We start from the raw sequence: 57,671 nt of genomic DNA on the forward strand, positions 1-57,671 counted from the left end.
GGGACTATCCCCGCGGGTGCGGGGACACCTCCAACATGTCGATGCACGCCTCGCTTAGATAGGGACTATCCCCGCGGGTGCGGGGACACCACGTTTCCCGCAACGTACAGATCGCTGGTGATGGGACTATCCCCGCGGGTGCGGGGACACCGTGAGCCCGTGGATAGCCCCTTGCACCGTCAGGGGACTATCCCCGCGGGTGCGGGGACACCTTGTCCAGAACGGTGAAAGCCGAGCCGTATATGGGACTATCCCCGCGGGTGCGGGGACACCACGTCTACCCAAATCATCACGTCACCATGTTTGGGACTATCCCCGCGGGTGCGGGGACACCTCTATGCCATTATGGCACTATCAAAAGATAAAGCTTATGAAGCGGGCCCTTCTGCTTCATCCAGGTTTAGTCCTTCCATCAGACGCAGAACCGGATCGCCTGCTTCCAGAGGTGGCTCCTCAGCCTGGACCAACCTTGCCAGTTCTTCCACGTCGTGCGCAGTCGTCAGCCCACGCCACGCCAGCCACAATCCCTCGTACTCCACCAATTCCTTTTTCGGCCAGCCCAACAGCCGCATGTCGAGCCCAGAAGGCGCCTTTCGGTTGCGCCAGAGCAGCACTACGCCACCATCCGGCGGAATCAGCTCGGCCCAGGATAGCAGAACCTGCCAGACGCGCTCGCGCACATCTCGGGGCATTCGAGGTGCTACATATACGCCCGGCGCTATTTCCAGCATGCAGGAAGCCAGGAAGCCTCGGAAACGCCCAGGTGTGTTACGGGTCACGGCGATTGTCATGTTCGTCAATCAGCGCTTTAATATGATCGATCATGCGCGGAATTACCTCTTCTTGCTGCAGCGTGCGGCCCGCCAGCGTGCGGGTTACCGACTCAATATCGTGTCCCCCTTCTGTCGTGAATTGTCGCACCGCTCGAAAAGCAACCGGTATCGTAATGGTAGTTCGAAATAGATCGGCAATATCAAGCGCAAAAGCATGCCCTGAGGCCTCATGGATAAATCCAAGCTGGGGAATCGTACCCGTTACCGCTACAGCAATTCGGGCAGCCGCATAAACCGCAACCGCAGCATGATTGATCGCGTTGTTCATTAGGTCATTTAGCTCTGGACGTTGCCGGTCGTACCGACGGCCTTGCCAGTCAATCCTGAACTGACGGGCTAGCTGCCGGTAGCTTTCCTTCACACGCGCCCCTTCGATTCCGCGTAGTGTGTTTAAATCCTGGATATACGGTGGCAATTGACCACCGAGACGAATGGCGTACATGGCTCGCGCGACCTCCAGTCGCGCTGCTTCGTCAGCCCACAGACGTGCATGCCGACGCGCTCGCTCTGAACGGTCTGGGCCAAACGGCATGCTGACAGCGTAAAGACGCACGCCGTCAGCTCCGACAGCCAGCAATCCGGTCTGCTGCCGGGCCAGCAACCGCAGTGCATCGTGGCTGACCACTGTGCCTGGCCCCAACAAGATATTAGAGACCTGCTGTAATGGTATATTGTACGTACCGGCTGCCAGCCGATCAGTCCCCGCCGTAGTAAACACGAGCGTCCCATCTTCAGCGCTCAGACGTCCTCGTTCCAGCCACAGGAGTCCATGCCGATCGGCCTGAGGCACTCGCGCCGTCTCAAGGCCAAGACGTCCTTTGAAGACCATTGGCTTTTCTGTCAGGCTCGTCGCAGCTTAAGCATGCCATAACCAAAGCTTGTGTGCCGCCCAATTCCTCGACGTAGCATCCGCAAGAATGCTTCGCTGCTGGTAACGGTCAGCACTCCTTCGAAGGTGACGTCCGGACGCTGAATCACCGTTACCGAACGCTGCGCTCCCTGCATCCGTCGGATCATCCGCTCAATGGAAAAACGGGTTATACGGACACTTTCAAGCCGAGCCCCCCCTTTCTCAGACCGGGCCATTTGACGTCGAAGCCATGCTACATAGACCGACTCGCGATCCAGCCTAGCATCGGGCTGGTTCCATGCGGCATCGAGAAACACATCCAGTTCCTGGCCTTTTTTCCAGGTCCGTCCGCGAGATGATCGCCCGGCCGAAGCCTTTCGCACCACCGGACAGACCCGCACTGCAAAGGCTAACCGGGTCCCTGGAGGAAACAAGGTAGGCATCGGCTTTGAAGCACCGCGCTCCCAGCTACAGATGGCATAAACAGCCGGACTGGCAAAACCTTTAGCAAGCTCCTGGAGCACTTCCCACGGCACATCCGCATAGCCGAGCACCCGAATCCAGCGACCGCTCTGATTTTCATTTTCCACAGAAAATGGTCGGGGAGCCTGTTGCTGAAAAAGTTCACCCAGCGCACAGTGTACCAGATAGGGCAAATTTACCGGTCGGCGCATCCGTAAAAGACCGAGCATGCGGCCCAGTTCATACAGGCGCCGGACGTCGAGCCAGAGCTGCACCATGTAAAACGGCATGGTTCCGGCCCGGGTCTGAGGCAAAGCGCTATCCTTCATGGCGTCCTTCGGCGGTATGGATGGACAGTTCTCCCATGGCAATCCAACGGCTACCTACGTGGATCTGGTTGGCCCAGTCGCGTCGATCGGTAACCGGCCATCGCCGGTTCTCCCGAACATCCCCGCCTGGAGGCGGATCGTCGGGGTGAACCTGCCACCAGACGCGGTACATTGGCCCCGAGTCAGCCCGCCTATCCAGCGGGGCACGTTGCAAAGCCTCCAGTAAGCTGGCGGCCTCCATACGCTGCAGAAAAAGCGGCGCAGCCGGCAAACAGGGCTTGCGACCGATAAACAGCGGCCGGGCCGGGAAGCGCAGGGCCTGTTCAAGATCCACCAGCGTAGGCGACGCATCCGCTGGTTCGAGCGTGAGGGCAACGGTATACACCGCGTCGGCCCAGTAATCGCGCAAGCGAATATGCGTACCCGTGCGGGCAGCACCTCCCATTCGCTTCTCCAGCACTCCCCGCGTGGTCCAGGCCCGATTATCTTGCATAAACGGCTGCGACAGATCTACCGTCTGGTAGTCCCGCAACGGTTGGCCGCGCCGGTCTTCGCGCACGGCGTAGCGGAGGCGCTCCTGCAGACGCTCCAGACGGGCCGTTTCGGCATGCTCATAGCCCAGCGCATTGGCCAACAGACCGGCCATCATGGAAAGCGCCGGATAGGGCTGGATAAATCCATACTGATCCACAATGGGCGCCCCAAAACTCATCAGCGGCGCATCAAAGCGCAACAGAATGACCTCCATCATGCACCTTCCCGGATCTTTTCGGCGACCCAGTTGGCAATTTCCGGTATGGAGTGCAGCGCATCCACCTGGAGCTGGCAGCGCACCTCTTCAGGTAGGTCGATAGCTGCCAGGCGACGTTCCGTCAGCTTACCATACATTCGATCCATCTGCTCGACGTATCTTCCCAGGGCGCGGTAGCTGTTGATCAGCACGCCTTCGCCATTCAGTGGTACGGGCCTGTGGAAAGCATTGGCCAGCGTGCGCGGCTGAGACCGCCCCCATTCCACCAGCATAAACTGGGCGTAGGCATGCGGCGCGGTCGAACCCAGCTTGGCTCCCGGCGAAACGGTAGCGATCAGATGCAGCAACCGCTGCACAACTTCGGCGGCCAGCGTGCGATCGGCCTGCTGCCAGTCCGTGCGCGGCACTCCTTCCAGGTTTGAAACCAGCAACGGCACGTCCACCACTACGTAGCTGTAAAACAGACCACTGGTCAGCTCCTGATTGTTGAGATGCCCGCTGCCTAGCTCGCCTTCACCGTCCTGGACTACCAGCTCATCTACCGCCGTAAAGTAGTCGCTTTCGCTTTCTTCCGCGTGCGTCGTGAACGCGTGCGCTACGTGAATGGCAGCGTCGCCCCGAGCCAGCACGTCGCTCGTAGCCATACGCCCGAACAGCGCCGCATCCAGTCCGGCTGCCAGCCTCAACCCTCTGAGATTCTGCCGTAGATCGCCCTTGCCGATGGCCTGCAGCTCCTGATATACCTGCTCCAACTGCTCCCCGGAAAGCGGCGTTGACGCGTTTTCCCACACCTCGCGCAGGGCATCCAGCCGCTCCCGGATGATCCGGCGCAGATAATCGACTTCCGGCCGGCCCAGGACAATGAGCTGGTTCGATTTGAGCCGGTCCAGCAGCGCTTCGTCGTCCGCTTCGTCGCGCATCAGCCTGTTGAAGTCGGCTCTGCTCAGCGCTTCGTCTGAAACGATCAACTGCTGCAGATGCAATGCGAAGGCAACGACCAGCCGCAACGGATATCCTTCCTCAACAAGGGGTCTGGCAATCAGTCGTTTAAACGTCTCGCGTGATCGCACGGAGCGAGGCACGTCGATCCCATAGAGGGCATGTTCCCCGGCGAAATTGCGCCAGTGGTACTTCAGACACTGCGAGGAAATCCGGGTGCGTGTAACCCCCCCGAAGGGCAGGCGCTTGGCAAATCCAGCGTCGTCCCGGTTGAGCAGCGCGGCGGGATACGCCGTCAGGGTGTGGATCTGAACGAATGCGGGTACCATGGCCTTTACGAGCTTGGTTGCAGGGAAACAGCCTGTATCGACACGAGGCCTCAGGGAACCTCGCCTTCTTGCTGATAGCGCCGGGCGTAGTAAGCCCGAGCAATACGCAGCCGGACAGCATCGGCGCGTTCGCCTGTTTGCTCAAAGAGCAGCTCCGCTACGTCTGCCCAGTTCGCTGGCTGCTCTCTGGCCGAAAGGTATTGGGCCATTCTCCGGAGAAAGATGGCAAGCTGCAGCCCTCGGGCCCGGAGGAGCTGAGTGAACCGCAGTTCGGACCATCCGGCGTCGGCCAGGGCGCGTCCGAGTGGAACCTGATAATCGTGCAGATTCCGGCGTGGATCGACGCAATGGGCCATGCTTATGAGCAGCGTGGCCCAGCGGCGCTCGTCTGCTTCGTCACCAATACGTACGGGCGCCCCTTCATCCTGCAGGTAGAACAGCACCCTCCACAGGGCGGGCGTGAACGGTGCTTCAAGAGCTGCCCGTCGTAGTTCGGCACGCTCTCCAGCCGAAAGCGCCTCCGAGGCCAGTAATCCGGCTACCTTGCCGACGGCCTGGCCACGCGTAATCGACGGTGCTTCGGTTCGAATCGGCGTAGTCATGAGCAGACCCTCCTGTTCGGGTATTAGACCGAAAAGGCGTAGGGCAACACCTCACGGGCGTTGCCCTCGAAGATCGCATGGGCCCGGCTGCGCGCCCGCCAGCGATGCGCAGAGGCGATGGGCGTGCTGCGCTCAGCCGCGGCAAACTGCCGCTGCGCTTCTTTCAGCAGGAAGTTTTCCCAATCGCGCCGAGCTGTTTCCTCATCCTGCTCCACCGAAGCCCAGAGATTGTCAAAAAAACAGCTATCCACCGCCCGGTCGAAGGCTTCGATCCACGGTGCCACCTGCGCCTGCTCCACCCGGGCATCTCGCCCGCCGCTCAGCAAAGCAGCAAGGGCTGGATAGAGCACCTTGCGCTGCACCTCAGCAGCCAGGCGAACGCGCTGTTCAGCTCGGCGGGCCAGCGTCGCGCGCTGCTCCCTGGATCCGGAGAGCCATCGCGCTGCCGGCCGCGACACCGGAACGATCCGGCAGTGCAAGCCACCGGTTTTTCCCTCACCGCGCACAAGGGTACGCGCTACCAGGTATACACCAGCCCTTTCATCCGCTCGAAAGGAAAGCGCTACAGGCGGCTCATAATCGCCCGAGAGAAAGACCTGTTGGAGCAGCCGGTACGTGAAGCCGCTATCGCTAACGGTCAGCGCCCGGGGCTTTTTTCTTTCCACAGGCGTCCAGGGGTCACCCGTGATGCCCTTCAGTTCCTTCGGTGCTGCAATGCGTGGCCCTCTGGTGTTGGCACGCCAGCACACGATGCGCCCAGCTTTCTCCAGAAATCGGATTCGGCGACACACTTCAATGAAATACGGATCGCAGCTTTCGAGCGGAATACCGCTATGCTTCTTTCCATCCCAGGGCAACAGCCAGAGCAACGCATGACCGTCCAAGTTGTAGCGATCGGCAAACGACGGACGCGCCTCAAGCAGCACCTCTACGTCACGGCGAAAATGGGCCCCAGGCGTAAGCGCTCTGGTGAGCCCTACCAGAGGACGGTTCCCATACCCTCCATTCATGCGTACGATGCCGTAGTTACCCTGGCCATGATAGCCCTCCATCGTCTGCAGCGTCACCAGCGCAAACAGCCAGTGCTCAGGCCGGGGGTGCACGATGCGCCGGGCCTTTACATCGTGATTTTTCGAGGTGATCAGCACATCGAGTTGATCCGGCGTTTGCACGTCGTCCCGGTAGCTGGCTGCTTCCAGGGAGCCTTCCGGAACAGGCGGTTGCAGAAAGGCTGGACGGCGGAGATCGGACACCACCAGATACCAGGCCGCCTCTTCGCCACCGGCCAGCTCAAGCAACGCACGCCGCCAACGGTTGGCCTCCTCGGGAAAGGTACCCGGCATAATGCGCGCTACAGCCATTGCGACAAGTTGCACCAGAAAGCTGTGCCAGGCCTGTTGCTGGTGCGGCTGCAGCACTTCAAAGCCAAGCACCGTATCGGCCAGCAGCGCGACAATCACCTCCGGCAACGTACAGGCTCGCACCGTCTCATCGCGGAAGCGCACGTGAATTAAGGGATCGCTTAACAGTGAATGCCGCAGCATTGCTACCGCTCAGAGATGAATGCCCGGTTTAAAAGCGCTTTTTCAAGGTAAAAAAGGGTGGTGACAACGGTATGTCACTCGAAGCAAGAAAAAGTATCTACGCATCTCGTCGAAGTCCGAGCCGGTCGTACCGGAACCAGACGCCGGCAACCTCGAAACGCAATCCGCCCTTGAAGGGCATCACGTTCGAGACTTGTGGACTTGGGGGCAGCTCGCCGCCAATCATCCAGGAAGGAACTGGTAAGACCTCGACCGGCTGGCCAAATGGTCCTTTTGTAGGTCTGGATAGTTCGACGCGATAATCATCATCGCCCAGACGCGTGCGCGGCGCAATATCCTGCCCGAAGGGATGCGTGCCAAAGGGCCGGTCAAAGTGAAGCCCGGTTATTTCGGGCACATAGCGGTCGGCTGCTTCCTGGCCCAGAATTTTGCGCTGATGGGCCTCCCAGCGCTCGCCTTTTTCCTGAACGATCTGCTGCAAAACAGCCGGATGGGTTGCCTGCTCGACCAGGCGGCGGTTATCCCGGGGGAGCTGCCATACAGGACGCTGCTCTAGCACGCGCCAGGTTGCCTCAATTACACGGAGATCCGGGTAGACAGTCCCCAGCCCCTGCGGACCATACGCTTCCCCATTATTGCAAATGCTGTCGCTCAGATCGCGTTGCGCTGGCGTCAGCACCAGACACCGCGCATCCTCGTAGCCCTGAGGACGGGAACGCTCATGTCGATGCAGCCGTCCGATTCGCTGCAGCAACACGTCGATCGGACACAGGTCCGTGATCAGCAGATCGGCATCAATGTCCAGGCTCTGCTCCACTGTTTGCGTGCAAACAGCCACGATGCCCCGCCTGGAGCTTTCTTTGCCAAAGGCTGCCTCAATCGCGGCGTCCAGCGCTCGGCGATCCTCCGGGGCGTAGCGGCTGTGATGTGGCACAGGCTGGCCATTGCAGGTCAGCAGCAACGAACGGTCGTCGCCAGCCGCTGCTTCGAGGGCCTGCTGCGCAGCCAGACAGTCTTCCACCCGGTTGCGGATGATCAGTACCCGTGCCCCGGCACGGGCGTGTTGCAGGGCCAGTCTGGCGATTTTTTCTGGCTTATCGGCGATCGGTGCCAGACGCATCGTTACCCGCTTCTCCCGTCCGGACGATGCAGCAGACACCATAGTAGGAGGCTGGCGGCGGGTGGCATCCACATGCGTCAGCAAAGGATAGGGGAGGTTTTGGGCTGCTTCAAGAGATGGCAGTGTCCCATGCCCTCCTGTCACGTAATGCATGCGAGCCGTTGCCCCCAGCGTAGCCGACATGAGCAGCGCATGCCCACCGGCTGCCAGATGATACCTCAGCACCCGCTCCAGCAGCGCCGTCATGTAAGCGTCCGAGGCATGCACTTCGTCGATTACCAGAAAATGGCGCAGCAGCGCTGCGGCCCGCATGTGCGCGTGGCTGACCTGAAGCCCAGCCAGCAGCACCTGATCAATAGTTCCTACCACAACAGGACCGGCCAGATACCGCTTGGGGTGTTCGGCCGCCCATCCGCGATAATGCATCGCTTCGTCGTCCCAGAGCACGCCAAAGTCTGGCAGGCGCACCGACTCCTGATCGTCAACGCGTAGATAGCCCGGCACGGCTAAAATTACAGGAGGCCGCCCTTCTTCTGGAAAAATGCGTCGGATGATTGCGGTAATGCGCCGATGGATCTGCGAAGCCGCGCTGCGGGTGGGCAAGGCGAAATACATCCCGTCGACCAGGCCTTCCTGGTACAGACGGAGAAAACGCGCCACGGCTGCCTCGGTCTTTCCCGAACCCGTGTCCGATTCCAGAATGGTCAGGCTCCCCTGGCGGTACACCGGAAGGTCATAGCAGGCCTGCTGGATAGGATAAGGTGTACCCGCCTCAATCACTCCGCGAAATCCCACGGGCTCTGCGCCCAGCGCTTCCCGTCCGAGCGTGGATTCCAGAAAGAGTACCTGTACCGCCTGCCGAGCTCCCTTCCGCGCTCGCTCAATCGGAAGCATCGGATCTGCTGTCTCCTCGGCATAAGGAAAAAAGCGCGTATCCGAGCCGATCCAGTCTGCCAGCGTCAGAAGGCCGTTGAATGCGTGTTGCAGGCGCGGATTTTCCGGAAAGGGTCTGCCCTCCGATTGGAAAGCGTCTGGAAACCACTGGTGCACAAGTTCGGCCAGACGGCGCCAGGCCTCCTGGGGATTGCGACGCGCGTTGGGCCGCCAGAGGTACGCCCGAAAATCCCCTTCCGGCACCACTGGCCGTCCGTGATGTCCCCACGTTGCCAGCAAGAAATGGTAGAAGACCTCTTCCGAAGCAAACCAGGAAGCCATTGCTCGTATCCCGAGCGGTTCCAGCCACTGGATAGGTTCATCAGCACAGAGCATTTCAACAACCGGGCGAACGTGCCCTGGACTCTTTGAATGCGGGACAAAAGCCTGATCCTGAAAGCCGTGATTGGCCTTGCCGGCATCGTGCAATGCAGCCAACACGGCCAGCCGTGCCACGTGCACTTCCGTCAGATCATCCCATCCAATCAATGTGGCCAGCCGTCGCCGGAGCAGTGTCTGCTGCAGCAACGCCTCAACAACGGCGGCCACGTCGGCCGCGTGAGCAACCAGGGGATGCCAGGCCACAATATGCCCCTGTTCGTACTTAAGCTTCGCCCAGAACTGCGAAGGGGCCGGTGCTCCCTGCATAAACGGCGTAACGATTGCGTTAGTGATAAGTCCAGGTTAATTGCTGCATGCCAGCATCGGATAAGGTCCGGAGTTTCCCTCTGGCTACCAGCTTCCAGAAAAGCGCCCGGGTTGCGCGAGCATCAGCCGCAGCCGTATGCAACGTTTCTGTTGACTCGACGCCAAGAATCTGAAGCAACGCCCCCAGTCGGTAATCCGTCTGTTCAGGAAGAAGTCGCCGGGCCAACCCGAGCGTATCAATAAAACGGACTGGCGGCATGGCAAGGCCCAGCTTTCCAGCCTCGTGCGTAACGAACCAGAAATCAAAACGCAGATTATGTCCCACCACCACGCCCTTGCGAAAGTGCGCAAAGAGCGCCATGAACTGAGCACGCGCCATACGTTGCGTTCTCGTGCCCTGCCAGAGTAAAAGGGGTTTTTGCACATCAATCAGCGCGAGTTCCACAATGGTCGCGCCACGGTCAGGCCGGAGTCCACTGGTTTCCACATCAAAGAAAAGCAGCGGGGCCACTTCAAGCGGCAGTTCTTTCCAGCGCATGTCTGCCCGGGAGTTGGGTCCCTTACAGCCAGGCCAACGGGTTCTTGAAACTTAGCAGATCTGGAGCGCTTGTTTCAAACGTTAAGCGCACGCCTCGTCCGCGCTGATTTTTTCCATCCCAGCGGCTTCCATCATACCGCCCAGAACATGCACCTGGTCGTTTCGGTCAATCCCCCTCCGCTTCTTCGACCGCACGTCCCGATGCCATCACCACAGCCCCTTCCTCCGGCTGCGTCCACAGGAACCGCTTCCCACTCTGCTACCGGAACCAATCCAGAATACGCCGCTTCAGCGTATCTACAGGACTGATCCACTGATGGCGATTCTCAGGATTCAAGCGATAGAAAAGCAGGTGGGGCGCAAATTCCTCGCTCCCATGAGGCCACAACTCCACAAAACGCCCTTCACCCAGGATACACTCGCCTCACAAATGGATAATCAGAAAAATCATCTTCATTTTGATAGATTATGCGTAACAAATTTTTCTCCATATGAACCATATGGGTCAGGGAAAACAGGGCGAAATGATCACAGATACATCTCTGAGCAGACATTCATTGTCTTCTATCCAGCACGCTTTTATGGTCATATTCCGCCATTTCTCATAGGCGCGCGGAATGCGTAATGAAAGGGACAAGCTGAATCCTCTCTATTCTTTCCCAGTCTGGTCCAATGTAATGACGGATCCGAACACTGCCAGATTTCCTGGATACACCGATGCATTCCCCTGAAAAAAACAGGCCACGGCAGGAAATCAGCGCACCCATGGGGCTTCGTCGAGGCGAAGCAGTGCATGAAGCAGAACGTTGGCGCCGTTTGCGACGTCTTCGGGTCGGGAATACTCTTTCGGGGAATGGCTGATGCCGTCCACGCTGGGAATGAAGATCATGCCGGTCGGTCCCAGCCGGGCCATGTCCTGCGCATCGTGCCCGGCTCCACTGGGCATGCGCTTCGCCGACAGACCCAGCGCCCGCGCAGACGCCTCAATGACGTCCCGCACCCGTGGGTCGGTAGGGGCCGGTTTGTTGACGTTAATCGGCTCGAACCGGACGCTTACTCCGCTGTCCCGGGCAATGGCTCGGGCTTCCGCTTCAATGGCCGCGTACAGCCGCTGAATTCTGGCATCATCCAGGTCCCGCAACTCCAGACTACAGACCACGCGCCCCGGAATGACATTGGGCGCTCCGGGATGGGCTTCAATCTGACCCACGGTGCCGACCTGGCGTCCCGGCTCCGAGGTAACCACGCGGTTGACGGCCTGGATAAACCGGGCAGCCGCCAGCAACGCATCCCGGCGTCGATTCATCGGCGTGGTCCCTGCATGGTTCGCCATCCCTTCCCACGTAACCCGCCACCATCGAATGCCCACGATCCCCTCGACCACTCCGATATCCACCTGCTCCTCATACAGCACGGGCCCCTGCTCGATGTGCAATTCAAGGTACGCGGCAATGTCGCCCGGCCTGCGCACCACTTCGTCCAGGCGATCCGGATCGCCGCCCAGAAAGCGAATGCCTTCGCGGATCGTTTTGCCGCTGTGACTGACGTGGTTCAGCTCTTCCGGCGGCAGCTCCCCGATCCAGGCACGGCTGCCGATCAGGCCCCCTTCTTCATTCTGAAAGATGACCACCTCCAGGGGATGGCGGAGCGTGACGCCCTGCTCGCGCAGCGTCTGGGCCACTTCAATCGCGCTCAGCGATCCCACTGTACCATCGTAGTTGCCGCCATTGGGCACCGTGTCGATATGAGACCCCATCACCAGCGGCGGTCGGTCTGGCTCGCGTCCCGGACGGCGCCCTATGATGTTGGCAGCCGCGTCGATCTCGACCTCCAGGCCTGCGGCGCGCATCCATGCGATCACCTGGGCCCGCCCCTGACGATCTGCTTCGCTGTAGGCAACCCGGCTGGTTCCCCCGGGTCCGCGTCCAAACATGGCCAGTTGCTCCAGATGGGCCCACAGACGCTCGGCGTTTACGCGCAGCGTAGCCTGCCCCTCGTCCTCTGCTACCCGTGCCCACGCAGCAGGTCCCCAGATTCCCAGGGCCCCGGTGGCCGCAAGCGTTGTGCGCAGAAAGGTGCGGCGCGATTGCTTTGTCTGGTTAGCCAACCGCTGGACTTTCATCGCCCTGGTGACAGATCAAACGCTATCCTACACCTGGTGATTAATGTCAGAAATTTTTAAAATTCCATCCATATAATCAATTATTCTCAGAATCAAAACTGGATAGCAGCCTGCCGCCATGTATCGAAGCGTTGGTACCTTCCTGCTCTCCTGGTTGCTCTGGACGGCCGGCTTGGCTTTGCCTGCCCCGGCGATAACGCTGGCTCAAGAGGTTTCGCCCGATTCGCAGCTTCTCGGGTTTACCCGGGAGCATGCCCGTCTGCAATGGTCCCTCGAGGCACGCCTTCCCGCTCTGATTTCAGCAGAACGCATGCGCACCTATCACCGGGCGCTGACAGCCGAGCCGCATCATGCCGGAACTGAAGCCAACGAGCGCACAGCCGAATACCTGGCAGCCCGTCTGCGTGCATTTGGCTTCGATAGCGTGGCGTTTTATCGCTACGAGGTGCTTTTGCCCCGACCTGTTGAACGATCGGTCGAGCTCATTGCCCCGGAGTCCTATCGGCTCCGGCTGAGCGAGCCCCCCTTAGCCCCCGATCCTGATACCCGGAAGGACGGCGTGCTGCCGCCCTTTAATGCCTATTCAGCCGATGGGACGGTCGAGGCCGAAGTAGTGTACGTAAACTATGGCATTCCCGAGGATTACCGGGTGCTCGACTCACTGGGCATCAGCGTCGAAGGGAAGATTGTGCTGGCCCGTTACGGCCGGAGCTGGCGCGGGATCAAACCCAAGGTGGCTGCCGAACGCGGCGCGCTGGCCGTCTTGCTCTACTCCGATCCCGCCGACGATGGGTACGTCCGGGGCGACGTGATGCCAGACGGAAAGTGGCGGCCTGAATGGGGCGTGCAGCGCGGATCGGTCCTAGACATGCCGCTTTACCCGGGCGATCCGCAGACGCCCGGCTATCCGTCTAAGCCGGAAGCCGAACGCCTGCCGCTTGCTGAAATCCCCAACCTTCCGAGCATCCCTGTCTTACCCATTTCCTACGGCGATGCGCTGCCGATCCTGCGCAACCTGAAGGGTCCGGTTGCTCCTGAAGCGTGGCGGGGCGGCTTGCCGGTCACCTATCACATCGGTCCTGGCCCAGCCCGCGTGCGCATGACCGTGCGCCAGGACTGGTCGGTGCGTCCCATCGTCAACGTGATCGGATACCTGTGGGGGCGCGAAGAACCAGACAAGATCATCATGGCCGGTGGCCACCGAGACGCCTGGACGTTTGGCGGACGCGATCCTATTAGCGGAGCCGCTTCCCTGCTTGAGACAGCCCGCGCCCTTGCGCACCTGGCCCGGGAGGGGCACCGGCCGCGTCGCACCATTGCAATCGCCTCCTGGGATGCCGAAGAATACGGGTTGATTGGCTCCACCGAATATGCAGAAGAGTTTGCAGATCAGCTTCAGCAACAACTGATTGTCTATCTGAATCGCGAAAGTTATACAGCCGGTCCCTTTCAGGCCGGCGGTTCCCATGCCCTGGAACCTTTCATCAATGAAGTCGCACAGGCTGTTCCGGCTCCGGAAGGTCCGGGCACGGTGTGGCATTTCTGGAAAGCCCGCACCAGTGCCCAGCGCCTTGTGCGCACTTCTCGAGGAGAGCGTATTCGCATCGCTGCGCTGGGCTCCGGTAGCGACTACACGGCCTTCCTGGACCACCTGGGCATTCCTTCGGTCAATCTGGGGTTCGATTCCGGAAACGGTATCTACCACTCGCGCTACGACACCCACTGGTTTTTCACTACGTACGGCGACCCTGGCTTCCGCTATGGTGTCCGGTTGGCGGACCTGGTTGCCCGGTTTCTGCTGCGCCTGGCCAATGCTGACATCCTTCCCTTTGACTACGCCATCACGGCCGAAACCATTCAGCAGTATCTCGACGAGCTGGAAGCGCTCCAGTCCCAGTATCTGAAAGAGCCGGTTGACCTGCAGGCCGTGCGCCAGGCAGCACAGGTGCTGGAAGCGACGGCGATTGCGTTCCGGGCCGAGCGCGACCGGATTCTTCAGCTCCCTGCCGCTACGCTGGGGGCCCATCGCGCAACGCTGGCGGCGATCAACGAACACCTGCACCGAGCCGAGCAAGGCTTTCTGCATCCGGAAGGCCTGCCTGGCCGTCCCTGGTTTCGGCATATGCTTTACGCTCCTGGTTTCTACACGGGCTATGGGGTGAAGACGTTGCCAGGCATTCGCGAAGCCATAGAAGCGGGCCGTGCTGCCGAAGCCCGGGCAATGGCCGAAGCGACGGCCGCGGCCCTGGAGCGCGTGCGGCAGCATCTGGTGGCAGCGCTGGCACTTGCTCACACGATTCGCTAAACGTTAAAACCTGTAATCCAATATGCGCTGGCTTTGGAGCTTTGTTTGCCTGGTCCTGGCAGGTTCACTTTATGCCCAGGAGCGCCCTGTGGCGCTGATCGGTGCCCATGTGGTCAACCCAGCGGGCTTTCCGTCTTACCCGGAGGCAACTGTACTGCTTGAGGGATCCCGGATTGTGGCAGTTGGTCCTGCGGATCAGATCACGGTGCCTCCTGAAGCCGAACGCATCGATCTCCGCGGGAAATGGATCATTCCGGGCCTGATCGATGCCCACGTACACTTTTTTCAATCAGGGGGTCTCTACACCCGGCCAGATGTCATCGACCGCCGACATGTCGTGCCCTATGAAGAAGAGCTGGCGCAAATTCGGCAGCGGTTGCCCGATACGTTTGCCCGCTACCTGCGCTGCGGGATCACGGGTGTTGTCGATGTTGGGGGCCCTTTCTGGAACTTTGACGTGCGCCGACAGGCGCAGCAGACGCTGCGTGCGCCGCGCGTGGCGGTGGCTGGCCCCCTGATTTCTACCTACCAGCCTGCTGCGCTTACTACCGACGATCCGCCGATTATCAAGGTAACTACGCCTGAAGAAGCCCGGGCGCTGGTGCAGCGAGAACTGGCCCATCAGCCCGACCTGATCAAAATCTGGTACATTGTGCGTCCGGGGGAAACGCCCGCGCAGCACCTGCCTGTGGTCCAGGCTGCTATTGAGGAGGCCCATGCGCATGGCGTGCGCGTGGCGGTCCATGCCACCCAGTTGGAAACCGCCCGGTTAGCTGTGCAGGCAGGCGCCGACATTCTGGTGCACAGCGTCACGGATCAAGAGGTGGATGATGCCTTTATTCGTCTGCTTCGGGAGCATCAGGTACTGTATACGCCCACGCTGGTAGTCTGGGAAGGATATCTGGAGGTGCTCAGCCGTCAGGTGCAGCTTTCGCTGCCCGAGCTTACGTGGGCCAATCCGTACGTGGTCGCCACGTTGTTTGACCTGTATGCCGATACCACGTACCGTCCTCCTTCCGCGCGCTGGGTCGAAGCGCGTCGGCGACGTCTTCGGATAGCCCAGCGCAACCTGAAGCGGCTGCAGGAAGGGGGCGTGCGTATCGCAGCCGGCACCGATGCCGGCAACATTGGCACCCTGCATGGACCGGCCATTTTTCGAGAATTTGAGCTTATGGCCGAAGCTGGCCTGACCCCTCACCAGATTCTCACCAGCGCCACGCTGCACGGGGCGATGGTGCTGGGCATGGCGGATAAGCTGGGGGTTATCGAACCAGGACGCCTGGCCGATCTGGTCGTGCTGGATGCCGATCCCCGGCTTGACGTTCAGCACTTTCGCGCGATCCATCTGATCATCAAAGACGGACAGGCTTTCCGTCCGGCCTCGTTGATACAGGAGACGGCCGTTGATCTGGTGCAGCGTCAACTGAACGCCTACAATGCCCGGCATCTGGAAGCGTTTCTGGCCACCTATGCACCGGATGTAGCCGTGTACGACTTCCCGGGGACGCTGCGCATGCAAGGGTTGGAAGCGCTCCGCGCCCGCTATGGCCGCCTTTTTGAAGAAAACCCGCGGTTACATGCCCGTCTGCTAGGGCGCCTCACCGTCGGCGCTTTTGTGATTGATCGAGAACAGGTAGTGGGGCGCGCTGATGGGCGAATCTTACATGCCATTGCCATCTATGAAGTGCGCGACGGCCGCATCCAGCGGGTGTGGTTTATTCGGGGCAACTGAGTAAAACGAACAGACCTGCGTTCCTGATGAAAGGAGCATCGCAGCCCTGGCCTGACGCCTTGTTCTTTGGATCGTTTCGGTAGGGCTCCCAGGCTTGTCCCTCTCCAGGCGACACCTTCGCATTTTTTGCGAAACCGAAGGCCAGGCAGCGGGGTTTAGTCAGGCGAGTTTGCCCGGGTGGCGGAACTGGTAGACGCACGTGACTCAAAATCACGTGGCCCTCGCGGCCGTGTGGGTTCGAGTCCCACCCCGGGTACCAGTTGGGATTCTGTGTACTCAAGAAGTTCAGGATCCACTGCGCCCTTTACTCAGGATGTCCATGTGCCTGTAGTCAATGCTCTTTCTCTTTTCCCTCACAGAATTCTTTGGTAAGGCTGGTCTCTTTAGTGTTCCTTTCCCTACGTTCATATGCCGCAGTGGTAGTCAGTTTTTTTGCAAATCCTGTGGACAGCGGTTGCCAGGATCTGAAGGATCACAAACTTTACCGCTTACCTCCACACCAGTACTTCAAACCACCAGCGGAGCAACCCTACAATGTTGGTAAGGATCAGTCTATTTGAATTTCCTTCCACATTGCCGATCCAGATAATCCGTGAGCGCATGTAATTCCGTTGATCTCACATCCGCCATCTCCATTCCTTCTGATGCGCCTGTGATTTTCTCAGCCCTCCTCCCTTCCTCCTCTTAAAATCTCCTCCATCCCCACCCAATACCGCACCTCCACCACTTCCTCGGGCTTCAGGTTCACGGCCGGGTTCTGGATGATGTACAGCTCTGGCTTGGTGGCCGCGTTCAGCACGACATACAGGTAGTACTCGTCCCCAAACCGTTGAGCTTTGAACCATTCATTTTTCGTCAGCGCTACCGGTCCCACGCCGGCGCGGGCTTTGACCTCAATGTAGCGCTTGCGGCCCGTGCGCGGATCGCGGGAGCGGATGTCGAAGCCCAGATTCTGCGCTGAGACGTCCTCCGGCTCACGGCTGTAACGACGTTCGTAGTCCATGGCAACGGCCATGCCCACTTGTTCCACGTCCGGGTCTTCACTCATCTTGTCTGCGGCCACCTTGGCAGGCACCACCCGTGCCGCAGCTACAAACCGCGGTGTGCTCAACGTCAGCACGCGCTCGCGCCGGATCTCCTCCTCCAGCTCGCGCAGAGCCTGTTCGTAGCGGCGCTTTTGCTCCTTCTTGTTGTGAATAACCAGGTCTACCTTCTCTCCTTGTTCCTGCCGCGCGTACAGGTTTATCAGGTCGCCATCCAGCTCCAGGATGAAGTGCTCCAGCGAACGGAGGCCATACTTCTCCTTAATGTGCGCCTGGCGTTCCCGCTCCCTGGCTATTTCGGTCCTGTAACGTTCCAGTTCCTCCAACACAACCGGCAATGTCAGCTCTTTCAACGCCTCCAGGGACACGTCGTCCCTGCCACACGTATCCCCGCCCTCAAGCAGGTCCCAAAGTAAGGCCGGATTGACAGGCCGGACATCGCCACCTTTCCTGTCGGCAAAAAAGGCGAGCAACCGACGTCCGGCCACCCGGCCGGTGCCGTCGGTGATTTCCCCTTCGTAGAAGAGGAGGACCCCATCCAACCGACCATCCGGGTCTGTGAACACCGCCCCTCGGTGTAAGGCATCGTTCAGGGACATCTCGACCCAGCGCAGCAACGCTTCGAACAAGGGATGCCCGAAGGAGACGAATTCCGCATCCGGATGCCGGAAGGCCACCTCACGGTCGAAGGCCACCTTGGGATAGCGGTTGAGAAGGGAGCCAAACCGCTTGCGGAAGGCGTCCTCTTCGGCCACGCGGCGAATGGCGGGCGGAATGCTCTCCACAGCCAAGAAGCCATCCCGGCGTTTGCGGTAGCGCCCCCCTGCAGCTTCCCAACCCTTCTTGAAGAAGGCTTCCGTGTACTCGGGAATGAGACGATGCTCGCGGGCCTGATCTGCCATTTCCCGGATGCGAGTGTAGTCGATGTAACGGGTGGCCAGGCTTTCGCCCAGGTTCTCCCGCACCCGGCGGATGTACTCCTCGTCCACCTGAATGTCGATCTCGCGCAGAATCTCGTCCAAACTGCGCGCACTGGCCGCGGCTTCCAGCATCAGCTGGGCCAGGTTCTTGCCGTAATAGACTTCGCCTAGAACATCAAAGACCTTGTCGCTTCCCAGCGCCTGCCGAATTTCTTCCAGCTTCTCAAACAGACGTTGCAGGACCATCCCCTCCCGGGTGTCTGTGGCTACCAAGTTGAAGATGTCCACCTCCTTGGTCTGGCCGTAGCGATGAATACGGCCCATGCGCTGCTCCAGACGATTAGGGTTCCAGGGCAGGTCGTAGTTGACCATCAGGTGGCAGAACTGGAGGTTGATGCCCTCGCCCGCGGCTTCCGTGGCCACCATGACCTGGGCCTCGTTTCGGAACACGGCTTCAGCCTGGATGCGGTCTTCTAGTTTCATCCCACCATGGATCGTGCACACGCTGTACCCCCACTGGCGGAGACGCTGCTCCAGATATACCAAGGTGTCCCGAGACTCGGTGAAGACGAGGATTTTTTCGCCGGGAAAGCGGCGTTCCAGATCATTCAGAGCCTGGCGGAAGTGGCGCAGTTTGACCTCTTCGCCGCTGTGGATGATGGCCTCAGCCTGATGCAACAAGTGTTTGACCGTCTCGATCTCCCGCTCCAGTTCGCGACGGTTCTCAGCGACCGTAAGCGTCTCCCAGATTTCCTCTTGCTGCCAGCGCTCAGCCTCACTGGCATCTTCGGCTTCTTCTGGGTCAAAGAGGATGGGACGTTCCAGCTGTTTGCGCCTTTCAGGGTCACTCATGCGCAGGAGGTCTTCCAACCGCTTCTTGCGCCGCTGGAGAGTGCGGTAAAGCGCGTAGGTGCTGGACGCGAAGCGGCGCTGGAGGATGACCAGAGCGAAGGCGACGTTGCGGCGTTTGTCTTTGGTGAGTGCCTTGTTGTACTGAGTCTGCACGTAACGAGAGAGCGCGTTGTAGAGCTCCTTCTCCTTGGGCGATTCCTGACCCAGGTCGAAGGAGATGGTGCGCACGTGGCGGGGAAGAAACAAGGGCTTACCCTCGAAATCCTTCAGGTCCTCTTTCATGCGCCGGATAAAGAGCGGATTGTCCCGGTTGCGAATCGATTCCTGAAGCAAGTCCTCTGTCGCGAAGAAGCCGGGAACCAAGAGGTCCAGGAAGAGACGGAAGTTTTCAGGATCGCCCTTATGGGGGGTGGCAGTGAGGAAGAGCAAATGCGTGGCGATTTGGGACAGCGTTTCACCCAGGCGGTAGCGGGCCGTACGCGTCAGTCTGTTGCCGTAGCGGTAAGCGCTCATTTTGTGGGCTTCGTCCACGATCACCAGGTCAAAGTGAGCGGCGGCAAGCGAGGGCAACACATCGTCCTGCTTGGCAAAGTCCATGGAGGTGATGATCTGATTTTCCCGCAACCAGACGTTCTCGCCGAACAGGGCTTCCATCGTGCGGCGGTCCACGACTACAAAGTGCTCCTCGAAGCGCTCCTTCATTTCCCGCCGCCACTGGTCTTTAAGATGGCCGGGCACAACGATGAGAATACGCTGAGCGAGACGGCGCAATTTCAGTTCCTTGATGATTAGCCCTGCCATGATCGTTTTCCCCGCACCCGGGTCATCGGCGATGAGAAAACGAATCCGGGGCAGGTTGAGTACGTAGCCGTAGACAGCTTCTATCTGGTGAGGGAGCGGATCGACTTTCGAGATGTTCATGGCCAAGAGTGGGTCATAGAGAGAGGCGTAGCGGTAGCGGAGCGCCTCCAGGCGAAGGAAAATATCCCGCGCGGCACCAGCGAAATCTGTAGCCACAGGCACGATCTGGAGATTCTGGATATCCGCCCGGGGTAGCATCTGGTCAACATGATACCCCGATGTTGTTGTACGACCAACGATGCGCACATAGGAGCCTAAATCCTGAACAAGGTTGACCTCAACAGATTCAGGCCAGTGAGGTCCCTGAATGATGTCTCCCGGTTTAATGTGTCCCATGGTTGTTTCTTTCTATCTACAGGTTGCTACTTAGTTGCTGGTTGCGCAGGGAATGCTGAGAGCGTGGTGGCAACTCACCGGGAGTGAGAAGTTTCTTTGAGACTTAACATAATCTCTGACACCAAATATTATATGCCTGAGATGAGATAAAGCCAATCTGCGAGCTGACCCAGCTGGAGGCTCCACAAAAGCAGGAGACCCATTTTTATCAGAGATGCCAGGTGATTCGAGAAATAATGAAATTTTACTTTCGACAGATGAGCTCGGCTTCAAGTATTTCTACGCCTCCTCCACCTCCATGCCCATCTGTCGGAAGGCTTCCAGGACCTTGTGTTCGTACTCTTGCTCAGTCATCTCGCCCTCACTGGCGTTCACAGTCACTTCCAGCCTGTTGAACCGATGCTGAAGCAGATTGAACACGCCCAACAACGAGGATACCTGTCCCCGGGACACGACGAAACGCAAGGTCAGAGTGCGGCGCACAGGCTCAGTGACAGGTACACTTTCGGTGGTGGCTGTGGCCCCGGGAGTGGACGCGGTACAATCTCGCACCTGACTGGCAGGGATCGTTTCTGAGTACATGTGGGTAGCTTCTGATTCTACCCCGTCAGGGGGAGAGGCGGCCTGTGCCTGCTGAGTCTGTTGGGCCTCGCAGATGTCCGCGCGGATGATGATTTCGTTCCCGGCCAGCGCTACAGTGGGCGATTCCTTGTAGGCCACGCAGCGGATTTCCCCCTCTTCCAGCACGCCCAGGCCAAAGAGCCCCTGTTGGACACCGGCCACGATGCAGCGGCGCCAGGCGTCCTCACTGACGACGCGCAACGCGCCCGGGGTGCGCGACCAACTCTGCGCTAGTTGGGCGGTGGACACGTACTCCTGGTCGCGCAGGTAGCGCTCCTTCAACACCAGAGGCTCCAGCCGCTCCAGAATTTCACCTTCGTTGCGTAATTTGTCGTATACCTCCTCGTCAAGGGGGACATCCACGCCATACGTGCCTGTGCCCATGTCCAGCTCCAGTAAGTCGCCGTTCGGGCCCGGGATGTAGATGAGGCGGTAGGCATTGCGCACCTGGTCGGTAAGGTCTTTCTCCAGTTTGGCGATCCGCTGCTTCACCTCTTTACGCTGTTCCTCGGTCAGGCGCAATGTGTCGTCCCTCTCGATGGAGCGCAGGGCCGCATACTGGCGCAGAAGCCGCTGCAGTGCGAGGTGTTCGTGCTCCATGGGCGCGAGGAAGAACAGGGTGTTGCGGTGGACGCGCGGGGTCTGCCCCTTTTTCTCCAGGAACGCGCGCATGCGTTCCTCGTCCCGCTGGCGGAAGATCAGCAGTTTGAGTTCGGGGGTGTCTGGGATGTCGTTTTCGCTCTCCGGCCAGATGTAGACTTTGACCCTGTGGCCGCGCATTCGACGCCCGAGCCGTTCCCGTTCCAGGTTGGTGATGTCCTCGGGGCGGATGTTCTCCTCCCGCACCAGGAGGATGCGGTTCAGGTTGGGCTGGTTGGAGAAGTAGACCTTGCCGTCGGACTGCTGGAGATAGAAGAGGCGGGTCTTGAGGTGTTCCAGGGCTTCGGCCACGACGCTGGCGGGATTCTGCAAGGTGGTGGCGTGGCGCTTGACTTCGCCCAGGGTAGCGCCACGCTCGGTGCCCCCAGAGAAGGAGTGCAGGAAGACGGTGGTGGCCGCGCGCGTGCCCAGGCGCAGCCATCGGTACGCGTCACCCAGTTCCTGGTCCACCTTGCGCGCGCCCGCGGCCGCGTCGGTGATGTCCGCGGCAATAACGCTGTCGAACTCGGGGCCGATGTGCTTGAGCAACTCGCGGCGAATCTCGGAGTCAGCCAGGTCGAAGTCGGCCAAGGTAATGTAGGGCAGGTTGCGTTCCCGCAGGTTGTAGACCACCAGGGAGAGCAAGCGCAACACGCCCCGGGTGCGCTGGAAGGAGGAGAAACTGCCCCAGCGGTGGTAGAGCACGTCAATGGCGTCGGGCAGGAAGGGGTAGGAAACCAGGAACCGCTCCCGATATTCACTGGGCTCCATGCCCGGTGGCAGCAGGTTCTCCCGCTCCGCGTAGTGGAGAAAGCCTTCTACCACCTGTCGGGCTGCGGCCTCATCCACGCGGCTGAACAGGCGACGGCGGATGACCGGGCTGATCTCGTGTTCCTGCACCGGGGTGTAGATTTTCTCCATGCGGCCGAGCACTTTCTGCATCTGCTGGAAGAGGCCCTCTGCGTTTTCGTCGTAGCGTTCCAGGAGGCTGGAGGGCAGAGTGACCACCAGGCAGGCGCGCTCCAGGGTGCCGACGGTCTCGGTGAGTTCCTGGAGGAAGGCTTGCGTCTGCGCGGCCAGGTTGCTTTGGCCCACGGTCACACCGGCAGCCTTGATGGCGTATTCGAGCACCTCGTCCATGAGGATGAGGACGGGCTGGTGCGTGGCCAGCAGCGTGCGCAGGGCTTCCCGGCCGGGCGCGGTCCTCCCCTCGAAACCGACACGCGTGCCGGTCAATTGCTCGGCCATCACGCCCCACAGGGTGTCCTTGTTGGCGTCCAGCACGGTGCCCACGAGTACGACGGCGCGCGCGTTCCACTCGCGAGCCTTGTGGTACATGGCGATGAGCGCGTGGGTCTTGCCGCCGCCAAAGGGGGTTTGCACCTGGATGATCGGATCGCCGCCCCGACCGCTCAGGCGCTTTTCGACCACGGCGAGCAGGTTGGTCAGGCCCTCAGTGGGATAGGTCTTCTGGAAGAAGCGGCCCGGGTCCTGATATTCGTCCGGCGCGCGGCCCTGGAACACCTCCCACAGGTCCGCGGCGAACACGTCCATGGTCAGGCGGCCGGCCAAAATGTCGTCGTGAGGGATGGCGATGGTGTGGAAGGCTCGCACCACCTCGCCGGTCTGTTCCTGCTTCTCCGTGATGATTTTGCGAGCGTCCTTCAAGGCTGGCCAGCGGTGTTTCAGGTATTCTACAGTTTCCTTGGGATTCAAAGAGCGAGTGGTAGTGCCAACGCGGACGTAGAACTCTTCTCCTCTGGTCCCTTTGAGAAAGATGGGTTCCGAGGCGGGCTGCACCTCGAGGACATAGATGAGTTTACCCTCTACTTCCTCAAAGCGCCCCTGGATAAGGGGGGCGTACTGGGCGCCCAGGTGGCTACTGAGGATGTTGGCCAGGTGCTGTTCGAAGCGGTCACGGGAGTGCCTGAGCAGGCGGAGGTCATTCTCAAGCCCCAGGATGTGGCCGTCGTCTTCGATGCCGATGACCAGGGTGCCGCCGTCAGTATTGAGAAAGGCGACGATGGTCTTCAGTACCTGGTGTTGGAGCGCGGGGTTCCGTTTGCCCTGGCGCACATCCCATTGCAGGCTGCTCTTGAATTCAACGGTCTGGCTTTCGCCGCCGGCTATGATCTGTCTGATGTTCATGCTAGCCTCCTGCATTCGGGCCAAAACGACTATCGGACCGGGTTTGAAATTTGTGCCTTTGGAGGATATGGTCTTTCCTTACTCTGTATAATACCTGGACACGTTCGAATCGTTCTGCTTCAAGTATTTCGGCTGGGTTTTGCAGGGGAAGGATTTCATCGGTGTTCAAGACAATCACCATAAGCCAGTATCGCGTGCCATACTCTTCCGCTTTCTTCCATTCATTCTCTGTCATCACAACGTCTTGCAAAGAGCTTAAGCCCTTCACCTCTACAACAAAATATTCTTCTCCATTCTCTACCACCAAGTCATAACCGCGATTTTGTTTCGACACGTCCTGCACTCGATATCCTTGTTGTCGCCACCATTCTTCAGCCTTCTTCATGGCATATTTTTCCACATCGGCATCACCCTTCTGACCCCGATATCTGGAGACTGGTTTGACATGTGACTCAGCCACGCCGATTTGATGCTTTACGGGAGTTTCTTGTTTAAATCGAGTCGATTCCTCTCGGGCAGATTCATTTGGACGAGGTCCACTTTTCGTGGTGAGAGACTGGAGTTCTTCTAAAGTGAGAGGGACGTAATCTTCGTCTCGTTCCTCGGCCCTTATCTGGTTAAGTTGTTTGTCTTCTGGATGTGCCGCATGGGAAGATGAAAGTTGAGGCTGTGCCGGCGTAACCTGGCGGTCATCTTCCACAAGCGTGTGGAGGTTGGACAGACTGACCTGTATCCTGCGCTCCCAGCGTTGTAGGATTTTCTGTAGCCGCAATTTGCTCCCCAATGCTTCCCATACGTCCTTTGTGAACTCTCGTAGACCGGGTACTTCCAGCGCTCGCTCTAAGGCATCACCTACAGGATCGGCCAGCGATTCCAGGGCATCAGGGGTGAGATACAAGTGCCAATTATCCCGGTCAAAGTAGGCTTCGTCCGTATCAGGGGCACTGCGAATTCCCTTGATCTCGTAGTAGACGTATATCTGCTCGACACGCTTAACTGCAGGAAACTTTGTGGGCAGGTTCTGATTACCTGCCCGGTTTGCAAACTCTATAAGCAAGGGCCATATTCGGTGTAGCGTTGAGATGTCCCTGGCCAAAACAGAAATTTCTTGTCCTTCATGCTTAATGTGCGTGGTCGCTGTTGAGACACCTGGAATCTCCAAGCGACCCGCTAATTCTTCTAGCCCGGTTAAGGCCCACCAGCCCAGTGACCACGAACCAAACTTGCCCTGGAAGAGGTTGACCAAACGTTCTTTGTCGGGTATCACCAAGTCCTGGGCCTTGTACCACCAGACTGTACCCCCTGAGTCGCGGCCCGGCCAACAGCGTTCTGTGCTGAGCAAATGCCGGTCCTCTTCCTCCAGTTGATCCCAGTACTTCATCAAAAGGTCGGCAATGCGCCTTACCTGTTCAATATCGGGATGTTCTTTCTGTTTGGCCAGTTGAAGGAGACGTTTGGCAAGATGACCCGGCTGCGGGTCCTCAGAAACACCCAGAACTTGGACAAAGAACGACTTAAGGTCGTGTTTTCCCCATGCCGGACTGAGGTGGGGAACACTTTCTGACGGGTCGTACCAGCACACCTCGTCTGTACGGAACCAGCCATACTGGGGATGCAGGATAAGGGGCGAACTGTTGAAGTGTCTTGCTACATCCTCTATTTCGTTATTATCTTGCTTTGCAAGCCATTGGTAAATGGGTAGAACTTTGTTCACATCCCTCTCATTCTGATCGGCAAGGTCATGCAAGTATTGGAGTACATCTTTTATGTCTACAGAGAGCCGGATGCCCAATATTTCTGCGAGTTTTCTATATTTTTGCACCCTGAGGGGAATATCGGGGTGCAGGTATCGCATCTCTGGACCAAGGACTTCCTGGAGAGAAGGATCCCATAATTCCCTTGGAGGCGCAGACATGCCTTGTGCATCCACCAGCCAGGCAGCCTCTCTGAGGCGAGCTATCCAGAGTGACAAAATTGTCTCAGACCGATTGGTGTAATAGAAGTACTTGACTTCTGCATTTTGCACTTTGGGGTGTTGCTCAAGTACTTCTGCCATTACGACCCAAAGACATCGAGAATTTTCTACTGTGGGATTACTGGACACTGCCCCATACACTGCTTCAAAACCATCAATGTCCCAGTCTACCCCCTCATATCCTTGAGTAGAGTACAGAAATAAATTTTCTGATGGATTCCTTCTCGAAATCCATTCTCTCACCTCCCAGTCGGATAGGTTTTCTTTCACTGGTTTAACAACAGGAAGATCTTGTACCCCAAGAGCACGAAGAAATTCTCCCCAATCATCCTTGGACTCTTGTTGCTCCCTGTAATCCTCAGACACGAAAGAGCGTCCCCCAGCGATACGGAAGTATTGCTCCACTGCCCTAATCCCTCCCAATGCTGTAGGCAAGTACATGTTACTTGCGCTCATGTATTTTCCTTCTTGCGATCGTAAAAAGGGGAGCTCCCCTATCTTCCTCAGATCATCTCTTGCGATTTTCCCATCATTCCAGAGGTGATAGAGCATTCGAATGTGCAGCCTGTTATCATCGGCTGGCGGCACGGTTTCGTGACCATAAATCTCCTGTAACAGGCGTTCAACAACGTTGAATGGGGTAAACTCTCTCACTCCGAGTCCACGCAAGGATTCCCGAACGGCCTCATCGGTTGCCAAATCTTGCGCTATCAGAGGAAGGTATCTTTCAAACGGCTTGAGCACCTCAGGCAGGTCTGATGGTGGAAACACGGCAACGCAAGGCTGAATATGAGCCCCAGTATGCACTCTCACAATGGGGATCTGCTGTATGTCTTCGAGTAAATCTCTTTGAGAGGCAAGATACCTGTAGAGTTTCTTGAGCCATTCGGTGGATTGCTGTTCGAACCATTGAGGTTCTTTGTTCGCAAGCCATTGCACTACATTCTTGCTGTGAATCGTTTCCACACCGAACTCTTGGAGTAGCTCACGCGGGTAACCTTGCCTTAATTCCGGAGATACCCACATTGCCTTGGAATTACCGGTCAACTCACGCAAGTCTTGAACATCGATCAGACTATAGACATCACTATTATGTGCAAGATATACATCTTCCTTGCTGTAGAGACCTCCGTCTTCTCCGTGAATGAAGGCACCGCTCTCCAGTGCTTCATATAAATCCCCAACAGGAGCCACGAAGGGGCCCTTACCGTCATCTTTGCGTGGGAAGATATGCCAGACACTCGGAGGAAGTCTGTTTGCGTCTCGCAATTTCTCCGGCAACTGCCGGAGGGTCTCTCCGAGTTCCTGTAAAGCCCAACGCGTGAGAGGATCGTTTTCTTGAATGCCTCTGCGGTCCAAGGTAGCCGCGAAGCGGGCACTGATGTGAAACCGCAATCCGGTATGCTGGTAAAGAGGGAGCCGCACAAATGCCATTCCTTCTTGTGGGAGATAGGCTATAGGAGGCTGATATCGTAAGGCTATTGCGGACTTGGGCGTGATATTTTCTTTCACTTTTCTCCATCGTTTCGCTCCATGAGCGTCTCCGTTCTCCTCGAGGTAATTTACAATTTCGGCGATAACATCTTGGGGGATTGCCTGCGATCTTTCCAAGCGTAGCCAATATTCCTCTCGTAAAGTTCCATCTACCTCGTACAAGAACTCCACTTTATAGGCCTGCCATGCAGGATCTGGTACTTTTATAGATGTCCGTTCACAGACATATTCCGATGTGCGGTGCTTCACCTCATTTTTCCAAATAATGTTTTTCAGGGAGTCCATGAACAGGAGAAAGAGAAAGGCCTTCTCGTCAAAGATTTCCGCAAGTTTTTCAGTAGGTGTTCTTTTCACCTTTCTGAAAGGTAACCAGAAAACAGTTTTGCCTTTGCTGTACAGTTCGTTGACCAGGGACGGTAAGGCTGAGTTATCTACGGGGAATGGGTCAAGCGCGCTCTTGAGTCGAAAACGAAATGCACCTGACAGAACGTGAGGCTCATCGGTTACCAGAAGCACAGCCTTAAACCCAATGCCAAAGTGTCCTATCGAGCGTGCATCCTTGTCGGAAACCAGAAGTCCTGAAATGGCTCTCACATCATTTTCGGAAAACGCTCTCCCGTCGTTCCATATGAGAAGTCCGCTTTCGTACAAATGAAATCCGAGATTTTTCGCGCCTGCGTCTTCTGCGTTCTGAATAATCTCTAAGGCTAACTCTTCAATAGAGGGACGCAATTTGACGCCAAGCGCTTGGGCAACCTCGTACCGTTTCTCACCCCATAGCCGTTCATTCCGACGACGAATTTCTTCGAAAAACACTGTTTTGTCAGCCACCATCGTAGGTCCTCCCAGGTCAGATTTCGTCAAACAACCGGCCCTGCCGTCCACTCTCTCGCACGGCCTGGCGCACGCGCTCGCGGCCAGCCAGGAAGCCGTCCAGCAGTTTCTTCTCCTTGCTGGCGATGGGTAGGGTCTCGGAGATGGCCTGGGCCACGCGGTAGAAGACCTCGCTGGCGCCGTAGCCTGTGGACGCGAGCAACTGCACCATTTCCTGCTGTTCTCCGGCCTCCCAGTGGCGCAGCGCGCGGTGTAAGGTGTCGATCAGGGGCGACGCATGCGTCGCCTCTACACGCAGGTCCTCGATGTGACGCTGGTGGGGACCCAGAACGCGCACGAATTCCTGTTCCTTCTTGATGAAGGTGCCGCGTCGGTTCCACTCTTGCGCCAAGTCGATGCCACAGGATTGGGCCAACTTGCGGGCCTCATCGAAGGGGGCGCGGGCTTCGCCGAAGTTCCAGCGCCAGAGAACATAGAAGCGGGTCATGGAATCAATCTCACCCGCGAAACCATTGTGCAGAATCTGGCGCACCGCGAAGTCGGTGGCCAGGGTGCGTACCTCTTCCAACAGGCGGTCAGCGCGGATGATGTTGCCCTCGTAGTCCATGATCTTTTCGTATTTGCCGAAGACCTCGATGGCCGAGCCGATGGCGGCGATGAAGAAGTCCGCACCGCCGATGCCCTCCTCCCAGAGGCGCTGCAGTTTGCGGTCCAGGTGGCGGCGCAGTTCCTCGCGCACCTCATTGTAAAAGCCGGTCGCTTTACGCGCCACCTTGCGAGCGACAATGTAGATGGAGGAGGCCAGAGAAGCTGTTTCCTGCGCATTCATTCGAGCCTGCATCTCGGTGCTGAGAGGCCAGGCACCGCTGACCACCAGGCCGCTGTCCAGCAAGGCGTTGATGACTGTCTCCCAGCCGACTGTCGTCTTGTAGGCGTAGACGATGACCGCAATGCCATCGGGCTTGAGCACGCGGTGGATTTCGCGGAAGGCCTGGCTCAGCATGGTTTCAAAGCGCTGCTTGCCTTCCTCCAGGCCGCCCTTGCCGTGGGAGTAAGCCACGATTTCTTCGCCCTTGGGTGTGAGGGGTGTGGCGAAGAGGTCGGGATAGAGGTGCCCCACGGTGCGCTTGAGCCAGACATAGAAGAAGTCGGAGAGGTAAGAGTAAGGCACGTTGTCGTAGTAGGGCGGGTCGGTGAGCACCGCATCGAAGTGATTGTCAGGGTAGGGCAGGCGGGTGGCGGAGGCGTGGGAGGTGTGAGGGGTGAGGGTTGGGGGGTGAGGGGTGAGGGAGAGATGTTGGATGACCTCCAAAATGCCTTCCATATCCCATTGGCCGCGTGAACCACTGAAAGGATTAACTTCGCCGAAATCCCAAACCATTGGTAAAGCTTGTCTATCAAACGCTCTTTCAAAGCTTAATGCATCTGCACGCCATCGCGTAAGACTGCACAAATGGGTGGATAATTTGTTCAGGACAAAAGCCAAATACGTCGCCACGGCTCGGGCGAAGTCCTCCCTCACCCCTCGTTCCTCACTCCTCACCCCTAATCCCTCACCCCTCACCCCTTCATACGCCTGGCGCACTTTCTCGGCGAAGGTGATGAGGGCCAGTTTCTGGCGGGCATTGAACAGGTCGCTCCAATTCTTCATCTTGTAATTAAGAACGCGGTTTGTACCTCCCATCGTGTTGGATGGTGTAGGCATTATCGGCTCGGTTGGCACAGGATCCATCCCCCACTCTAACATCAATCGCTCGCGCTTTTCGGCCAGAGCCCGTTCGGTTGCGGCATAGGCAGCCAGGTCGGCCTCGGTGGGCAAACGGTATTGTTTTCCCCCACCCCTCCTTCCTCGCCCCTCACCCCTCGTTACGACCACAGCCACCATGCGCTGGCCTGATTGGCCTTCTTGGAACAGGCGGCGAGTGGTCTTGGCGTCCATGACCGCGCCACAGACGGGGCAGGTGACCACGGCCTGGGAAACGGTGCCCCGTTTGGGGTCGAAGCCCTCGGGCCAGGGGGCGTAGGGGCGACCCGCCGGGTTGCCCCTACGTTTGCCACGGGCGACGATCTCGAATTCCACCCGGCCGTCGCGCACTACGGGGCGCAAGGCGATTTCGCGGTCCTTCTTCTTGGCCAGCCAGAACTGGCGCATGAGGGGAATCTCTGCGCCGCAGGAGGGATTCTGGCAGGGCAGCGTGCGGGCCCAGATGTAGCCGACGATGGTCTCGTCGGGGTCGGGCGAGCGGTAGAAGGCGGCTAGTTCCTTGCGGGCCTCTTCGAGAACCCAGGTCCCCCATTTCTTCACGGCAGCCAACAAGGGGTTGAAGTCAGGCGGGACCGAGGTGGGAGACGGCTCAGGCTCCAGGCCCAGGCCCATCTGGGGGCCGTCATCGTTAGGCGCGGCCTCGTCCTGAGCGAGCAAGTCGGCAGGCATGCCCTCGAAGAGACGGCCGTACTTCTGGGGATACTCCAGGGTGGCCTTGAGGATGAGCACGGCCACAGGGTTGTAATCGTTGGCGTAGGTCTCACAGCCCAGGCGCAGCGCTTCCAGGGGAATGGCACCGCCGCCCGCGAAGGGATCGAGCACGCGCGGGGGCGGCACGCGGCCTGCCTCGATGTCGTCCATGGTGACCGGGCGGCCCAGTTCGGCGGAGAGGTGCTCCGCGTGGGCCTGGTAGATGTCGCGGCGGGCCTTTTCCAAGATATGCGGGTTGAGGGAGTTCTCCCACTTGCTCAGGTCGATGATGAACTGGCGCTGCTTCTGCCACTCCTCGGGCGTCTCCGGTGGGGGCACCAGCGCGGCGTAGGCCGTGGCCCGCGAGGAGGCCAGGGGCCGCCGCGCCCACCAGATGTGCAGCGTACTGATGTGCCCGTGGCGGATGTTCTTCTCGCGCGCGGATTCCGCGCTGACTTCCCTGACGGGAAAGGTTTCTTCAATGAGACGGCGGTCGTGGGTCATGGACGTTCCCTATCCTCACTTCCACAGATCGCAGTACATGCAGCTCAGTAGGTTCTTCGACCTAAGTATTCACCACCTTGGCCAAGCAAGTATCGTGATCAATGCCCTCCAGGGGGTGGGGAGGCCAGACACCCAACGCACGCGCGTGTTCGAGCAGAACCTCAAAGACGCGTAGGTTCGCCTCCAGGTCGGGCTCCTGGCTGCACTGCCACTCGGCTTCGAATTGTTGCCATGCCTTTCTATCCCGGATCATGTTTTCCTCTTACGTCTTCCTGTCCAAAAGCCGTCGCGTTCAATGAAAAACACAAACTCTAACTCTTCCTCTTTCGGTTCTAAAATCTGCGTGCCCGGCTGCCAGTAGAGTTGACAGATTGGTCGTGGCGTCTGCCAATCCCATTGGACAAGGGCCTCTCGGTCGCCTTTTGCAGACGGAAATACCCCATGGGCTACAAGGTATGAAGGCTGTTTTACGACGGGCGTATCGCCGTTTAATTCAACTTCATCGCCAAAACACTTCTCTGCCTCTTCCCACGGCTTTCGCTTTGAAAAAGGTAGCAATACCAGGTGTCCAAAGCCATATCGCGTCTCGCCGCCGATGAAGACTTCCCGAACATCTTTCAGTGCACTTTGTAGGTGCTGGGGTAAAGTATCGTTCAGAAACACGTATCCCACAAAAGCCACCGGAGAAGGCTGGTCGTGGGCTTGTCCTTGTGCCGGTTTCCAGTGCGTGGCGATGCACTCGACCTCCCGCAGGGTACCCTCTTCGGCGGCGCCGGAACCGGGCGCGATGGCCGTGCTCGGTCGGGTGTGAAGGAACCGCCGGCGGAAGCGGCGGTCGGGCTCATTCTTACCGTCTTCTCGATGCCAAAGTAGACCTTTATCCTCTTCGTAGCGTGGGAGCCAGGCGTACCAGTGGCCATTCACCTGCTCTGCCGGGAAGAGATAGGTGAAGCGAGCGTGTTCCTGAAGTTTCCGGCCGATATCTTCATAGTTTGGAAATGAACTACTGGCCCGCTGCCGTGCGACTTCGGCGGTCAACGCGGCCCACATGTTGCGAGCCGGGATGTAAAGCCGCGTGCGATTCAGGGCTCCGGCAGGGGTGTGACCGATGTAAAGCGGGGAGTGCAACTGCCAGACCCAGCGGTAAAGCGTCCAGCTCATGATGTACCGCCTCCCTTGGCTTTCAGGTGATAGCGCGCGTAGGAAAGGGCCGTGCGCAACAGGTCGCGAGCGAAGAGCAGGTCGTCCAGGTCTTCCGATAGCTTCTTTATGGCCTCCAGGATGTCGTTTGCTCCAGCCAGCCGGTTGTGGAAGATGCCTTGAAGGAAATTTAAGGTTTTCGAACTCATGTCACCAGCCACGTTGCTATGCCGGGCCTGGAGGTAAAGGAACATGGCATACGGCCCCTGCTCCTCCAGCACGGCCAGAGCTGCATTGACGCTCTTTTCTTCTATGCCAGAAATCTGGGTTATTTCACGACCCAGTTCGGCGCACCGGATGTCCAGGTTGGTCATCTGAGCCTCACGCATCGCTGGCCTCCTCTTGCTGGTTCTCTGTTTCCGCCTGCATTTCGGAAGGTTGATGCCCTTGGCAATTTATCTCTTCTCCCTCTGCCCATCTGCACTCACAAATCACTTCCACCCGCCCCATGCCACGCGTACCCATGCCACCGATGCCCAGATGCTTGAGATAATTGTGGGCTTCCCTGACCGTTTCATACACCTTATTCGGGCTATCCACAGCTTGGATGTCTTGTCCGTTTATGCGGAAATGCTTGGGATTCTTGGCGATAATTTCCCAGATTAACACGGTGCTGCGAGGAAGCGCTTCATAAGAAAACAGAGCCTTGTCTTCAGCCGCGCCGGTTTCCGGGTTAATGGAGACCGACGTACGCACTTCCAGGTTGCTGTTCACGATGTGGGCGAACAGGCGGTCAGGCACCAGGGCCAGGCGGTCGCGAATGTAGTCGGGAACGCCAAGCGAGTCCAGGTGCCTCGTTATTTGCCCCATTTCACTGCATTGCCGGGTCTCCAACAACAGCCAGCCCAAGTTGAGGGGATTCCCCGGTTCTTCGGCCAGGTATACGGCATCACCGTCCACACCGCTTACCTTCAGGCCCACCCATTCCAGCGCCATGAGTGAGGTGACCCACATGGGACCTCGGCGGGTAGGCACGGGAAAGAGCAGCACGTGGGCATCGCTGAAGGCGGCCAGACCGGCGAAGCCTCCTTCCTGGCCGGCTCCCCGGGCAAACCCGAAGACGGTGCAGACCGGGCAGTCGGGCTGGCGGCAGTGGCCGTGGTCTTTATCAAGCCCCAATCCGGCACAATCGGGGTAAAAGGGTTTTTGCCGGACCTGCTGACCGCTCTGGCTTTGTTGCTGGCGCTGTTCTTCGTAGTGCATCGCCACATAGGTCCGGTACACTCCGGCCAGGCTGGAGCCGGGGATTTTGGGAACTTGTGTGACCGGATCGCGGACGATGGTCAGATCCACCCGACCGATACGAGCACCGCCGGTCCCCACATGGATGGGATCCAGGGCAATGCCAGTGTGCAGAAATTTTTCGTAGCTTGCCATACCTTTTTCTGCTTTTATGAGACTCATTCTTTCAGCACTGATAGATGCCAGTCCAGCGACCACGTAAGCTCGTCCTGCACTGCGGCCGCCGTCAGAGCATCCAGCGCTGTTCCCCGACATTCCAGATGATGCACCAGAAGGGCTCGGTAGGTATCCTGACGCAGTTGTTCAGAAGCTGCTGGAGCACCTTCCGGTGTGCGCCATGCTTCCTCTACGTGGCCCAGCTCGCTCCGCAAATGCTGAAGGGCCGTCTGACTGGGCGCTACTCTCCTGAGCAATCCCCAGGTCTCACGCATTTGCTTCCACTCCTCCAGGTAACGCACATCCCAATCAGCGAAGCGGGCTGCGGTGCTTTCCATAAAGAGAGCGGCTATACGCGCAGGGAATACTCGGATTCCATCCCCCGGGCGCAGGTCAGCCACGTGCCGGAAGACGCGGCCATAGGGATGGCGGAAATCCCGGGGAAAGCGCAACTCGGTGTCCTCCACCTCCACGTAGGGATAGAAGACGTCCTCCCGGCCATCGGGCATGATGGTGGGCACCACCCGCAGGGTGCTCCGGCCATCCTTTCGCTTCAGGCGAAGCGCCGTCACACCGGCCCGGCATTCCACTTCTTCTACCTGCCAAATTTCTACTTTTTTTTCTTCTTTCTCATTGGCCACAAGCGCATCTTCCAAGTTGCGTGTGGCCTCGATCACGGCCTGATAGGGCAACGTGCGGGGGAAGGCGACCACACCCACCCGCAGGGGCAGACGGTCCCACACCCGTGCAAAGCGTTCCTTCCACCACGAAGCGGCCAGGTCCACGCATTCTGAAGCTGCTTCCAGCGGCACCAGCACCCGGAAGCGCAGGGGCGAGATTTCTACAGGGATGACCGGCGCGTAAACCCCCAGATGGGAATGCGGTTTGCCAAGGTCACGCACGGTCTCCACTTGCATATCCCGTATGCGTCCAAATCGGTCCTCTTCTTCCAGTGGGATAACTTCATCCTGCAAGACCGCTTTGGCTTCCTCGGGTTGCAGCAGACGAGCCAGGTTGGAAGCTGTTACAAAGCCTCCCAGACTTTGTATATAGACCAGACTGATTTGCTGGCCTCGCCAGCGACCATCGTAAAGGGTCAAGTCTCGCCAGCCGTTCTTATTCTGGGGGACGAGCACCAGCCGCCGCACCCGCCAGGGATTGGCACTGCGGGCAGCAATTTGCCGAAATTCCCGGAGTAGATCGCAGAAGAACTCCTCTGCCTCGCGCCAGAAACGATACACCCGGCCCGGGGAGGGGAGTTTGCGGAATGATTGGAAGACAAACCATTTGGCATTTTGTATCGTATCGCTGGAATTCCACGAAGGTGCTACGGATCGATCTTCGACAAGACGATTGTAGATGCGTTCCCAAGAAGATGATGCCACACTAGGATCTGAAAACTCTTCTTCTAAATTCGGAATAATACTTCGCAGAATCCCGTCCGTAGAAATCTGTTTCGGGGGACGATCTATTCGTTTTTTGAAATACTGTGTTAGCCTTTCGTGGAGGGGCAAAGTTCGCCAACGCTTGGTTTGATTCTCTATAGCTCTCGCAACTTTCTTGTTGTATTTAAACCACTCCGAAATGGCCTGCGCCCTTAGGCTGTCCACTCGCTCACCAGAAAGCCAGGATTCTACGTCCAAGGAGAAAGTGACCAGGGCCAGGCGGCCGTTGCGGTCGGCCACTTCCTCGAACCAGATAGTGTCGTATCCCAGATGCCCCTGAACCCAAGCGTCCCGGCGGTGGTGGCGTCGCTCGCGGCACATCCGGCAGGGACGGGTCTTGCTGGTAGGGTCGCCATTCAAGCGCACGCGGCATACGGGGCAGACATGGCCACGGGCTTCAGAGGGTGTCGTCCAGCGCACATCCCAGCGTTTGTGAACAGGAATGGCCACGACCTTCAAAGCCTCCTCGCGCTCCTGCACAAGAGGCACCAGAGAACGGGTGGGTGCGCTCAGGCGCACATGGGGCGGAGTCTCCAGGTCAAGGTCGCAAGCAATCCGTTCCACCTCGTCTTGGAGCCATTTCTTCCAGTTCTGAAGCCAAAGTGCAAAATTGTCTTCATCATACTGAAAATTTGGATCGTTTCGGCGCTGGCGCTCCTGTTCCTCCTCGTCAAACCGCTCGCCAGGGAAGGAAAAGACGACCACGCTGTCGTCCCGATATAGCAGCGAGCCCACGGCCAGGTCCACCTCCACGAGCTCAGCCACCCGGCGGAAGAACTCTTCAATCGTCCCCTGGGCGCCGGTCCAATCGCCGATCTTCACTGAGCGGGCTTCATAGTGGTCAGCCCCGATGGCGACGGTAAGCAGACGCCAGCGCACTTTTCCTTTGATATTTTTATCCGTCCACGGGTGGTTATGGTTCAACAGCGCCCCTGCCACCGCACTTTTGAACAGAGCTGCGGCCACATAGGATTGGTCCCACAGGGTCACATCGTTGTTAGGCAGGCGCGTTTCGGCCAGGGTGGAGAGAAAGGCACGGCGGATGAAAGAATCCTCACCGATGGCTTGTTCCCGCCAGCGCCTCCAGGCGGGCACATCGGCCGGTGGATGGCTGGCCCCCAATCGGCAGGCCTCCTCCAGGATCCGGCGGATTTCCTTCACCAATTGCTGCCAGCCCTGGGGTGTGAGAATCTCGGGCGGGTCGGCCAGCAGGTTGCGCTTGGGGTGGCCCCAGGGGGAGGAGAGCCACATATGAAGCACCGTTTGATTAAGGTAGTGTGAGGTGCTTCCAGGAAGATTTTTCTCCACACCGGAGACGACGCCATGAGCGGCCTGAAGAAGCCCAAGCATTCCGGTATTTCGGCCTGCATGCTTTTCTGTAAAGTCAGCAAAACTTCCAGGCCAGGCGTTGTTAGGAATGCCAGCGCCGTACAGCCGCCGCACCCACTCCAACAGATTGTCCCAGGGAAAAGGCGGCGTTTCCTGTTGATGCCATTGGCGTTCGTTATAGCCGTTGTTCTCGCTCCCGTGCCGGCGCAGAAACTCAGCTCGCGCCTTCCCGGCCATATGGAACCAACCGATGGCTTCCATGGCCAGGAGCAAAGGGCGGTGTTGGCGCAGGGTTTCCGCAGGGGTGAAGGTGCTCATGGGTCGCCTCCTGCTGGAAGCCAGTTTTGGATTGCCTCCCACAGCTCCTCGCGTTGAGTTTCCTCTATGGAGCCATGCGTTTTGTGGAATGCCTGCCATCGTTCAATGCGAGCTGTGCCCCAGCCCACGGTACGTTTGGCAGAAATGCCGTAGGTAGTGAGCAGAACCTCGATGGCTTCGAGCAGTTTGGGGAGCACATCCTCCGGTTTAGCCTCCGGCTTCATCCCCGGCCAGGGGGCGTAGAGAAGGGAAAGAGTTCCCTTAGCGCCGGGGGGAACGACCTCATAATAAATGGGCTGAGTACCAGCGCGACGCTCCCGGCTGTGGGGATTGATAACCTCAAAGCCGATACGATCAAACCAAGTAGGGTAGAAGACCAGCGCCCCACGGTGAAAATCTTCCTTCTCGCCTTTTTCGTTGCCAAAAAGATGTAGAATCCAATCAGGGTCCTGCCAATCCCTCTCGAAGGATTTCCCCGATTCAAGAAATTCCCGCAATCCTGCCCGCATCCGACACGCCCAGCGTAGCATGCCCTTCCAGGACGAAGCCGCCATAAAGGGCACACCGAAGACCCGGTCCTTGCGCACGGGATTGTCCATCACGTGGAAGAGCCGATCGTCCTTGGAGTACCAGGGGGTGAGGAGTTCGAATTCCACCTGGAAGGCGAGCCAATCTGAGGAAAGCAGGTTGGAAAAATCTGGAACGGTCTGCGAGATGAGGTCGGGGATGTTGATGTTACCCCTCGCATGTCGCATGTACCTATTACGAGCGTTTTCCTTATCGCCTTGAAAGAAGCGCATGGACACTTCATCCACAAAGCCACCCGCAAGGCTCTTAGGGCGCGCCAGTGTTTCTTGCAGGCTCGTGTTATCGGCTAGCAAAACAAAGTAATTCCATGTCATGATTTTTCCCCTACGAGAACAATCGCTCAAGAATTTGCTCGCCTTTGATAAACTCTTTCTCAGGATCAAAATCCTTCCACCCCGGATCTGGCTTTCTTCCGTTTCCATTACCGTCCCTTAGAACTTTCAGTCTTTCCATTATTTCTTGAAACCCGTCTTGATTCTGGACAAAACCGAAAGTCCGGCGCGCATTCTCTGGCTCCTTGAAACTGAAAACCTTTTTGCTCTCGGGATCAATATTTCGTTGCCGATTAGGTCGTCTTCCGGCAAGCCACGAGTCACCTTGGGAAGACTGATTTTTGGGCTCTGGTCTGCCGATTACGAAATTGAATGAACTTGTATCTGCATCCTGCCGTGCCAGATACCTTCTTTTCACGCACCAGAAGTGCTGGAGAGAGGCCCACGAAAAAGCGCTATTGTCAAATCCTTTACACCATCGATCGTCTTTCACATAGGCTTCTATCTGCTCACGAGTGCACTCTACCCCCTGGGGCCTTGCTTCAACTGCAATAAGACCAAAATCCTGATGGTGCCTTTTACCTACCCATGCATCAATTTGTGTTTGACTGCCCCTGCGCTGAACCATGATCGTCAGAGGGTCACCGTGGCGTCTTCCACGGAGCAATGTCTCAACCTCAGTAAGGCTGGCGACCTGAGTTCCTTCAATTTCCAAGATTACATCGTTCCCTTGCAATGGAAGACCACGACGAGCATGGTGCACAATTACTTGGCCACTGGAATCATCCAAGTCCTCAGCCCCTAGATCCGCTATACCCCATTCTTCGGAGGGCTTGAATACTGTCTTCCCACCAATGGCTCCACATTTGTCAATCAGGCGTAGAGTTAAATCTAGAAGGCACCATTCTTCAGGCCGAATCTGACGCAAAGGGATGAATTTCAGGGCGAATATTTGGCCAGCCCGGATCTGATCCTGAATGACGCCTCCGTTTTCATCCACCACCATCAGCCGGAACTTCCGCGCCCAGCCGGTACAGCCGAAGAGTTCGCACACCACGCAGTGGTGGCCAGGATCGGTGGGCTTTTTTGACGAATCCTGCGGGCAGCGCACCTCTTTGGCCGTAGGATCACACGCCTTCCCACCCAAACCCCGCACCAACACCTCGTACCACCAGCGCAGGGAACCCATGATCCCGGTCTCATAGACACGGTCTGTTCGGCCGTTTACACCACCCGTCTGAAGTGGAGTTAATGAGCTAATTTTCCAGATCTTTTCCATCAGCTTTACCATTAATTGCTCTTGCTAACTCTCCTCCATCGGAACATTTGCCTTTTCTTAGAGGATTTCCTAAAGGAGAAGACACATTTTCAGCGGTTTTGCAACCTATGATTGGCTATCAAAAAACCGTCACAAACGTCCCAAAGATGTTCTGGCCCGCCAGGTATTGAGCAGAAATGGTATGCGCTTGCACGCGAGGCCTACCGCTCCCATCCTACGCGGAGTTGGAGGAAGAAGGTGCGGCCGTAGAGGAAGAGGTTGCGTTGATGGGCGCGACGCACGTCCCAGACGGTTCGTCCTAGATTCGTCACATCAAACAGGTTCTTGACGCCGACGCTGATCCAGAGCCGCTGCTGCCAGAAGGCCCGCTGCAGCGTCAGGTCCACGAGATGGTAGTCAGGCACCCGGGCCTGCCGCAACGCCGTCTGCCCCGTAGCCCGATCTCGTACGGTATAGTAGATGGTCTGACGGCCGCCATAGCGATACAGGACCAACACCTGGAGCGAACCGGGCAGCATGGCTTCCCCGCCGCCCAGCACGTCGATCACAGACGCATAAGACGGGGCGTCCGGGTAGGTCTCCGAAAGCTCCACATAGCGCCAGAGCGGCGTCACCGTCGCCCAGAGGCCCATCCCTGCCGCCTGCAGCCGCACGGTCAACTCAACCCCGCGCGTGCGATACCGCCGGATATTCTCATAATGGCGCGTCCAGATGCCCTGTGCATCGCGCACCAGTGGACTGAGCGCAATCAGATCGCGCACGTTGTTCAGAAAAGCGGCTACTTCCAGCACGCCCTGTCCCGTTCCCAACCGCCGGCGATGCTCGTAGCGGAGACTGGCATGCCAGGAGACTTCGGGCCGAAGCTGCGGCGTGCCCGTAATGTGATAGGTGTTAGGGCCCAGCGTCATCCAGTACTTCAGGTAACGCTCCTTCAGGGAGGGCGCCCGGAACCCCTGCGCCAGCGTGACGCGCCAGGTGTGGGTAGCGCCCCGGTCAAGCCGCACGTTCAGCGCTGGCGTTAGCAGCGCCTGCCCTTCGTCGTTGAACGAGTAGCGGAAGGCCGGCCGCAGGTGCAAGGGACCCAGGCGATACAGCAGGCCTCCGAACAACGCATAGGTGCCCAGCCGGCGGCTGCCTGAGGCGATCCGGGCTCCTTCAATCTGCTCTACCCATACTTCTCCGCCTGCAAACAGTTGCAGGCCGGTGGTCCCCAGATGGTGCAGGTAGTGCCCCCGCAGAAAGCCCTGACGGTACACGGTAGTGTCGATGGCCGCCGTCTGGCGGATTCGACTACCGCGTTGGGTCTGCACCAGGAAAGGAATGATCTTCCGATCGTACCGGCTCCAGTTGGCTGTCAGCTGCAGGTAGCGTCCTGCCCAGCGGCGGGTATAGGCCAGCGTATGCCGGGTGCGCCGGCTCCGGTATTCGGTATCTCGGGCCACGCCCTCGGCATCCGGCTCACCGCGCTCGGTGAGGACTTCATCAAAAAGGTGCGCCGTGTAGGTTAGCCGTCCCCAGCGCCCGGTCCAGCCCAGCATAGGCAGCAAAAAGCGCTGGCGGCGTTCGGGCCAGTCAGCCGCCCGGGCGCCCCCGGCCCCTCCGGCGACCTCGTCAAACGCATGGCGTCCGAGTTGCAGTCCAGCCCAGAACGCACCGCGCCGGTAACGTAGATCCAGACTGTTGTCCCAGCTTCCTGCGCTTTCGAGATAACTCCGAAAGCGCAGCGAAGGCCCTTCGGGGAGCTGCCCACCGCCTCGCGTAATCAGGTTGATGACACCTCCCAGTGCATGGGAGCCGTAGAAGACCGACGAGGGTCCCTCGACGATTTCCACGCGGGCCACGTTGGTCAGGGGCAACTGCGCCAGATCGAGCCGGCCGTCGATGCGGCCCAGCACAGGCACGCCATCGACCAGGATGGCCACATGCTGCGGCCCCAGTCCCTGCAATTCAGGCGCGCCACCCAGCACCCGGTGTTGCCGCAGGGCCAGCCAGGGAACCTGGTAGAGGAGCGCTTGCAGATGCGAGGCGGCCTGCAACCCGATGCGTCCTGCCGAAAGTACCCGCACCGGTTGCACGGCCTTCGAAAGCGGCGTCGGCTCAAAATGCGCCGTGATGACCACCGAGTCGAGCTGTGCTTCAACCATCAGCGGCTCCTGCTGGGCCCGGACCCCCTGGCCCAGTCCCAGCAGGAGCAGGGTACCTGCAAGGATCCAGATGCGCATCTCAGTAGATGTCGTTGGCCGTGTTGTACACGTTGAATTTCCCTGTGGGCGTGATCAGCCAGTCGCCCTGAATGATCTGCTTGAGCTCCAGCGTCCGGTCGTCGTAGATCAGAATCGCGTTGGTGGACGGATCATCCTTCCGTCCCCAGGCCGACACCCAGACCTCGTCGCCGTTCTGGTTGAATTCCAGATGGACCGCCCGGGCCTGCGGGATCGACTCGGGAATCTTCAGCTCTTTGACCAGCTCCAGCGTTTCGGTATCGAACACATAGATCGTGCGTTGCAGCTCCGGATCGTTGTTCAGCGTCCGGTCCACCCACAGATGGCGCGATTTCGGATGCGTTTTGATGAAAAGCGTCCCGCCTCCTACGCCCGGTAGCTCCAGTTTTTTGACCACCTTCCACTGGTTCGGGCCGGGATCCGTGGCAATGAGCGCAATGGTATTGTCGCCCAGGTGGCCGGTTGCCCAGAGATTACCGTAGGTAGGGTTGTAGAAGTTGGCGCCTCGTCCGGGATGGGGTCGGATGCCGGTTTCCACAATGGCCTCCACCTCCTTTTCCTGCACATCCACCACCACGATTTTGTTTTTGTTGTTGGCCGCGACCAGGAAGTAGCGCTTCGTGTGATCCCAGCCGCCATCATGCAGGAACTGCTCGGCGTTCAGCACATCGATTTTGACTTTGCCCGCTGCCACGCCCGCATAATCTACCAGCCACACCTCGCCGGTCTCTTTCACATTGACCACCCAGAGCGGGTCGTGGTGCGAGGCCACGATGGAAGCGACCCGCGCTTCATCATAAAAGAGGCCTTCGTTGACGTCGTACCCACTGGTCCGGATGATTTTCAGTGGCTCGAGCGTCAGGCCGTCCAGAATCACGAAGTGCGGCGGGTTGTAGGCACCTAGAATCGCATATCGGTCGATGAAATTCCCCCGACGCCCCCGGTACTTGCTGACGTCCACCGAACGCGCATCGTACGCCCCTTTGATTTCAGCCACCAGCGCAGGAGGATCCATCCAGAGATCGATCAGCGTAACCTTGCCGTCGCGGCCAATCGAGTAGAAGTACCGACCGGAGGCGGAGCTCCGCAGGATGTGCACGGCAAAGCCTGTGTTAATTACGCTGAGGAGCTCCTTTGTGTCGCCGTCGATGATGGCCACCTTGCCCGCATCGCGCAACACGACCCCGAAGAAGTTGCGCCAGTTGCGGTTATGCTGAGGACGCGTGGGCCGCTCCTCGACGGGCACGTGCACCTTCCAGGAACTGCGCATGTCCGCCAGGTTCATCGGCGGAATGGGCGGTGGCGGCAACTGCAGAAAGCGCGCCAGCAGGTCGATTTCTTCCTCCGACAGGATGCCCTGCCGGCCCCAGTCTGGCATGCCGCCCGGCGTGCCACTCGTAATAAACGCCTTGATCGCGGCGGTCCCCAACTGCCGCGTACCTGGATACGGGCTGCCCTCGGGGGCTTCCGGTAGCAGATGGGGCCCCGTGGCCCCTCGCCGCGTGGTGCCGTGGCAGCCCGCGCAGTAGTTGAAAAAGAGCTGCTTGGCCCGGGCAAACTCTTCGTCTGTCAGCGAAATGGGCTCTGCCGAAACGCCTTCCTCCGAGGCGGTCTCCGGCTGGCGACAACCAATCACCAGTCCCCACACGCCCAGCAGCAGGCCCAGGGCCAGCCCGACCAGTCGATAGCCGTTCATAACCCTTTTGAGCCAGTTTAATTAAGACTGAGTACTATCTTTTATTAAATTGAAAATGTCCCCCTGTCAACCCATCTCAAAAGCGCTTCTCTAAATTGACAGGGGATTACGCATTTCTCCTTACTTCCTTAACAGAAGGTGGTCTGGCTTTTTGCTATGGACACCGGGGCGGCATCCATCGGCCATACAGATTGGCCAGTGCAATCGCTACCCATTGACATGTTACCGGATTGGAGAGGTAGCGCAAAAGCAGTCGGGGAATCTGCGTCTGAAAGACGGCCTGGCGCAGCCCTGGATCGTTTCCCAGTTCGTACAGCCTTCCCAGGTCTACCAACACCTGCAGCCGCGAATCTTGGTCACCGGGCGGCAAAGCAGCCAGTCGTGCTTCCAGCCAGGGTAGATCCGTCCGTTGAGGCATGGGAAGTATGCGTGCAGCTTCAGGTTGCGTCAGCAGCCGCCACGCCCGCTTCAGCGCGTCCGGCGCGTGCCACAGGCTGTCGATGAGCGCCCGAATTCCCGAGAAACCCAGCCGATCAAGCAACGCATAGAGCTCGGGGACTTCGACAGCCTGGATTGCTTCGATCCAGAGTCTTTGCACGGCTTGTTGCAGGGCTGGCGGTATGGAGTTGGCCTGTACGATTACGTAGAGCCGCATGGGCAGCGGAGCGGTTGTGCGGTGAAGTGCCTGTTGGATCAACCAGGGAGCCAGCAGATCTCCGGGCACCAGGGCACGCAGGAGCACGAGTGGGGATGGGTCTTCGCTCCCCGACTGCTGCCCGTTTTCTACCTTTTGAGAAGCGCGGTGGGGCGGGCGTGCCCAGGTCTCCCATGGCACCCGTTCCAGATGCGTCAGAAGCGCACGGGCGACAACTGGGTCGACCGGAGGTCCTTCCCGAAGGGCCTGACGCCAGCGCACAGGCCCTTCCCGACGCAACACAATGGCCAGCAACCGATCCGCGGCATGCGGCTCCCGGCGCAGCACCTGGAGATAAGCCTGTTCTAACTTCCGGGCAACGTTTTCATCGGGATCTCCTTGCTGCTGACGCTCCTCCAGACGAGCCACAAGCGAGCGGGTCCAGCTACGTGCCCGGGCCAGAGCCATTGCTGCAAGGTCCCGCACGTAACGGCTGGCGTCGCGTGTAGCCGTCAGCAGCGCAGCCACTGTGGCGGTATCCTGGGCAGGCACCTGCCCAAACAAAGAGGCTGCGGAGAGCTCGGCTCAACGCAGCAGCATCAGCGTTCGGCTCTGCGTCTGATTGTGCTGGCGCAGGCGGTAGAGGTACACACCAGCAGGCAGCAGTCGGCCCCGCGCGTCCCGTCCATCCCAGACAATGCGATGCGGCCCCGGCGGCAGGTATCCGTCCAGGAGCACGCGCACCGACCGGCCCAGCAGGTCGAACACTTCCAGCCGGATGGGCCCCTCCTGCTGCAGCACAAATTGAATCGTTGTGGTCGTGCGGAACGGATTGGGACTGTTGCCCAGCAACAGGAAGGATCCTGGCGCAAGCACCGGAGCGGTTGCCGTTGCTACCCCGGTATCCAGCAAAAAGGCTTCCTGACGGCCCGTGGCCGCCCGATAGCCGTAGCCCACAATGTAACGGCCGTCCGCCGAGACGGCCGTCGCCTCCAGCAACACCGAACCGTCAGACAGCAAGCCTGCATAGGCCACGTTAAGATCTTCCGGCCCCTGCGCAGCCGTCCAGCGGTACGCCCGGGGTGACGTCCCCCCTGCATCGATGGCTACGCCGACCACTACCGTCCCTGCCTGCGACACATCGTTGGCCTGCGCCATCGTAAAGGACACGTCGTCTGACGCCGGCAATCCCAGCCACCGGATTGTGGGCTGCCGGGTATCGATCCAGAAGGGGACTCCAGCCCGCATGGTCTGGGCATCAAAGCCGACCCCGACGATAAAGCGTCCATCAGGAGAGACAGCGTGGGCTTCCACAAGCACGGAAGGTACCGGTGCGCCGGCCGGTTGCAGCAACGCGGCATAGGTGGTATTCAGGTCTTCCAGTCCACTGCTTTCGGTCCACCGAAAGGCCAGCGTTGTGTGTCCATCGGGGGTCATCCAGCCGACGACGGTAGCGCCATCGGCCGTTACGTCCAGGGCCCGGCTGACGACCTGATCGGCCAGATCCAGGGTGTGCATGCCGGCAGCGGCAGTCCACCGAAAGGCATGTTGATTGACCTGTCCGTTTTCAGCATAGCCGACCACCACCGCGCCCGTTGCCGAAACAGCCGTTGCCCAACCTGTGGCCCCTCCTAGCGTCCCCAGGTCCTGAAAGCCCGTCGTGTCGGTCCACCGAAACGCACGGTCCGTTCCCTGCGCATTGTCGGCCCATCCCACGACAGTGCGTCCATTCGCAGAAATACCCCAGGCTTCGCCTGACAGGGCCGCGTCTGTCCCGCCCAGGGTTCCCAGATCCTGAAGGCCATGGGCAGGCGTCCACCGGAAAGGACGAGGAGCTTCGGTGGCATTGCGAGCGCGGCCAACCACGATGATCGTATCACCAACGACCGTAAGATCAAAGGCGGCGCTGGCGCTGCCGCCCAGCGTGCCGAGCCAGACAAGCTGCTGAGCCTGCACCGAAAGACTGAGGCTCCCCAGCAGAATCAGCAGCAGGCTACCCCCTGCGTGCTGCATACGCATGGACATGCGGCGATATATCCGTTTCATCTTAATAAATGATGCCCTCATATCCTCCATTGTCAGCCACCAGGTAAAGCGCTTCATACGCGTCCCCGCCGGCCACCAGCCGAAGCAGATCCTGCTGATTACCGATACCCTGCTGAGCCAGCCAGGCCGCAAAGGCAAGTGCCCGCGTGCGAGCCAGAAGCTTCCGCTCCCGCTCGGTGCGGCTGTCCCTTCCATCGCCTACAATGACCAGCCCGCCCCCCACTCGGCGTGCCTCTTCCAGCTCCTCCCGGAGCTTCTGCACAAAGGCCTCCGCCTCCTGAAGCTGGACCTGCACCGCATCCGAACCAAACGGATTGCCGGGAAGCGGCACCACAACCAGGGTGACCTCCTTCCATCCATAACGCTGACGCAGGGCATCCAGCGCTAAGCTCCCGTTAAGAGTCTGGCTCTGGGCAAACAGTCGCGGCAGCCGTTCCTCCGGAACCGGTAACGCCCAGTAGAGGAAAACGCCACCAGCCGCTCGCCCCACCGGCTGACTATAGCCAGCAACCCGTAGCGCTCCCAGCAACGCTGGCCGATCCTTGTAAGGCAGCGCGTGCCCGCTGCGCGACAGAAACCGAAAACTGATCGCTTCAATCGGCGCCGGAGGGTGGAAAGGCGTTATGGCTACCCGCTCGCCGTCGAAAAAAAGCGCCAGTTGCCCCCCGCGAACCTGCAGCGCAATCCGATGCGGCCGATCGGCTGGAAATCCCCCTTGCCCCTCGTAGGCGTCGTACCCACGCGCCGCCACATCCTCATAGATGACTCCTGAAGGACGCACCCGCTTCCGGAGCTTGAAGCCGTCCAACTTATCCACCCGTCCTACGATCAGGTACACCTGCGCCGGTCCATCAGGACCGAGCCGCTGGGTTTCTTTGGCTGTGTGGAGGAAAACCCGTAGCTCCGCGTTGCCTGGCTCAAAGAAGTACGCCGTAAACTCCACGCTAAACTCCTGCGGCAAACGGATGCGACGGAGAATATGCGTGTCGTAGGTGAGCGGCCGAAACCAGCGCCTGTCCTGAAATTCCGCCACCTCGTAGCTGCCCTGGATGATCTCCCAACCGGCTACCTGCGCCCCAATGGGCATGCCAGACAGGTCCTCCTGATAGAGCACCAGGTCGCCCGGCTCAAATTTTGCCATCTCAGCCCCACCTCGAATCTGCGCATGCCCATAGCCGGTGAGCCCACAGGCTAGCAGCAGTCCCAAAGCTATCCCTAACTGCTTCCTGAGGGTTACGTAAGGTAGCCACACCATAGACTGCACCGCGAAATTGGTTTGGGGTCCGCAATCATATTGCCAGACAATCTGATCCTGCCCCTCATCCCCGGTGCGTACGCAGAAAGGTATGTCGCAACAGCACACACAGCTTTTCTGCTCCGCCCTGTTGCACCTCTTGGGTGCCGCAAGACGGCACCTGACGTTCAGCAGCAAAAATGCGTGTTAACGATACGCAGCCATGCGCTTTTTTGCAACTACGCGCGCTGCGCTTTCAGCAAATCGCGAATTTCCATCAGCAACTGTTCCTGTCGAGTAAGCCCTGGCGTCGACCTGTCAACCTGCTCAGGAGCAGCCTGTCGGATTCCCTTCACCACCAGAATCACACTGAATCCCACGATCAGAAAGTTGACCACGCTGTTCAGGAACAGGCCGACATTCAGCGTTACGGCTCCCACTTCGCGGGCGGCCTCCAGCGTCGGATATGGACCAGGAATCGTTCCTTCCCGCAATACCCAGAATAGATTCGAAAAATCGACGCCTCCCAGTAACAAACCAATCGGAGGCATCAGGATATCTTGAACCAACGACTGCACCACGGCCCCAAAAGCAAAGCCGATAATAATTCCAAGTGCCATATCCAAAACATTGCCCCGGAGGGCAACTGTTTTAAACGCCTTCCACATGACTGGTCTTAAAAATCTGATGGTTTCGGGGGAGGTGTCCGCAACAAACCTGCACGATCTGTGGAGCCGGTGCATGGGCTGTGTGGCCCATGCACCATGCGCCTTGGGCGCATAAACCGCAATGTTCAGGGATCTCAGGATTTACGCCGGCTGATCAGGGCTACCGTAGCCAGCGGAGCCAGCAGGGTAGAAGCCAGCAGGCCTCCAATGACCGTGACAGCTAATCCCAGCCAGAATCCTTCTTCGTCGGGAAAGATCAACAGGGGCAGCAGAGCAACGATAGACGACAGCGTGGTGGTCCACATGGGACGCAGCCGCTCGCGCACGGCCAGCCGGACGAGTTGGTCGGGACGTCCGTGCGGCCGCTGATGCCGGAGTTGCCGAAAGCGGTCCAGCAACAATAGACTGTCGTTGACGGCAATACCGGCCAGCAACACCAGCCCAATGAACGCCCCTTCAGCGAAGTTAGCCTCGCTCCAGAGGAATCCCACGGCTACGCCCACGGCGGCCATGGGCAAGCTCAGCAGCATCACCAGCGGCAGACGCCACGACTCGAATACCATGGCCGCAATCAAGAAAACCAGCGCAATGGTGAGCGGCAGCATCCATCGGACTGTACGCTTGAGCTCTTGCTCTCCAAAGAAGTAATACGTGGGATATTGCAGGCGATAGCCAGGCGGCAGGGGCATGGATTCGACCACCTGGCGGATAATCCGATCTCCCAGGCGCCAGGGCCCCCGAAAATCCACGCTGATATAGCGCCGGTACTGCTGATCGAAGCGTTCGATCGCCGACGGGGTAGGAACAATCGTAGGAGGCGCCAGCGCAGCAAGTTGCACCTGCACGCTATCGGTAACAGGCAGCGGCTGCGTGATGAGCCGGGCCACGTCAATCTGATGGGCTCCGGCCACTTCGATGCGAATGGGCAGGTAGGGTGCATCGGCCACCGGGGCCCGGAAAAACGGAAAGCGCGTGTTGAAAACGGGTCGAAGGGCAGCCGCCAGATCGCCGGCGGTCAGTCCTGTGCGCAATTGCGCTTCAGGGGTCCAGCGAAACTGAAGCACTTCGCGCGCATCGGGCCGGCCGTACCGATCCACGTTGTAGTTGACCGCTGCCACGCGCGGGGTAGCGGCCTTCAGGCGCTGAGCCAGTTGCGCGCATACCGCTTCCAGATCTTCGTAGCTGGGGCCATAGGCCGCGATGCGAAATTCAGCAATCCCGATCCCGCTTCCACTATAATACCCCTGCTCCAGCAATCCGGTCACCGACAGGTATCGCAGGCCGGCCAGTTGAACGGCCTGTTGAATGAGCCGCTCGCGCACCAAGTAGGGCTCGACCGTGCGCAGCGACGCCTTTGTAAAGCGGACGCGCAGGTAGGCCGATTGCTCGGTTATCTGGGTGACCGTCCGCGCTACCGACGGCGAGGCCAGCGCTACCGCTTCAAAGCGTCGCATCAGCGTGTCGGCTCGCCCGATCGGAGTGCCCGGAGGGAACGCCATATAGACGTACACTTCCGGACGAATTTCAAAATGCCAGCGGCGGCCGAACGTAGTTTTCTGGAAGAACGGCAACAGCACCCCGCCCAGCAGGGGTTCGAGCTGTTGCCGAATGGCTATCACCTGGTCGTGCCCCAGCGTGGCATTGTAGAGCCGGGCCAGCCGCTCCTGCGCCAGGCGCCAGGTCTGGTTGTCGGTGGGTTCCTGCTCATCTTCGCCGGGCAGCTTCCACCGATCGGGAAGGATCCATAGGGGAATGCCCACTACCAGAAACAGCACCAGTAGCGTCAGGCGCGGCCACCGAGCGGCGAGGCGGTAGGGCAGGGCAATGAGCTGACGGAAGCGACGTTGTCGTGCCGGCACGGGTGGGGGCGTCGGCAGAAAGCGTCCCAGCACGGGCACTACGAGCACGGCACTGGCCAGCGAAGCTCCCAGCGTGAGCGCTACCAGCACGCCAAAAGGCAGGAACAACGTGCGAAGCTCTCCACTGAGGTATACAAGGGGCAGCGCTACGATCATGGTGGTCAGCGTCCCCCCCAGCAGGGGAAGCCAGACGGTCTGCAATGCCCGGCGCGTTGCTTCAGCGTCCAGCGCCAGTCCCCGAAGGCCACGTGCTCGCAGCCGCTTCCGCTGCACCAGGAGCTGTTCGACCACCACCACACTGTTGTCCACCAGCAGACCGGCCACCAGGGCCATGCCCGCCAGCGTGATCAAGTTCAGCGTCAGCCCGAGCGGCCGGAACAGGAGCAGGGCCACGGCCACGGCTACCCCAACGCTGAAGAGCACCGCCACGCAGGCCCGCACGCTCTGGAGGAGTGCCAGCAATACCAGCACCAGCAGCGCAAACCCCAGTCCACCACGCACGAGCAGCTCCCGCAGCTGGCGACGCACATCTTCGCTGCGGTCCAGCACCACTAGCAGCCGCACGTCGTCCGGCAGTTCCATCCGGATCTGCTCGACCGTAGCGTGAACGGCATCCGCTACCGTGAGCAGATGGCTCCCCGGCTTTCGATCAAGCACCAGCGTCACAACCGGCTGGCCATCCACACGGCTGATCGACCGAGGAGGCGCCGGCCCCAGCTCGACGCGCGCGACGTCCCGCAATCGAACAGGCGCTGCGCGGGGAGCGGCTTGATGCAGCACCAGGTTGCGAATTGCCTCCAGGTTGGTCTCCGGAGGCGTGAATAGCAGCCAGGCGTTCTGGCCGGTTTGCCACCGGCCGTAGCTTCGGTCGCGCAGCGCGTCGGCCAGTTGTTGTTGCACGCGCGCCGGTGCCAGGCCATAGGCCTCCAGCCGGTCCGGATCCAGCGTAATCAGCAGCTCCCGTTCCCGCCCACCTGCTACGCGCACAAAAGCCACGCCCGGTACGCTTCGAAGGCGGGGGGCCACGAATTCATCGGCCATCCGGCGCAGCGCCTCCGGTTCCAGAGGACCGACGAGTTGAAGGGTCAGGAACCCCTGCTGGTCGCGAAGCTGCTCGGGCACGGCCCGCGTCAGCTCAGACACCACGCGATCAGGCAACACGCCCCGCAGCCGCGCCAGTTCTTCTCGCACCTGGGCGACATAGGGTCCCAGCGGGACGTTCGGGGCTACCTGCAGGATGATCGTTGCCCGTCCCTCTTCCGAGAGGCTTTCGACATGTGCTGTGCCGGGGACGCGCTGCACGGCCCGCTCAATGGGCGCCGTAACATATTGCTCAACCTGTCGAGGGGCAGCGCCTGGCCAGGACGCTGCAATATGCACCTCCGGCAATTCGACGCGCGGCACCCACTCAATAGGAATCTGCCGGCCTACCCAGAGGCCGGCCATCAGCAGCGCCGTGGCCCATGAGAGGATAGCCACCGGCCGCCGCAGCCACCCCATCCACCCATTATGCCGATTGGCCTCGTTCATAAGGTCGGCGTTCGCCTCCAGCTACCAGCACATACAGCACAGGTACTACGATCAACGTCAGGAGAGTCGCGCTGAGCAGTCCTCCAATAATAGTTATCGCCAGGGGCTGCTGCAGCGCAGCACCGGCCCCCATGCCCAGCGCCAGAGGCAGCAGCCCTAAAACCGTGGTGACAGTGGTCATCAAAATGGGGCGCAGCCGATCGCGACCGGCTGCTTCAATAGCCTGAAACAGCGGCAACCCCTCAGCGCGGCGTCGGTTGATAAAGTCCACCTTGATGATCGCATCGTTCACGACGATTCCGACGAGCACGACCAGTCCGGTCAGGCTCATCAGATTGACCGATTGTCCGGTCAGGGCCAGCGTTAACGTTACCCCGATAGTAGCCAGCGGAACGGTGAAGAGAATGATGAGCGGCTGGCGCAAACTTTCAAACTGAGCAGCTAGAATCAAAAAAACGAGTAACAGGCTTAGCAGCAGGCTCCAGGCCGCTCCACGCAGTCCTTCCTGGAACGCATCGGTAGCCCCTCCGATTGTGCCGCGCACCCCGGGCGGCAGCGTAGCCAGAGCGCGCCGCATCGCGTCGCGTGCCGCTGCCAGGTCAGCATCCGGTGCCACGTCGGCCAACAGGCGCACGACCGGAGCCTGCCCGGCCCGCAACAAAGAAGCCGGTAGCGACACCGGACGGGCTTCTACGAACAGCCCGATGGGCTTAAGCCCCTGCGCTGTTGGAATCTCCGTCCCCAGCAATCGTTGCAAGGCCTCGGCACGGGGCAGTCGCAGGCGAATGGGAATGGCCTCGTTAACGGTTTGCAGGGCCGTTGCTTCCAGCCCGCGTGCAGCCGCGGCCAGCCAGTCGGCAAGCTGACGGGCATCAACCCCGAAACGCGCCATCACGTCGCGCCGAAAATGAAGGGCATAGCCGGGGACTTCCTCGGCAAACGCTCGGCGCACGTTGACCAATGCCGGCGCTCGGCGAAGCTGCGCCAGCAGCCGATCGGCAACCGCTTCGGCCTCGCTGCGCAGGTCTGCTTGCAGATCCAGCCATAGATCTGCTTCCCCCCGCGCCAGCAGGAGCTCTAGCTGGGTGCGTTCCGGCGTAACCTCGACGGTCACCACCGAAGGCAGAGGCAGATCGCGGAGCTGCCGGGCAACCTCTTCGGAACGGGCCTGTTCGTCCAGCAAGAGCGTCAGCGTCCCCTCGTACGGCGGGCGCGGGTCCAGATCAAGCCGTGCTTCATCCCGCTCTCCCAGATCTGCCAGCACATGTCGTACGCTGGAGAGCCGCAGGGCGTAGGTTTCGATCTGCTCGGACCAGCGGCTGAGCTGAAGCAGATCAGTACCGGGCGGCGCGCTCACGTGCAGCGTCAGGCGCTTCAGGTCGGCGTGCGGCATGACCTGGCGGGGCAATTTCCAGGCCAGCACAGCAGCTCCGGCCAACGCAACAAGGGTAAGTAGCACCACCACACCGCGTTGCGCCAGCGCTCGGCGCAGCAGCACCTCGTAGCGAACAAGCAGCCAGCGTATTCCGAGGGGTTCCAGGCGTCCGGGTTTGCGGTCGCGAGATGCCAGCACCGGCACCACCGTGAGCGCCACCATGAGCGAGGCCAGCAGCGAAAAGACGACGGCCAGCGCCTGGTCGCGAAAGAGCCGACCGGCCAGTCCTTCCACAAACGCCAGCGGTCCGAAGACCGCAATCGTGGTCAGGGTACTGGCCGTGATGGCCGCAGCGACTTCTGCGGTTCCTTCGCGAGCCGCTTCCAGAGGTGCCAGTCCCTGTTCCCGCAGGCGGGCGATGTTCTCGGTGACGACAATGGCATTGTCCACCAGCATGCCCACGCCCAGGGCCAGCCCACTGAGCGAGAGCAGATTCAACGTAATGTCAGCCACCTCAAAGGCCACCAGCGTCAGTGCCAGCGACAACGGCACGGCGACTGCAACGGCCAGGAGCACGCGAGGCCGGCGTAAGAATACCAGCAACACGATCAGCGCCAGCACGCCGCCCAGCAACACAGCCTGCTGCACCCCCGCAATGGCCTGGCGAATGAACAGGCTTTCATCCACGACCACATCAAGCCGAATGCCCGGCACTTCGGCTTCCAGTTCGCGCAGCGTGCGGCGCACCTGACGCGCCGCCATTACCGTGTTGGCGTCGGCGGCGCGTTCTACCAGCAGCAGAAGCGCTTCGTCCCCATCGAAGCGAACCAGCCCGCGCCGTTCTGCCACCCCGGGTCGCACATCAGCCACATCCGCCAGCCGCAAAGGCGTGCGTCCGGCATAGCCCACAATCGTTTCCGCCACGTCCGCAGGATCTGTGAAGGCCCCACTGACCTCCACCGCATAGCGGAAGGGGCCGCGTCGAATCAGTCCACCGGGTAGGGTAACATTGGCTGCCCGAAGCTGCTGCTCGATTTGCGCAACCGTCAACCCATATCGAATCAGCCGCTCTGGATCAAGCCGCACCTCTACTTCCGGTTCGTACCCGCCGGTTACGCGCACGCGGGCCACCCCTTCCAGTTGCTCCAGGCGGCGTGCTACGACGTCACGCGCCAACCGCTTCAGGGCAACCAGATCCTGCCGCTCTGCTACGGCTACGCGACGGACGGTATCGCGCGGCATAGCCTGCCGGAGCGCCAGCATCATGATAGGACGATCACTTGGATCAAGCCGGAGCACTACCGGTCGCTCCGCCTCATCAGGCAGCGCATTGCCTAACTGGTCAAGCTGTTCGCGAACGTTCAACAGCGCCAGGTTCAGATCGGTATTCCATCCGAAGCGGAGCACGACCAGACTGCCCCCCAGGAGGCTGCGGCCTGTTACTTCTACGACCCCTTCTACCCCGGCCACAGCGGCCTCCACCCGTTCCGTTACGGCTCGTTCCACCCGCTCTGGGGGAACGTCCGGATAGGCCGTCCACACCGCCAGCGCTGGATAGCGTAAATCCGGCAACAGGGCCACGGGCAACCGTACATAGGCAATGACGGCAAACCCCACAACCAACAGGCTCCAGGCCGTCACAGCCACCGGACGCCGCAGGCACCAGCCAACCAGCGCGCGCATGGTAGATCTTCTGAATCAGTCTGTGGTCAGAAAAGCAGGATGGACCGCCGTTACCTGCACAGGCGCGTCGTGCGCCAGTGCATGATGGCCTCGAACGGCGACCGTATCGCCGGGCGCCACCCCCTCAAGCAATACCACGTGGTCCCCCGAACGTGGCCCCGTTCTTACATAGGTCCACTGCGCCCGTCCGCCGCGAATCACAAAGACCAGGTCGCGTCCCTGCCGCACCAGCACAGCCTCAGCCGGCACAACCAGACGGTTCGGTAAACGGCGCGTCTCCAACGCCACGTAGGCAAACATACCGGCCAGCAGCCGTCCCTGCGGATTGGGGACGGCCACCGTGGCCCGTCCGGCTCCTGTCTTCGGATCCACCCGTGGATTGACCGTGTGCACCACTCCGGACACGACCGTGTCGCCCAGCGCAGGCAGTCGAACCCACGCTGATGCCCCCGGTCGGATGTGCACCAGATCGGCCTCTAACACATCGACCTCGACCTTCATCCGCCGATCGTCCAGCAGCGTTAGCAGCACCTGTCCCGGACTGACGTGCTGTCCCACCTCTACCTTCAGATCGGCCACGCGTCCGGCAAACGGAGCTCGAATGCGCGTGCGGTTGAGTTGCAGGCGGGCCCGCGCTACCCGCTGCTCGGCCTCTGCTAATCCCGTAACCACCCGACGCACCGCCTCGCGCTGAGCGCCCGACAGTAATAGCAACGCTTCGTAACGGTGCCGCGCCTCATCCAGCGTAGCTTCGTCAATCTCCCCACGGGCATAGGCTTCCTGCGCCATTTGCCAGGCCCTGCGTGCTTCTGCCAGCCGCGTCGAGTCAATCCCGGCCGCCCCGGCCTGGCTGAGCTGCACCGCATACTCGCTCCGTGCCTTGAGTAACGCGGCTTCGGCTTCGGCCAGCGCCAATCGCGCTTCCGTGTCATCCAGCACCACGAGCACCTGTCCCGCCGCTACCCGCTCGCCTTCTTCAACCCGACGGGCTACCACACGGCCGCTAATTTCGGCGCTGAGCTCTGTCTGGCGCCACGGCGCCAGCGTACCGGTTGCTTCTGCCCGCAACGGGAAGTCCACCCGCTGCACGACAACCGCTTCCACGACAACCGGTGGCGCCGAAGCCTGGACATTTTCGGGACGCTGCGCTTCTTCCTGGCCGGTCAGCACCGGCCAGAAAGCATAGAGCAGCAACCCACCGACGGCCAGCACAAGCACCAGCGCTGCCACGTGCCAACTCCGAATGCGACGGCGCGCTACCATCTGCATTGTTTCAGAAGGGCCTGGGTTCATGTTGCGCGAAGCGGTTCAGGAAGTTCGTAAAGGATCACAATCTGACGGTCCTCATCCAGCGCCGCCAGTCGCGTATCCGAAACGGCTAGCACCGTCAGGTGCCTAGCCAGCGGCACCACGCCCAGCGGTCGCCCTGTTTCATCAAAAACCACCCACGACACAGTTGGTCTCCGGTAAGGCCGGCTCAATGCCACCCAGATCCGCGTGCCTGCCTCGTTCACTACAAAATTCGTAAACGCCGGTTTATGCTCAGGGAACGTATACTGCGCCTCGCGAAGCATCGGAGCACTTTCCAGAAGCGAATCCCGTTCGGCGCGAACCACCGGCACGGGCGTCACCGCATACTGCAGCACCCTTCGGGTCTCACCACGCCGCCAATCGTAGCGAAATAGCTCCAGCCGATCCGTCTGGCCGTACCAGATATGCCCGGCTGAATCCACACGAATAATCGGCCGCCGCCCAAACGGCGCCACCCGTACGCTCACAAAAGTGGCGCCCCGTAAGATGACATATGCCGCATCGGGCAGGCTCAGAACGGTATCGATCCGTACCGATCCATCAAAGTTCAGCAGTTGCACGATCCGACGTCGGCCCTGATCATCTGCGTCCTCTCCTGCCCGGAAAGGAGCTGAATACATAACCAGAATCCCCTCAGGCAATCCACGCAGCGGCCAGGTACCGAACGTTGCTGAAAACGCATGCACAAAGGCACCTGTGGGGGTGAAAACGCTCAGCCGCTGAAGCCGCCAGTCCCAGACGTAAACCGAATCGTTAACCCCCCGAACCATGCCCCCGATTGCCTGGAACTCGCCCGGGCCTTCGCCTTGCTGCCCAATCTGTTGCAACAGCGCGCCATCCGGTCCGAATACATACAGCGCCGCGGCCTGTCCATCGGCCACCCAGAGCCGTCCCTGCCGGTCAAAAAATGCGGCCCGGACAACGCCAAATAGCAACGCAGGCGTATCGCCTAAGCGAAAGAGCGGTTTCAGCGTCACCGTATCGGAAACGACCAGCCGCGGCGCCTCTCCCGAATTTACTGGTTCAGACCGACACCCTCCTGAGACGACCCACAGGAATACAAGTCCCAGTAGCAATATATGTCCTCTTCGTCCCATCCCATTGGAAAAGTGCTGTTTCTGAATCGCAATCGACTCGATCGTTCGGTAAGGGAATAACGCGAACCGATCGGCTTTTCGTATCAGCAGGAAGATACTATTCTTTTCGTACTGGTGCAACCGTACGCGCTGTGGGTGGGAATACCCAGAGCGTTTCGAGGCTGAATGCTTCTCCCAAATTCGGGTGGCAGAAGACAGCTTTCCCTGGCTTTAATCTGGCTTCATGGGGCCTTCTGCTCAAGGGCGGGACCTGGCTGAGCGGCAGGCCGGCCCTTTTGAACAGATGCTGCTGCCGCGTCCCCGACAGGCGACCGGCAACTACCATGCAGCCTTTTCCTTCCATCTGCCCAACAGGCTCGGTCGGTTGCACTGTCATCTGGCCAGGTTCGGGCCGCTTTTTCGTAGTAGGTTGGAAAGCACGGGGCTTCAGCGAACCTTCGAAAGGCAGGAAGGAGAGAGACTGGCTGGCAGCCAGATCACCCAGAGGTGTTCCTCGGCTTGACCATGCTTCCTGGCGAAAAGTCAGCATGCAACTGTCTTGGCACCCTGCCCGCAGGTTCATAGAAGGTGTGCCTGAACGCCACACGTTACCGTCGGAGCAACGGACACCTTTCGGCACGCTCCATCCCGACGCCTCAGCAAAAAGTCAGACCTGGCCCGATTGTTCAATTCAACATCAATTTATAACGAGCCATTTCAATTTTATATTGATTATCATTTACAGACTCATATATATATCTACAAAATAGCCATTACCTATATATTTTCTCATCAAGATATCAATCAGGGGAACTATAAATACATTTCCAATACTTTTCTTTTTATGATAAACACCTAGAATTATTTTTCTTTCACCATTTCCATATCTATAAACAAAAATCATATTTCCATTATACCTGTTTACATCTACAAGGATACAAGGTGCCTCAAGATGTGTATAGATAGAGAGCGATTTTAGCAATTGAGCATATGATTCGGCATCCTGCGCAATGCCTTTGTGCTTTTTCCATTGCCATAACTGACACGTTCTGGGCATCTGCATTTCTTCTGCATACAGACTATCCAGATCATAAGAAAAATAAAATGCTTTTTTGTACAGAGCATGCGTAAAATAAATTTTATCTCCCAGATCTAATAATCTGGCAAAGAAAAGGCCTGTTCTAAAGTATCCGCGATACTTTTCTTCCATACGAAAAGCCACTTTAACTATCTTTCCACTGGTATCTACTTTAAAAAGATGATAGGGAAAGTCCGGCGTATATCCTCGGACGGCTGCATACAGAAAGGGGCCGCGACAAAAAGGCTCCTCAAACAAATTACCACTTACAACCAGAGGAAAATCAAGCACAAATTCAAAATTCTTAAATAGAAGCACTTTCTTAAGTACAGCATCATAGACGCCAATCAGTTCCTTACATTTAAAGATCTGAAGAGGATCTTGATACTCCCCTGGCCCTGTTCCCCTATCTCCAAGAATACGAATAAATTTGCCAGAACGATCAAATACCTTCACCCATTTTGTGTCTGTTATGTATACATAAATAGAATCTATCACATAATCAAATACTCCACTAATTAAACTTTTCTCTTCTTCCTGCTCTATCTCTATCAGTTCAAAATCGTAAATCATAGAAGAATCAACAAAAATAACTCTATCCCCTATATTTAGATCCAGCTTTATACTATGATCTTTAATTGATTTTTTGCACCCCCACAAAGATATCATAAAAGCAACTATCCAACATACTTTTCCGGATAATTGCTTATC

The 57,671-nt window shown here is 59.1% G+C and carries 34 protein-coding genes, 1 tRNA gene and 1 CRISPR repeat array (1 of these 36 only partly in view); of the genes, 3 read left to right on the plus strand and 32 right to left on the minus strand.

Translation table 11 applies throughout. The annotated features are described in order from the left end of the window. Nucleotides 1-334: a CRISPR direct-repeat array (repeat unit 29 nt; unit sequence GGGACTATCCCCGCGGGTGCGGGGACACC). A 34-nt stretch (nt 335-368) separates the two neighbouring features. The 10 genes from cas2e to BUA15_RS08265 all read right to left on the minus strand — a co-directional run bounded on the left by cas2e (nt 369) and on the right by BUA15_RS08265 (nt 12,000). Then, a complete protein-coding gene (gene cas2e, locus BUA15_RS08220; RefSeq protein WP_072715509.1) occupies nt 369-791 on the minus strand; it encodes a type I-E CRISPR-associated endoribonuclease Cas2e in 423 nt (140 codons plus the stop codon). Then, nucleotides 769-1,662, minus strand: a complete 894-nt coding sequence (gene cas1e, locus BUA15_RS08225) for a type I-E CRISPR-associated endonuclease Cas1e (RefSeq protein ID WP_072715510.1) — start codon at nt 1,660-1,662, stop codon at nt 769-771. The genes cas2e and cas1e overlap by 23 nt, the downstream gene beginning before the upstream one ends. Nucleotides 1,663-1,673: 11 nt before the next feature. Next, nucleotides 1,674-2,474: a type I-E CRISPR-associated protein Cas6/Cse3/CasE gene (gene cas6e, locus BUA15_RS08230; protein ID WP_084660551.1), complete on the minus strand. Its 801-nt coding sequence runs from the start codon at nt 2,472-2,474 to the stop codon at nt 1,674-1,676. Continuing rightward, nucleotides 2,464-3,225 (minus strand): type I-E CRISPR-associated protein Cas5/CasD, encoded by a 762-nt coding sequence (cas5e, locus tag BUA15_RS08235; protein WP_218587571.1) that lies wholly within the window; start codon nt 3,223-3,225, stop codon nt 2,464-2,466. The genes cas6e and cas5e overlap by 11 nt, the downstream gene beginning before the upstream one ends. Further along, nucleotides 3,222-4,493 carry a type I-E CRISPR-associated protein Cas7/Cse4/CasC gene (gene cas7e, locus BUA15_RS08240; RefSeq protein WP_072715513.1) on the minus strand — a complete coding sequence of 424 codons (1,272 nt, stop codon included), beginning with the start codon at nt 4,491-4,493 and terminating at the stop codon, nt 3,222-3,224. Before cas7e ends, cas5e begins: the two co-directional genes overlap by 4 nt. Nucleotides 4,494-4,543: 50 nt before the next feature. Beyond that, on the minus strand, nt 4,544-5,095 hold the full coding sequence (gene casB, locus BUA15_RS08245) for a type I-E CRISPR-associated protein Cse2/CasB (RefSeq protein WP_072715514.1): 552 nt from the start codon (nt 5,093-5,095) through the stop codon (nt 4,544-4,546). Nucleotides 5,096-5,118: 23 nt separating this feature from the next. Continuing rightward, nucleotides 5,119-6,639, minus strand: a complete 1,521-nt coding sequence (gene casA, locus BUA15_RS08250) for a type I-E CRISPR-associated protein Cse1/CasA (RefSeq protein ID WP_072715515.1) — start codon at nt 6,637-6,639, stop codon at nt 5,119-5,121. Nucleotides 6,640-6,736: 97 nt separating this feature from the next. Beyond that, complete coding sequence (locus BUA15_RS08255) at nt 6,737-9,340, minus strand: CRISPR-associated helicase/endonuclease Cas3 (protein WP_072715516.1); 2,604 nt, start codon at nt 9,338-9,340, stop codon at nt 6,737-6,739. 19 nt (nt 9,341-9,359) lie between these two features. After that, entirely contained in the window at nt 9,360-9,878 is a 519-nt protein-coding gene (locus BUA15_RS08260) for a 3'-5' exonuclease (RefSeq protein WP_245771982.1), read from the minus strand. Between the two features lie 754 nt (nt 9,879-10,632). Then, nucleotides 10,633-12,000, minus strand: coding sequence for a Zn-dependent hydrolase (locus BUA15_RS08265; protein ID WP_084660552.1), 1,368 nt, complete (start codon nt 11,998-12,000; stop codon nt 10,633-10,635). 118 nt (nt 12,001-12,118) lie between these two features. On the opposite strand from BUA15_RS08265, the gene BUA15_RS08270 reads away from it, so the two are divergent. The 3 genes from BUA15_RS08270 to BUA15_RS08280 all read left to right on the plus strand — a co-directional run bounded on the left by BUA15_RS08270 (nt 12,119) and on the right by BUA15_RS08280 (nt 16,296). Beyond that, complete coding sequence (locus BUA15_RS08270) at nt 12,119-14,305, plus strand: transferrin receptor-like dimerization domain-containing protein (RefSeq protein ID WP_072715517.1); 2,187 nt, start codon at nt 12,119-12,121, stop codon at nt 14,303-14,305. A 22-nt stretch (nt 14,306-14,327) separates the two neighbouring features. Next, the gene (locus BUA15_RS08275) at nt 14,328-16,037 is read left to right on the plus strand and encodes an amidohydrolase family protein (protein ID WP_072715518.1); all 1,710 of its coding nucleotides are present in this window, start codon (nt 14,328-14,330) and stop codon (nt 16,035-16,037) included. A 171-nt stretch (nt 16,038-16,208) separates the two neighbouring features. Beyond that, nucleotides 16,209-16,296 (plus strand) — tRNA-Leu (locus tag BUA15_RS08280). 402 nt (nt 16,297-16,698) lie between these two features. Here BUA15_RS08280 and BUA15_RS08285 read toward each other — a convergent pair. From BUA15_RS08285 to BUA15_RS08395, 22 genes are all read right to left on the minus strand, one after another. Beyond that, nucleotides 16,699-20,049 (minus strand): helicase-related protein, encoded by a 3,351-nt coding sequence (locus BUA15_RS08285; RefSeq protein WP_072715519.1) that lies wholly within the window; start codon nt 20,047-20,049, stop codon nt 16,699-16,701. Between the two features lie 279 nt (nt 20,050-20,328). Continuing rightward, the gene (locus BUA15_RS08290) at nt 20,329-23,457 is read right to left on the minus strand and encodes a DUF499 domain-containing protein (protein WP_178139398.1); all 3,129 of its coding nucleotides are present in this window, start codon (nt 23,455-23,457) and stop codon (nt 20,329-20,331) included. Nucleotide 23,458: 1 nt separating this feature from the next. Next, entirely contained in the window at nt 23,459-27,760 is a 4,302-nt protein-coding gene (locus BUA15_RS08300) for a protein NO VEIN domain-containing protein (RefSeq protein WP_072715520.1), read from the minus strand. Between the two features lie 16 nt (nt 27,761-27,776). After that, nucleotides 27,777-30,719 (minus strand): DUF1156 domain-containing protein, encoded by a 2,943-nt coding sequence (locus BUA15_RS08305; RefSeq protein ID WP_072715521.1) that lies wholly within the window; start codon nt 30,717-30,719, stop codon nt 27,777-27,779. 61 nt (nt 30,720-30,780) lie between these two features. Next, nucleotides 30,781-30,972: a hypothetical protein gene (locus BUA15_RS08310; protein WP_072715522.1), complete on the minus strand. Its 192-nt coding sequence runs from the start codon at nt 30,970-30,972 to the stop codon at nt 30,781-30,783. Continuing rightward, nucleotides 30,969-31,880 (minus strand): hypothetical protein, encoded by a 912-nt coding sequence (locus BUA15_RS08315; RefSeq protein ID WP_072715523.1) that lies wholly within the window; start codon nt 31,878-31,880, stop codon nt 30,969-30,971. The genes BUA15_RS08310 and BUA15_RS08315 overlap by 4 nt, the downstream gene beginning before the upstream one ends. After that, nucleotides 31,877-32,248, minus strand: coding sequence for a hypothetical protein (locus BUA15_RS08320; protein WP_072715524.1), 372 nt, complete (start codon nt 32,246-32,248; stop codon nt 31,877-31,879). Before BUA15_RS08320 ends, BUA15_RS08315 begins: the two co-directional genes overlap by 4 nt. Then, nucleotides 32,241-33,296 carry a type III-B CRISPR module RAMP protein Cmr4 gene (gene cmr4 / locus BUA15_RS08325; RefSeq protein WP_072715712.1) on the minus strand — a complete coding sequence of 352 codons (1,056 nt, stop codon included), beginning with the start codon at nt 33,294-33,296 and terminating at the stop codon, nt 32,241-32,243. Before cmr4 ends, BUA15_RS08320 begins: the two co-directional genes overlap by 8 nt. A gap of 23 nt (nt 33,297-33,319) precedes the next feature. Continuing rightward, nucleotides 33,320-36,409: a CRISPR-associated protein Csx11 gene (locus tag BUA15_RS08330; RefSeq protein WP_072715525.1), complete on the minus strand. Its 3,090-nt coding sequence runs from the start codon at nt 36,407-36,409 to the stop codon at nt 33,320-33,322. Continuing rightward, nucleotides 36,406-37,311 carry an RAMP superfamily CRISPR-associated protein gene (locus tag BUA15_RS08335; protein ID WP_072715526.1) on the minus strand — a complete coding sequence of 302 codons (906 nt, stop codon included), beginning with the start codon at nt 37,309-37,311 and terminating at the stop codon, nt 36,406-36,408. Before BUA15_RS08335 ends, BUA15_RS08330 begins: the two co-directional genes overlap by 4 nt. A gap of 10 nt (nt 37,312-37,321) precedes the next feature. Further along, nucleotides 37,322-38,548, minus strand: a complete 1,227-nt coding sequence (gene cmr1 / locus BUA15_RS08340; protein ID WP_084660570.1) for a type III-B CRISPR module RAMP protein Cmr1 — start codon at nt 38,546-38,548, stop codon at nt 37,322-37,324. A gap of 200 nt (nt 38,549-38,748) precedes the next feature. Beyond that, the gene (locus BUA15_RS08345) at nt 38,749-40,770 is read right to left on the minus strand and encodes a TonB-dependent receptor plug domain-containing protein (protein WP_072715528.1); all 2,022 of its coding nucleotides are present in this window, start codon (nt 40,768-40,770) and stop codon (nt 38,749-38,751) included. Between the two features lies 1 nt (nt 40,771). Beyond that, entirely contained in the window at nt 40,772-42,466 is a 1,695-nt protein-coding gene (locus BUA15_RS08350) for a nitrite reductase (RefSeq protein ID WP_072715529.1), read from the minus strand. Nucleotides 42,467-42,620: 154 nt separating this feature from the next. Further along, a complete protein-coding gene (locus tag BUA15_RS08355; RefSeq protein WP_143149590.1) occupies nt 42,621-43,628 on the minus strand; it encodes a hypothetical protein in 1,008 nt (335 codons plus the stop codon). 57 nt (nt 43,629-43,685) lie between these two features. Then, nucleotides 43,686-45,119 (minus strand): T9SS type A sorting domain-containing protein, encoded by a 1,434-nt coding sequence (locus BUA15_RS08360; RefSeq protein ID WP_178139399.1) that lies wholly within the window; start codon nt 45,117-45,119, stop codon nt 43,686-43,688. A gap of 28 nt (nt 45,120-45,147) precedes the next feature. Further along, nucleotides 45,148-46,353, minus strand: a complete 1,206-nt coding sequence (locus BUA15_RS08365; protein ID WP_245771983.1) for a hypothetical protein — start codon at nt 46,351-46,353, stop codon at nt 45,148-45,150. 266 nt (nt 46,354-46,619) lie between these two features. After that, nucleotides 46,620-47,048, minus strand: a complete 429-nt coding sequence (gene mscL, locus BUA15_RS08370; RefSeq protein ID WP_072715533.1) for a large conductance mechanosensitive channel protein MscL — start codon at nt 47,046-47,048, stop codon at nt 46,620-46,622. Nucleotides 47,049-47,182: 134 nt separating this feature from the next. Next, nucleotides 47,183-50,437 carry an efflux RND transporter permease subunit gene (locus tag BUA15_RS08375; protein ID WP_072715534.1) on the minus strand — a complete coding sequence of 1,085 codons (3,255 nt, stop codon included), beginning with the start codon at nt 50,435-50,437 and terminating at the stop codon, nt 47,183-47,185. After that, nucleotides 50,415-53,495, minus strand: a complete 3,081-nt coding sequence (locus tag BUA15_RS08380; protein WP_072715535.1) for an efflux RND transporter permease subunit — start codon at nt 53,493-53,495, stop codon at nt 50,415-50,417. The genes BUA15_RS08375 and BUA15_RS08380 overlap by 23 nt, the downstream gene beginning before the upstream one ends. 15 nt (nt 53,496-53,510) lie before the next feature. After that, entirely contained in the window at nt 53,511-54,764 is a 1,254-nt protein-coding gene (locus tag BUA15_RS08385; protein WP_245771985.1) for an efflux RND transporter periplasmic adaptor subunit, read from the minus strand. A gap of 20 nt (nt 54,765-54,784) precedes the next feature. After that, nucleotides 54,785-55,903: a 6-bladed beta-propeller gene (locus BUA15_RS08390; RefSeq protein ID WP_072715537.1), complete on the minus strand. Its 1,119-nt coding sequence runs from the start codon at nt 55,901-55,903 to the stop codon at nt 54,785-54,787. Between the two features lie 718 nt (nt 55,904-56,621). After that, nucleotides 56,622-57,671: the 3' portion of a 6-bladed beta-propeller gene (locus tag BUA15_RS08395; RefSeq protein ID WP_084660555.1), read on the minus strand. Its footprint extends 3 nt past the window's final position; 1,050 of the gene's 1,053 nt are visible here — the last part of the coding sequence; the start codon falls outside the window, past its right edge; the stop codon is at nt 56,622-56,624.

Origin of the sequence: Rhodothermus profundi (genome assembly GCF_900142415.1) — a bacterium.
GTDB classification, from domain to species: Bacteria; Bacteroidota; Rhodothermia; order Rhodothermales; family Rhodothermaceae; genus Rhodothermus; species Rhodothermus profundi.

Coding starts and splice junctions, on each gene's coding strand:
- BUA15_RS08380 (WP_072715535.1), bottom strand. CDS start 53,495: ATGCGCGCGCTGGTTGGCTGGTGCCTGCGGCGTCCGGTGGCTGTGACG.
- BUA15_RS08290 (WP_178139398.1), bottom strand. CDS start 23,457: ATGAACATCAGACAGATCATAGCCGGCGGCGAAAGCCAGACCGTTGAA.
- cas5e (WP_218587571.1), bottom strand. CDS start 3,225: ATGATGGAGGTCATTCTGTTGCGCTTTGATGCGCCGCTGATGAGTTTT.
- BUA15_RS08260 (WP_245771982.1), bottom strand. CDS start 9,878: ATGCGCTGGAAAGAACTGCCGCTTGAAGTGGCCCCGCTGCTTTTCTTT.
- BUA15_RS08320 (WP_072715524.1), bottom strand. CDS start 32,248: ATGCGTGAGGCTCAGATGACCAACCTGGACATCCGGTGCGCCGAACTG.
- BUA15_RS08350 (WP_072715529.1), bottom strand. CDS start 42,466: ATGAACGGCTATCGACTGGTCGGGCTGGCCCTGGGCCTGCTGCTGGGC.
- BUA15_RS08285 (WP_072715519.1), bottom strand. CDS start 20,049: ATGGGACACATTAAACCGGGAGACATCATTCAGGGACCTCACTGGCCT.
- cas2e (WP_072715509.1), bottom strand. CDS start 791: ATGACAATCGCCGTGACCCGTAACACACCTGGGCGTTTCCGAGGCTTC.
- cmr1 (WP_084660570.1), bottom strand. CDS start 38,548: ATGGAAAAGATCTGGAAAATTAGCTCATTAACTCCACTTCAGACGGGT.
- BUA15_RS08360 (WP_178139399.1), bottom strand. CDS start 45,119: ATGCGTATGCAGCACGCAGGGGGTAGCCTGCTGCTGATTCTGCTGGGG.
- BUA15_RS08330 (WP_072715525.1), bottom strand. CDS start 36,409: ATGAGCACCTTCACCCCTGCGGAAACCCTGCGCCAACACCGCCCTTTG.
- mscL (WP_072715533.1), bottom strand. CDS start 47,048: ATGTGGAAGGCGTTTAAAACAGTTGCCCTCCGGGGCAATGTTTTGGAT.
- casB (WP_072715514.1), bottom strand. CDS start 5,095: ATGACTACGCCGATTCGAACCGAAGCACCGTCGATTACGCGTGGCCAG.
- BUA15_RS08335 (WP_072715526.1), bottom strand. CDS start 37,311: ATGACATGGAATTACTTTGTTTTGCTAGCCGATAACACGAGCCTGCAA.
- casA (WP_072715515.1), bottom strand. CDS start 6,639: ATGCTGCGGCATTCACTGTTAAGCGATCCCTTAATTCACGTGCGCTTC.
- BUA15_RS08375 (WP_072715534.1), bottom strand. CDS start 50,437: ATGAACGAGGCCAATCGGCATAATGGGTGGATGGGGTGGCTGCGGCGG.
- BUA15_RS08390 (WP_072715537.1), bottom strand. CDS start 55,903: ATGGGACGAAGAGGACATATATTGCTACTGGGACTTGTATTCCTGTGG.
- BUA15_RS08275 (WP_072715518.1), top strand. CDS start 14,328: ATGCGCTGGCTTTGGAGCTTTGTTTGCCTGGTCCTGGCAGGTTCACTT.
- BUA15_RS08305 (WP_072715521.1), bottom strand. CDS start 30,719: ATGACCCACGACCGCCGTCTCATTGAAGAAACCTTTCCCGTCAGGGAA.
- BUA15_RS08300 (WP_072715520.1), bottom strand. CDS start 27,760: ATGGTGGCTGACAAAACAGTGTTTTTCGAAGAAATTCGTCGTCGGAAT.
- BUA15_RS08315 (WP_072715523.1), bottom strand. CDS start 31,880: ATGAGCTGGACGCTTTACCGCTGGGTCTGGCAGTTGCACTCCCCGCTT.
- cas1e (WP_072715510.1), bottom strand. CDS start 1,662: ATGGTCTTCAAAGGACGTCTTGGCCTTGAGACGGCGCGAGTGCCTCAG.
- BUA15_RS08345 (WP_072715528.1), bottom strand. CDS start 40,770: ATGCGCATCTGGATCCTTGCAGGTACCCTGCTCCTGCTGGGACTGGGC.
- BUA15_RS08265 (WP_084660552.1), bottom strand. CDS start 12,000: ATGAAAGTCCAGCGGTTGGCTAACCAGACAAAGCAATCGCGCCGCACC.
- BUA15_RS08310 (WP_072715522.1), bottom strand. CDS start 30,972: ATGATCCGGGATAGAAAGGCATGGCAACAATTCGAAGCCGAGTGGCAG.
- BUA15_RS08255 (WP_072715516.1), bottom strand. CDS start 9,340: ATGCAGGGAGCACCGGCCCCTTCGCAGTTCTGGGCGAAGCTTAAGTAC.
- cas6e (WP_084660551.1), bottom strand. CDS start 2,474: ATGAAGGATAGCGCTTTGCCTCAGACCCGGGCCGGAACCATGCCGTTT.
- BUA15_RS08385 (WP_245771985.1), bottom strand. CDS start 54,764: ATGCAGATGGTAGCGCGCCGTCGCATTCGGAGTTGGCACGTGGCAGCG.
- cas7e (WP_072715513.1), bottom strand. CDS start 4,493: ATGGTACCCGCATTCGTTCAGATCCACACCCTGACGGCGTATCCCGCC.
- cmr4 (WP_072715712.1), bottom strand. CDS start 33,296: ATGGCAAGCTACGAAAAATTTCTGCACACTGGCATTGCCCTGGATCCC.
- BUA15_RS08270 (WP_072715517.1), top strand. CDS start 12,119: ATGTATCGAAGCGTTGGTACCTTCCTGCTCTCCTGGTTGCTCTGGACG.